At 63.2% G+C, this 57,671-nt stretch carries 36 protein-coding genes and 2 pseudogenes (2 of these 38 running past the window's edge); 6 read left to right on the plus strand and 32 right to left on the minus strand.

Features of this window, described 5'->3' with window-relative positions:
• From GGR61_RS02895 to GGR61_RS03040, 30 genes and pseudogenes are all read right to left on the minus strand, one after another.
• Window positions 1-661: the 5' portion of an EAL domain-containing protein gene (locus GGR61_RS02895; protein WP_260286866.1), read on the minus strand. The gene continues 1,583 nt to the left of window position 1, outside the view; the window shows 661 of its 2,244 coding nt (coding positions 1-661); its start codon is at window positions 659-661; its stop codon lies beyond the left edge, outside the window.
• 121 nt (window positions 662-782) lie between these two features.
• Entirely contained in the window at window positions 783-1,859 is a 1,077-nt protein-coding gene (locus tag GGR61_RS02900; protein WP_184408637.1) for a chemotaxis response regulator protein-glutamate methylesterase, read from the minus strand.
• Complete coding sequence (gene cheD, locus GGR61_RS02905) at window positions 1,856-2,452, minus strand: chemoreceptor glutamine deamidase CheD (protein WP_184408636.1); 597 nt, start codon at window positions 2,450-2,452, stop codon at window positions 1,856-1,858. The genes GGR61_RS02900 and cheD overlap by 4 nt, the downstream gene beginning before the upstream one ends.
• A complete protein-coding gene (locus GGR61_RS02910) occupies window positions 2,449-3,312 on the minus strand; it encodes a CheR family methyltransferase (protein ID WP_184408635.1) in 864 nt (287 codons plus the stop codon). Before GGR61_RS02910 ends, cheD begins: the two co-directional genes overlap by 4 nt.
• A 210-nt stretch (window positions 3,313-3,522) precedes the next feature.
• Entirely contained in the window at window positions 3,523-5,901 is a 2,379-nt protein-coding gene (locus GGR61_RS02915) for a methyl-accepting chemotaxis protein (protein WP_184620388.1), read from the minus strand.
• Between the two features lie 82 nt (window positions 5,902-5,983).
• Window positions 5,984-6,367 (minus strand): hypothetical protein, encoded by a 384-nt coding sequence (locus tag GGR61_RS02920; protein WP_184408633.1) that lies wholly within the window; start codon window positions 6,365-6,367, stop codon window positions 5,984-5,986.
• Between the two features lie 233 nt (window positions 6,368-6,600).
• Complete coding sequence (locus tag GGR61_RS02925) at window positions 6,601-7,086, minus strand: chemotaxis protein CheW (protein WP_184408632.1); 486 nt, start codon at window positions 7,084-7,086, stop codon at window positions 6,601-6,603.
• 128 nt (window positions 7,087-7,214) lie between these two features.
• On the minus strand, window positions 7,215-8,000 hold the full coding sequence (locus GGR61_RS02930) for a flagellar brake protein (protein ID WP_184620389.1): 786 nt from the start codon (window positions 7,998-8,000) through the stop codon (window positions 7,215-7,217).
• 275 nt (window positions 8,001-8,275) lie between these two features.
• Window positions 8,276-10,948, minus strand: coding sequence for a Cache 3/Cache 2 fusion domain-containing protein (locus GGR61_RS02935; RefSeq protein WP_184620390.1), 2,673 nt, complete (start codon window positions 10,946-10,948; stop codon window positions 8,276-8,278).
• Between the two features lie 521 nt (window positions 10,949-11,469).
• Window positions 11,470-13,713 (minus strand): methyl-accepting chemotaxis protein, encoded by a 2,244-nt coding sequence (locus GGR61_RS02940; RefSeq protein ID WP_184620391.1) that lies wholly within the window; start codon window positions 13,711-13,713, stop codon window positions 11,470-11,472.
• Between the two features lie 65 nt (window positions 13,714-13,778).
• Window positions 13,779-14,276, minus strand: coding sequence for a transposase (locus GGR61_RS02945; RefSeq protein ID WP_184620392.1), 498 nt, complete (start codon window positions 14,274-14,276; stop codon window positions 13,779-13,781).
• Between the two features lie 149 nt (window positions 14,277-14,425).
• Window positions 14,426-16,648, minus strand: coding sequence for a methyl-accepting chemotaxis protein (locus GGR61_RS02950; RefSeq protein WP_184620393.1), 2,223 nt, complete (start codon window positions 16,646-16,648; stop codon window positions 14,426-14,428).
• Window positions 16,649-17,353: 705 nt separating this feature from the next.
• Window positions 17,354-19,603, minus strand: a complete 2,250-nt coding sequence (locus GGR61_RS02955; protein ID WP_184620394.1) for a methyl-accepting chemotaxis protein — start codon at window positions 19,601-19,603, stop codon at window positions 17,354-17,356.
• 554 nt (window positions 19,604-20,157) lie between these two features.
• Window positions 20,158-22,395, minus strand: coding sequence for a methyl-accepting chemotaxis protein (locus tag GGR61_RS02960; RefSeq protein WP_184620395.1), 2,238 nt, complete (start codon window positions 22,393-22,395; stop codon window positions 20,158-20,160).
• A 633-nt stretch (window positions 22,396-23,028) separates the two neighbouring features.
• Window positions 23,029-25,497, minus strand: coding sequence for a methyl-accepting chemotaxis protein (locus GGR61_RS02965; protein WP_184620396.1), 2,469 nt, complete (start codon window positions 25,495-25,497; stop codon window positions 23,029-23,031).
• Between the two features lie 88 nt (window positions 25,498-25,585).
• Window positions 25,586-27,703, minus strand: a complete 2,118-nt coding sequence (locus tag GGR61_RS02970; protein WP_184620397.1) for a methyl-accepting chemotaxis protein — start codon at window positions 27,701-27,703, stop codon at window positions 25,586-25,588.
• Between the two features lie 573 nt (window positions 27,704-28,276).
• Window positions 28,277-30,526: a methyl-accepting chemotaxis protein gene (locus tag GGR61_RS02975; protein WP_184620398.1), complete on the minus strand. Its 2,250-nt coding sequence runs from the start codon at window positions 30,524-30,526 to the stop codon at window positions 28,277-28,279.
• 846 nt (window positions 30,527-31,372) lie between these two features.
• Window positions 31,373-33,643, minus strand: a complete 2,271-nt coding sequence (locus GGR61_RS02980; protein ID WP_184620399.1) for a methyl-accepting chemotaxis protein — start codon at window positions 33,641-33,643, stop codon at window positions 31,373-31,375.
• Window positions 33,644-33,974: 331 nt separating this feature from the next.
• Window positions 33,975-36,212 (minus strand): annotated as a pseudogene (locus GGR61_RS02985) (methyl-accepting chemotaxis protein); the annotation flags it as partial.
• Between the two features lie 13 nt (window positions 36,213-36,225).
• A complete protein-coding gene (locus GGR61_RS02990; protein WP_184408619.1) occupies window positions 36,226-36,987 on the minus strand; it encodes a transporter in 762 nt (253 codons plus the stop codon).
• Between the two features lie 424 nt (window positions 36,988-37,411).
• A complete protein-coding gene (locus GGR61_RS02995) occupies window positions 37,412-39,601 on the minus strand; it encodes a methyl-accepting chemotaxis protein (protein WP_184620401.1) in 2,190 nt (729 codons plus the stop codon).
• Window positions 39,602-39,968: 367 nt separating this feature from the next.
• Window positions 39,969-40,508 (minus strand): hypothetical protein, encoded by a 540-nt coding sequence (locus GGR61_RS03000; protein WP_184620402.1) that lies wholly within the window; start codon window positions 40,506-40,508, stop codon window positions 39,969-39,971.
• Window positions 40,509-40,801: 293 nt separating this feature from the next.
• On the minus strand, window positions 40,802-41,209 hold the full coding sequence (locus GGR61_RS03005; RefSeq protein ID WP_184620403.1) for a hypothetical protein: 408 nt from the start codon (window positions 41,207-41,209) through the stop codon (window positions 40,802-40,804).
• 135 nt (window positions 41,210-41,344) lie between these two features.
• A complete protein-coding gene (locus GGR61_RS03010; protein ID WP_184620404.1) occupies window positions 41,345-43,345 on the minus strand; it encodes a chemotaxis protein CheA in 2,001 nt (666 codons plus the stop codon).
• 33 nt (window positions 43,346-43,378) lie between these two features.
• Window positions 43,379-43,744: a response regulator gene (locus tag GGR61_RS03015; protein WP_002806565.1), complete on the minus strand. Its 366-nt coding sequence runs from the start codon at window positions 43,742-43,744 to the stop codon at window positions 43,379-43,381.
• On the minus strand, window positions 43,741-44,049 hold the full coding sequence (locus GGR61_RS03020; RefSeq protein ID WP_184620405.1) for an STAS domain-containing protein: 309 nt from the start codon (window positions 44,047-44,049) through the stop codon (window positions 43,741-43,743). Before GGR61_RS03020 ends, GGR61_RS03015 begins: the two co-directional genes overlap by 4 nt.
• Before the next feature lie 103 nt (window positions 44,050-44,152).
• Window positions 44,153-45,373, minus strand: a complete 1,221-nt coding sequence (locus GGR61_RS03025) for a chemotaxis protein CheW (RefSeq protein ID WP_184620406.1) — start codon at window positions 45,371-45,373, stop codon at window positions 44,153-44,155.
• Window positions 45,370-46,152 carry a ParA family protein gene (locus tag GGR61_RS03030; RefSeq protein ID WP_184408613.1) on the minus strand — a complete coding sequence of 261 codons (783 nt, stop codon included), beginning with the start codon at window positions 46,150-46,152 and terminating at the stop codon, window positions 45,370-45,372. The genes GGR61_RS03025 and GGR61_RS03030 overlap by 4 nt, the downstream gene beginning before the upstream one ends.
• A gap of 1 nt (window position 46,153) precedes the next feature.
• Entirely contained in the window at window positions 46,154-47,128 is a 975-nt protein-coding gene (gene motD / locus GGR61_RS03035; protein WP_184408612.1) for a flagellar motor protein MotD, read from the minus strand.
• Window positions 47,129-47,135: 7 nt separating this feature from the next.
• On the minus strand, window positions 47,136-47,876 hold the full coding sequence (locus GGR61_RS03040; RefSeq protein WP_184408611.1) for a flagellar motor protein: 741 nt from the start codon (window positions 47,874-47,876) through the stop codon (window positions 47,136-47,138).
• A 919-nt stretch (window positions 47,877-48,795) separates the two neighbouring features.
• Here GGR61_RS03040 and GGR61_RS03045 point away from each other — a divergent pair.
• Window positions 48,796-51,951: a TonB-dependent receptor gene (locus GGR61_RS03045; RefSeq protein ID WP_184620407.1), complete on the plus strand. Its 3,156-nt coding sequence runs from the start codon at window positions 48,796-48,798 to the stop codon at window positions 51,949-51,951.
• A 301-nt stretch (window positions 51,952-52,252) separates the two neighbouring features.
• On the opposite strand, the gene GGR61_RS21015 is transcribed toward GGR61_RS03045, so the two are convergent.
• Window positions 52,253-52,600 (minus strand): hypothetical protein, encoded by a 348-nt coding sequence (locus GGR61_RS21015; RefSeq protein ID WP_260286826.1) that lies wholly within the window; start codon window positions 52,598-52,600, stop codon window positions 52,253-52,255.
• Between the two features lie 556 nt (window positions 52,601-53,156).
• Between GGR61_RS21015 and GGR61_RS03055 the strand changes: the two genes are divergently transcribed.
• From GGR61_RS03055 to GGR61_RS03075, 5 genes are all read left to right on the plus strand, one after another.
• Window positions 53,157-54,002 (plus strand): hypothetical protein, encoded by an 846-nt coding sequence (locus GGR61_RS03055; RefSeq protein ID WP_221237243.1) that lies wholly within the window; start codon window positions 53,157-53,159, stop codon window positions 54,000-54,002.
• Window positions 53,995-54,723, plus strand: coding sequence for a hypothetical protein (locus GGR61_RS03060; protein WP_184620408.1), 729 nt, complete (start codon window positions 53,995-53,997; stop codon window positions 54,721-54,723). The genes GGR61_RS03055 and GGR61_RS03060 overlap by 8 nt, the downstream gene beginning before the upstream one ends.
• 537 nt (window positions 54,724-55,260) lie before the next feature.
• Window positions 55,261-55,530 carry a hypothetical protein gene (locus GGR61_RS03065; protein ID WP_260286828.1) on the plus strand — a complete coding sequence of 90 codons (270 nt, stop codon included), beginning with the start codon at window positions 55,261-55,263 and terminating at the stop codon, window positions 55,528-55,530.
• Entirely contained in the window at window positions 55,527-55,943 is a 417-nt protein-coding gene (locus tag GGR61_RS03070; RefSeq protein WP_184620410.1) for a SymE family type I addiction module toxin, read from the plus strand. Before GGR61_RS03065 ends, GGR61_RS03070 begins: the two co-directional genes overlap by 4 nt.
• A gap of 337 nt (window positions 55,944-56,280) precedes the next feature.
• Window positions 56,281-57,390, plus strand: a complete 1,110-nt coding sequence (locus tag GGR61_RS03075) for a serine hydrolase domain-containing protein (protein ID WP_184620411.1) — start codon at window positions 56,281-56,283, stop codon at window positions 57,388-57,390.
• Window positions 57,391-57,626: 236 nt separating this feature from the next.
• Here GGR61_RS03075 and GGR61_RS03080 read toward each other — a convergent pair.
• Window positions 57,627-57,671, minus strand: a pseudogene (locus tag GGR61_RS03080) (chemotaxis protein CheW); its annotated part runs 351 nt beyond the window's last position; the annotation flags it as partial.

Genomic DNA, 57,671 nt, shown 5'->3' on the forward strand with positions numbered 1-57,671 from the left:
AGATCTTCAGCCCGTTGAGTGCTTCGGCGTACTCGGATGGCAGGCTGGGCGCAGCCAGCGAATGCAGGCGGCCCTGATTGTCGACGCTCGTCACCGTGGCCACCACGTCTGGTGCAATGCGTTCGACTTCGGTGCAGATCAGCGTCATCACCTCGACCAATGGCCGCTCCTGCACCAGCGCTTCGAGCACGCGATGCTGCAGCACCTCGTGCATCTTGGTGTCGGTGATGTCGGTCAGCACCGCGATGTAATGCGATGGATTGTGCCTGGCGTCGTAGATCGGGTTGAAGTTGAGCGAGATCCACAGCGGCGTGCCGTCCTTGCGGTACACCAGCAGGTCGGCCTGGGTGTGCTGCAAGGCATCGGCGCGTTCGCGCACGCGAGCGACTTCGTTCTGGTCGCTTTGCGCGCGGGTGAGGACATCGGAAGGGCGCCGGCCCACCAGTTCGGCTTCGGTGTAGCCGAACATGCGCTCGAAGCCGTCGTTGGCGTAGAGCAGGCACGATTGCAGGTCGCAGATGAGGATGGCGCTGCTGCTGCCATCCAGCGCTTCTGCGAGCAGGCGCGAACGTCGGTCCTGCGGATGTTCGCCAGCCTTGGCGATGCCCGCGGTGACCGGGCAGGATTTGAGCGAGCCGCTGTCGGACAGGCTGGTCACCATCTGACTGAGATGCGTGGGATTGTCCGCCAGCGGATGTGCAGCGCCCTCGGAGGTGGTCCCCGCTGTGCGGGGCACCTCCGCCTGCTCGGTCGAACGCGGCGGCAGCGCGGTCATGTGGGAATCAGCGTGCCTGGGCCGACAGCGCGATCAGGCGTTCGGCGATACGTTCCAATGGCAGCACTTCCTGCGCGGCACCAAGTTTGTAGGCGGCACCGGGCATGCCCCAGACCACGCTGGTGGCCTCGTCCTGCACCAGGGTAGGCGCGCCGGCCTGCAGCATTTCCAGCAAGCCGCGTGCGCCGTCGTCGCCCATGCCGGTGAGGATGGCGCCGACCGCATTAGGGCCGGCATTGGCGGCGACCGAACGAAACAACACGTCGACCGCCGGCTTGTGGCGATTGACCGGCGGGCCGTCGTCGATACGGCAGCGCCAGCGGGCGCCGTCGCGGATGATGCGCAGGTGCTGGCCGCCCGGCGGCAGATAGGCATGGCCGGGCAGGATCGCTTCGCCATCGCTGGCTTCGCGCACCGACATGGCCGAGTGGCGATCGAGGCGTTCGGCGAATGCGGTGCTGAAGCTGGCCGGCAGGTGCTGGGTCATCACCACGGCCGGTGCGTCTGCGGGCATGCGCTCCAGCACCACACGCAGGGCTTCGGTGCCGCCTGCCGAGGCGCCGATGGCGATCAGGCGGTCGGTGGTGCGGAAGCGCAGCGCGCTACCGGCGACAGGTGCCGATTGCATGTCCAAGGTGAGCTTGGGCGCGCTGGGACGGTTGAGCGCGCTGACCTTGGCTTTGGCGGCCATCTTGACCTTGCTGACGATTTCTTCGGCATAGCCTTCCAGCCCGCGCGCGACGTCGATCTTGGGCTTGGAGACGAAATCCACCGCACCCAACGACAACGCCTGCAAGGTGGTGTCGGCGCCACGTTCGGTCAGCGAGGAGATCATCACCACCGGGGTGGGGCGCAGACGCATGAGGTTTTCCAGGAACACCAGCCCGTCCATGCGCGGCATTTCCACATCCAGCGTGATCACGTCCGGATTGAGGCGTTTGATCTTTTCGCGCGCCAGGATCGGGTCGGCGGCCGAGCCGATGACTTCGATGCCGGGATCGCGCGACAGGATTTCGGTGAGCATCTGACGTACGACCGCCGAATCGTCGACGATCAATACACGCACAGGAGTTTCCAGCGTCATTCGAACAACTCCACTCCACCGGTGACCGGTGCTTTGGACAGACGGGCGCGCACGGCCGATTCGGCGGCGGCGACCTCGGCTTCGTGTGCATGCGGCAAGCGCTGCACCACGACGCGTCCGGTCGTCGGGAAGAACCACACCTTGCGCGGATGGATGCCGCACAGATCTTCGGCAATGATGGGAATGTGTTCTGCCATCAGGTACTGACGCACGAACTCGGCGTTGCGGGTGCCGACCGGGTTGCTGGTAAAGCCTTTGAGCACGTTGGCGCCACCGAAGACCTTGGCCTCGATCCGCTTGCGATGCGCGCCGCGCTTGAGCATATCGTTGATCAGCAACTCCATCGCATAACTGCCGTAGCGCGCGGGTGCGCCATCGCCGACCTGGCCTTCCGGCAGCAGGAAGTGGTTCATGCCGCCGATCTTCAGGACCGGGTCGCGCAGACAGGCGGCAACACACGATCCCAAGGTGGTCGTCAATGCGGTGTCGTCGTCCACCACCAGGTACTGGGTGGGCAGCAGCTTGGCGGTGATGGTCTGGAACCGCGAGTCGCGGTAGCGCATGACATCGTCCACTTGCACGGCCGTACTCATTTGGCCGCTCCCGCGCGCGGGGAGCGCCGATACAGCGTGCGCCCGCACGGCTGGATCAGGTCGGACGCGTGCAGGTAGTTCTCCGAGTGCCCGGTGTACAGCAGGCCGTCGTCGCCCATGTGGCTGACCAGACGCGACAGGATGCCGCGCTGGGTGGGCTTGTCGAAATAGATCATCACGTTGCGGCAGAACAGCGCCGCATACGGGCCGCCGACGTCGTAGCGCGGGGCCAGCAGATTCAACTGTTTGTATTCGATGAGCTGGCGCAGCGCCGGAATCACCCGGCACTTGCCTTCGTTGGGGCCGCTGCCGCGCTGGAAATACTTGCGCTTGATCGATGCATCCAGCGAGGCGACGCGGTCGATGGCATAGACGCCGCGCGAGGCGGTTTCCAGCACCTGGGTATCGACGTCGGTGGCGATGATGCTCACCGGCGGCGTCAGCGAGCCGAAGGCTTCGCAGGCGGTGATGGCGATGGAGTAGGGCTCCTCGCCGGTGGAGGCCGCACACGACCAGATCTTCAACGGTGCCTGCGAGGCGCGCTTTTGCAGTTCTTCGCGCAGCTTGTCGAAGTGATGCGGCTCGCGGAAGAACGAAGTCAGATTGGTGGTCAGCGCATTGGTGAACGCCTGCCATTCTTCTTCGTCGTTACCTGCTTCCAGCTGGTCCAGATAGTCGCGGAAGGAGCGCAGGCCGAGCACGCGCAGACGACGCGATAGCCGGCCATACACCATGTCGCGCTTGGCCGGAGCCAGAGCGATGCCGACACGCTGATAGATCAGATCGCAAACGCGCTTGAAATCGCGGTCGCCAAAATCAAATTCGCGTGTGTCTGAAGCCGAAGTCGTGGTGGTCGTCATATCCGTACGCGTCGTTAGCTGACACTGGATATCGGCCATATAGCCATACAACTGAAGCGCCAATGCAGTGATGGCGTACGGTTAGATCCGATTGTGCTTTGTCACCAGGCCAGGGCTGCGGCGCTGTGGGGCCGGTCCGGTGTGCGGCGAAGGCGGCGCACAAACACAACGCCCCGGCAGTGCCGGGGCGTTGTGGGAGACAGCGGTGGATCAGAACTCCTGCCAGTTACCGTCGGCCAGTGCGGCCTTTGGCTTGGCGTGCGGCGTCGCTGCCGTTGCATGCGCTACCGGTTTGGCTGCGCTCTTCACTGCGACCGGGCGCGAGGCGACCGCCTGCAGGCGTGCGGGCGGGGCGACGTGCGCGGCCGGCTCGTCCAGCTTGAACACCGAGACCGCTTCGGCCAGATGACCGGCCTGCTCTTCCATCGAGCGGGCGGCAGCCATGGCTTCTTCCACCAGGGCGGCATTCTGCTGGGTGGTCTCGTCCATCTGGGTGATGGTCTGGTTGACCTGCTCGATGCCGGCCGACTGCTCCTGCGAGGCAGCGGAGATCTCGCCCATGATGTCGGTGACGCGCTGCACGCTGGCAACGATCTCGGCCATGGTGGTGCCGGCCTTGCGCACCAATGCCGAGCCTTCGGCCACCTTGTGCACGGAGTCGTCGATCAAGCCCTTGATCTCCTTGGCCGCTGCGGCCGAGCGCTGTGCCAGGGTCCGCACTTCCGAGGCGACCACGGCAAAGCCGCGTCCCTGTTCGCCGGCACGTGCGGCTTCCACCGCAGCGTTCAGGGCCAGGATGTTGGTCTGGAACGCGATCCCGTCGATGACCGAGATGATGTCTGCGATCTTCTTGGACGAAGCTTCGATGCCCGACATGGTGGTGACCACCTGCGAGACCACGTCGCCGCCCTGCGAGGCCACACCGGTAGCGCCGATGGCCAGTTGATTGGCCTGACGTGCGCTTTCGGCGTTCTGCCTGACGGTGGAGGTGAGCTCTTCCATCGAGGCAGCGGTTTCTTCCAGGTTGGCGGCCTGCTGCTCGGTGCGATGCGACAGGTCGCTATTGCCCGAGGCGATTTCGCCGGCCGCCGAATTGATCGCGGTGGACGAGACCTTGATGCGCCCGACAATGTCGGCAAGCTGGGTGGCGGTGGCATTGGCATCGTCGCGCATCTGCGCGAACACGCCGCTGAACTCGCCTTCCATGCGTACGGTCAGGTCGCCACGCGACAGCGCAGAGAGCAGGGCGGAGATCTGTTGCAGGCTGCCGGCATTGGCGTCCAGCAAGCCGTTGAGCTGCTGGGCCAGCTGCAGGAAGAAGCCCTGCTTGCCGTCGGTTTCCACCCGGCCGCTCATGTCGCCGCTGGCAGCGGCGCGCACGATGCGGGCCACTTCGTCTTCGACCTGGACTTCGATGGTGCGGTCGCGCCATTCGCAGACATCGCCGCTCGCTTCGCCTTGCTCGTTCTTGATGACGGTGACGGTCTGCATCACCACGAACTCGCCGTAGCGCTCTTCGAAGCTGGTGATGCCGTCGCGTTCCAGCGTAGCAATGGCGTTGCGCACAGTCGCTTCGGGCAGGCCGAGGTAGCTGATGTGCTGGCCGATGACATTGCCGGCATCGAACTCGGGCGCGGACAGACGGATGCTGCCTTCGTAATGCGTCACCAGCTTCAGGAACGCCTCGTTGGCGTAGATGATGGTCCGATCGGTATCGGTGATGAAGGTGCCGGTGGAGGACTTGTCCAGCGCAGTGCGGATACGCAGGTTCTCGTCGGCGATCTTCTGATCGCGTTCGATGCGCTCCTTCAGATCCCGCTGCATGCGCTGCATGGAGCGCATCAACTCGCCCACTTCATCCTTGCCCTGCACATTGATCTGGCCATCCAGCTTGCCGCCGGCAATCTCGGTGGCGGTGCTGACCGCGCCGCGCATGCTGCGCACGATGGAACGTGCGAACAGGAAGGCCAGGCCCAAGCCACCGGCGACGCCGATCAGCAGCACCACCACGGTCAGGGTGACCGAGGTCGCATGGACGTTTTCGGCCTTGCTTTTGGCTGCCTGCGCCAGACGGTTGTCTTCGGCGATCAATGCAGCCAGCGATGCCTGCGCCTTGGCGTGCAGCGTGCGCGTCTCGCCGACGAAGGTATCCACGGCATCGTCGGGCAGATTCAGTTCCAGCATTTCGTTGACGCTGGCGTAGGAGGCCGAAGCCTTCTTCCAGTCCGCAACAAAGTTGGCGAACAGCTTCTTCTGCTCCGGGCTTTCGATCAGGCGGGGATAGTCCTTGATCGTTGCCTGGATCTGGCCGTCCAGCTCGGTGGCACGGGCCTTGGCTTCGGCCTTGACCGTGTCGCTGGCGCGGACCAGCCCCTGATAGGACGAGTTGCGGAATTCGCCAAGCATGCCGCGCAGGTCGCCTGCTTCGCGCACGCTGGACATGGTGTTGCCAGCCAGGTCACTGGTGACGTTGTTGAGCGAGGCCAGGCCCGAGTAGGCGATGACGCCCTGCACCAGCAAGATCAGCAGCACAATGCCGAATGCAAGCATCAGCTTGGGCATCAATTTCAGATTGTTGATCCATTGCATTGACACGATTCCCATAGAAGGTCAGTGCGCATAACGCAGACAGCACAACGCCACGCGCAAGGCGTGGCGATGCACCATGCAATTACTTGATGGTGGCGAGCTTCAGGCTGGCCGGCGAGCTGACTTCGATTTCGGCACGCGAGCTGTCGCGCTGGATCTTGCCGAGGACGCAGACGTCCTTGCCTTCCAGGGTTTCCGGGGCGAAGCTGAACTTGCCGCGGTTGGCGCCATTGATGCGGGCCGAGAAGGTGTGGCGCGGGAACATGCCACCCATGTACAGGAAGGTGGGTTCGCCTTCCGAGCTCTGCGCGTACTTGGCCTTTTCGACCTTGCCGCATACCATGCCGTCCTTGCCGACGAAACGGGTCGCCATTTCCGGCGGAATCATTTCCTGCGACTGGGCCGACAACGTGGGAGCAACGATGACGAGCGCAGCAACGGGGAGGAGCGAGAGCAGGAACTTCATTGGGATTCTCCAGAATCAAAAGTCGAACGTTGACCCGTTTGTGTTCGCGGGCTTCTATTCAGCTATCGGCTAGCCGGCGTTCAACTTGAATCCAAAGAATGTGATTTAAGTCACAAATCAAGCGTGTGGTGCATCTGGTGTCAGGGCGCTCCCGACACCAGATGGTCTTAGCTGCAATCGCCAGGCGCCGCAGACGCGGTCAGGCCGGTACGGCGGTTGTCAGTGACGCTGCATCACGCAGCTTCTTCCGCCAGGTGCTGCTGGCCGAGTTCGGCGCTGTCCAGCAGGGTTTCGATATCCAGCAGGATCAGCATCCGATCGTCCTGGGTGCCGATGCCGGAGATGAAGCGGGTATCGACCGAAGCGCCGAATTCGGGCGTCGGGCGGATCTGGTCGTCGTTGAGCGGGATCACGTCGGAGACGCTGTCCACCACGATGCCGACCACGCGGTCTTCGACATTGAGCACGATCATCACGGTGAAGGCGTCGTAGCGCGCTTCTTTCAGGCGCAGCTTCAGGCGCAGGTCGATCACCGGCACGATGGTGCCGCGCAGGTTGATCACACCCTTGATGTAGTCGGGCGCGTCCGGCAGACGGGTGACCGAATCGTAGCCGCGGATTTCCTGCACCTTCAGGATGTCCACGCCGTAGTGTTCTTCGCCCAGGGCGAAGCTGAGGAATTCACCACCTGTGCCGGTGGCAGTGCTTTTATCGTTCATGGAAACTCCGGGCGTTGCGGCTGAGTGTGAGGGTGCGGCAGAAAGCTGCAGCAAGAAAGCGATGCCTTAGCTACATCGGCGAGGTGCGCAGCAACTTTAGGTATGTACGGCATCCGGTGCGGGTCAGTTCAGAACACGCCGCTCTTGCGCGCGTTGCGCTGGCGGTCGATCCGGAAGATGTAGCGCTGGATGGTTTCGTCCGCACCACGCGGCAAGTCGCTGAATTTCATGCCGATGCGAAATCCTTCGCTGCCGTTGGGCAGCGCCTGCTTGTACTGGCTGCACACCGTCAGGGGCAGCGCGATGGGTGCGGTGTCGGGCAGTTGCAGCGTGCAGTTTCGGTAGGTGCGTTGCGGTTCCAGCAGCGGCATGCCATCGGTCAGTGCGACGGCCAATCCGCCACTGCTGATGTCGATCACGCGCACCTGCAGATTCAGCGTCTCGCCCTGGGCGTCGTCCTGGCGAATGGTGCAGATGGGCGAGTCGGTGATCGGGGTTGCCAGCCGGTACGATTCGCGCCGCTGCATGTGATACATCGTGGAGGGCAGGTCGGCGCGGAAGGCGACGTGCGTGTCGCGTTCGATCCGTTGCACGGTTTCCAGCCGGAAGCGGATGTTGATCCGCTCCAGCTGGGCGTAGCAGAGCAGGAACTTGGCGTCTTCGATGGCGCGGTTGGAGGTGTCGTTGTGGCTGCCGTCCAGGATCACGCAGTCGTCGTCCTCGTCCACCTCCAGCACGGCGGTAGGCACGGCCATGTCGCGGCCGGCCACGTGCATGGTCACGATGGCGCGCTGGTCGAGCAGCTGGCGCAGCAGGCCGCGGATCTGGCGCCTGTTTTGCAGCAGATAGCGCTCGTCACCGTTGGCGAGATCGTCGGCGTCTTGGTCCAGCTCTGAGGTATCGCCTTGGGACATGGGCACAGGCACAGTGGCAGCGGGATTGCGCCCGGATGGTTTCCCGGCGACGCCTAGATATCGGCGGCAATATCAAATCTTTAAGTTGTGTGACAGCCTGGTCCTTGCCGGCGCTTCGCCTGGGCGAGGCGCCGGCCGACCTTGGGCAATGGGTGGGTGACGCGTCACCGCGCTACGACGCGGCGGCGTGCGCCGCATTGCGCATGGCGGCGCCTCGCCTGCCTCGTCCCTGGCCGACGGCGCGCACTGGGTGCGTCATCGGCCTGGCCGTTACATCAGCTGTAGCACTGGCGTGCGCTGGCCAGCAAGGTGCTCAGGCGATCCTGCTGCTCCAGGCGGAACACCGCCACCGCGTCCACCAACTGCGCGGCCTGGTCTTCCATCGCACGTGCCGCTGCGGTGGCTTCCTCCACCAATGCGGCGTTCTGCTGGGTGGTTTCGTCCATCTGGGTCACGGTCTGATTGACCTGGGTGATGCCGGCGGCCTGCTCGCGCGAGGCGCTGGTGATCTCGCCCATGATGCCGGTGACGCGCTGCACCGAGCTCACCACCTGCTGCATGGTGCTGCCTGCTTCGGCGGCGAGTGTGGCACCGTTGCCGATGCGGGTGACCGAGTCTTCGATCAGGTGCTTGATCTCCTTGGCGGCGGCAGCCGAGCGCTGTGCCAGCGTGCGGACTTCCGACGCCACCACGGCAAAGCCACGCCCCTGTTCGCCGGCGCGAGCGGCTTCCACTGCGGCGTTCAAGGCCAGGATATTGGTCTGGAAAGCGATGCCATCGATCACGCTGATGATCTCGGCGATCTTCTTGGACGAGGCGTCGATCTCGGCCATGGTGGTGACCACGCGGTCGACCACATCGCCGCCCTGGGCCGCCACGCCGGCGGCATCCAGCACCAACCGGTTGGCCTGGTCGGCGTTGTCGGCGTTCTGCTTGACGGTGGCGGTGAGCTCTTCCATCGAGGCGGCGGTTTCTTCCAGTGCGGCGGCTTGCTGTTCGGTGCGCCGCGACAGGTCGCCATTGCCGGTGGCGATTTCGGTGGCGGCCGAGTTGATCGCCAGCGACGAGTCCTTGATCCGGCGCACGATGCCGGCGAGCTGGTCGGCAGTGGCGTTGGCATCGTCGCGAATGGTGGCGAACACGCCTTGCAGGTCGCCTTCCATGCGCGCGGTCAGATCGCCTTGCGACAGCGACGAGAGCAGCGACGACACGCGCGACAGACCGTCGGCGTTGTTGTCCAGCAGCGCGTTGAGCTGCTGGGCGAGCAGCAGCAGGAAGCCGTGCTTGCCTTCCAGGCCGACACGCTCGCTCAGGTCGCCTGCGGCGGCCGCCTGGACAATGCGTGCGACTTCATGTTCGACCTGTACTTCCTGGGTGCGGTCGGCCCACTCGACCACATAGCCCATGCGTTCGCCGGCCGCGTCCAGGACCGGGCTGACCACTTCGCGCAGGATGCGGCCACCGACCTCGATCTGTGCGGTATGCGCGCCGCTGAGCCGTGCCAGCATGTCGGCGTGTTGCGCGGCGTTGCGGTGGAACTGATCGATGCGGGTATCGCTGAGGGCATCGACATCGAAGCTGGGCAGGTCGCGGCGCAGCGCATCCTGCACGCTGGTGAGCATGCGCTGCAACGGACGGTTGGCATACACGATGCGGCGGTCGGCGTCGGCGATCATCACGTTGGTGCTGACGTCGTCCAGCGCGGTGCGCACGCGCAGTGCCTCGCTGGCGATCAGATGGTCGCGCTGCAGGCGCGCGCGCAGATCGTCGCGCATGGTGCGGGCGCTGCCCAGCAGGCGACCGAGTTCGTCGTGCCGGTCGATCTCGATCGGGTTGTCCAGGCGCCCGGCGGCGACGTCGCCAAGCACGCGCTCCACCGCCAGCAATGGCCGGGTGATCATCTTGCGTGCGGCGATGAACACCACCGCGATGCACAGCATCAGCACCACCAGCGAGAACAGCAGCATGCTGCCCATCAACGCATCCAGCGGACCGTCGATGGCGCTGCGCGGCTGGGCGCCGATCACCGCCCATTGCCACGCTGCGTAGCGCTGCGCAGTGACTTCGAATGCCTGGCTGTTGCCCTTGGCGTCGCGCAACTGCAGGCTGGCGCTGGGCAACTTGCCGTCCAGCACCGATTGCAGCAGTGCCTGCTGGTTGGCCGGCACCAGGGTCGCCAGCGTGGCGGGCGTGCCCGGCGGCGCGGCGATGACCTGGCCTTGATGCTCGCCGGGGGCCATATCCACGATGACGAAGTAACCGTCCTGGCCCAGCGTGGTGGTGCTGACCTGCGACTTGAGCGCGGCCAGTCCCTGGGTGTAGTTGCGGCCGACGAACAGCGCGCCGATCACGTCGCCGGCGGCATTGCGCAGCGGCTGATAGTGGGTCATGTACTGCTCGCCGAACAGCTGCGCCTGACCGGTGAAGGCCTTGCCTGCGGCCAGTGCTGCATAGGCCTTGCCCTTGCGGTCGAGCAGGGTGCCGATCACGCGCTCGTTCTGCTTGTTGCGCAGCGAGGTGGTGATGCGCACGAAGTCGTCGCCGGTACGCGCGAAGATCGTCGCGACACCGCCGGTGGCCTGCGCAAAGCGGTCCACCACGTTGAAGTTGAGGTTGAGCGTCTGCGTTCCGGCACGTAGCGACGGCGTGTTCTGCTCGCCGATGGTCACGGTGGTGGCAGTGTCGAGTTCGCGTGCGCCGGCGGGAAGCATGTCGTCGAACACGCTGCCCAGGCGCTGGGTGCCTTCGGTGAGGGTGACGTCGTACATCGCCACCGACTGCTGCATCAGCCGCGTGCTGGAGCGTAGTTCGGCCTTGACCTGGGATTCGATACCGCTGGCGGACTGGCGATAGATGGTCATGGCCAGCAGGCCAAGGGAGAGGGCAATGACCAGCGTGAGAAGCGCGGACAGTCGGGTGCCGACCGAGAGCCGGTTGAAAGAGTGCATGAGGGAGTCGACCTTGCCCGGGGGAGGGCGTTACGAATGCGTGAGGTCAGTAGCGGCTGCTTAAGTGCGAAATTGATCGTTTTTCGCAGGCAAAGTCACAAAATATGCGCTGATCGGAGTTTTTCTGACCTGTAAGCGGTTTCAGCCGGGGTTGTCTCTTGCCGCCGTGAGATGGATGAAAGTTATGAAAACGTGAAATATAAGGAGGGCTTCGGACGCTCGTGGTGCGCTGACCCATCGATCACACGCTAAAAAAGAAAGGGCCGCGTCCCCTCGCAAGGACGCGACCCTCAACATCCGCCAGCAGCGGATCAAATGTCCTCAATGCGCTCCGGCGGTGACGCCTCGGCGCCCGATGTGACTGTGGTGCCTGGCGATGGTGCATGAGCGGCGACAGAACACCACGGGCGCCGATGCGGTTGGGGTGGCCGGCGTTCGGAACCCGAATCCAGGTCTACAGGCCGACGCCGAGCGCAGCGCCCGCCAGCCGCGCAATCGCGTGATCGCGCAGCTGGCGGTCCTCAGAACTCCTGCCAACCGCCGGCATCGGCCGCCACGCCTGCGACGCGGCGACGCGGCGGGGTGATGCTGCTGGAACGTGCAGCCGCGCGATGCACCGGGAATGCCTTGGTAGATGCGCTGGCGACCACCGACAACGCGGGTGTGACCTGTGCGTGGTCGTCGATCTTGAACACCGCAACCGCGTCGGTAAGCTGGGTTGCCTGTTCTTCCATCGCACGCGCGGCAGCGGTGGCTTCTTCCACCAGTGCGGCGTTCTGCTGGGTGGTTTCGTCCATCTGGGTGACGGTCTGGTTGACCTGCTCGATGCCGGCCGACTGTTCCTGCGAGGCGGCGGAGATCTCGCCCATGATGTCGGTGACGCGCTGCACGCTGGCGACCACTTCGTCCATGGTCTTGCCGGCGGTGTGCACCAAGGCCGAACCGGCCGCCACACGCTGCACCGAATCGTCGATCAGACCCTTGATCTCCTTGGCTGCTGCGGTCGAGCGCTGGGCGAGGGTGCGCACTTCGCTGGCGACCACCGCAAAGCCACGGCCCTGTTCGCCGGCGCGTGCCGCTTCCACGGCCGCGTTCAAGGCCAGGATGTTGGTCTGGAAGGAAATGCCGTCGATGACGCTGATGATGTCGGCAATGCGCTTGGATGAGGCTTCGATGCCGGCCATGGTCTCGACGACCTTGCCGACCACCGCGCCGCCTTCCGACGCCACGCTGGCGGCGCCGATCGCGAGCTGGTTGGCCTGGCGGGCGCCTTCGGCGTTCTGCCGGACGGTGGAGGTGAGCTCTTCCATCGAAGCGGCAGTTTCTTCCAGGTTGGCCGCCTGCTGCTCGGTGCGCTGCGACAGGTCCTGGTTACCGGCGGCGATCTCGCTGGCGGCGCTCTTGATCGACACTGCAGATTGCTGGATATGTCCGACGATGCTGGCCAACTGCTCGGCGGTGGCATTGGCGTCGTCGCGCATTTGCGCGAACACACCGCGGAACTCGCCACTCATGCGCGCGGTCAGGTCGCCGGCGGCGATGGCCTGCAACAAGGCAGACAGCGACTGCAGATTACCGTCTGCGGTGGACATCAACTGGTTGAGGCTTTCCACCATCACGCGGAAATCGTATTGGAAAAGTTCGGCGTCGCCGCGTGCGCTGAAGTCGCCATTAGCGGCCGCACGTGCCAGATCGCCGATCTGCAGGTTCATCGTCGACAGGTTGTGCTTGACCTGGTTCATGGCCGCAGTGAAGGCAGCCTTTTCGCCCGGCAGCTGCACCATGTCCTCGCTGAGGTCGCCGATGGCATAGCGCTCGACCAGCTGGATGGTGCGGGTCTGGGTGTCGATGTGGCTGGCGACCAATGCATTGGTGTCGCCGGCCATGCGGCCGAATTCGCCCGGAAACGCGCTGGCATCCATGCGGAAACTGATCTGGCCGGCATCGTGACGCTTGGCCATGTCCAGCTGCGCAGCGATCAGCTGACTGACCTGCTGCTGCATGCTTTGCATGGTCCGCAGCAGGTGCCCGGTTTCGTCCTGGGGTTGTGGCTCGATCACGCTGTCCAGCTTGCCGCGTGCGATCGCGTCGGCGACGGCGGTGGCCTTGGACAGTGGGCGGGTCAGGCTACGGGTGATCAGCCAGGCCAGCGTCACGCCGATCAGCGCAGCCAGGACGCCGAAACCGGTGAGTGCGCGGTTGGACAGCGTGATCGCCGTGTCGATCGCGTCGGCGCCGATCGCGTTCTGTTCCTTCTGGGTCTGCACGGCCTGGCGGATGGTTTCGGCACGTTTTTCGCCCAGTGGCGCGGCCTGTTCGTTGAGCACGATGCGTGCCTGGGCGCTATCGCCGGCCTTGGCCAGCTCCATGACCTTGTTGCTGCTGGCGCGCCCCTGGACCTGGGCCTGCAGGATTGCCTTGCGTTCGGCCATGCCCTTTGCGGTGCCGGGCAGGCGCTGCAGCGCTTCCCATGCCTTGTTGTAGGCCTCGCGGTTCGTTTGAATGATCGCGCTCAGCGCCTCTTGCTTATCTGGGTCGGCGAGCACCAGGTCGCGCAGATAACGCTCGTTGAGCAGGCTCGCTTCGCGCATCTGGCTGAGCAATTCGGTCTTGTAGTTGTTGTTGTCCAGGATGTTGGTGACGCTGTTCTGGACGGAGTTGAATTGGTATAGCGACAACGCAGTTGAAGTACCGATCAACAGCAATAACAGGCCGAAGCCGAGCGCCAGGCGCTGGCCGACCTTCAGGGATTGGAGGAATTTCATATGCGGGGGTCTCGGGAGTCGACTGAGTAATGAGCCGCTACCGGTAACGGCTGATTAAATAGAACTTAACTATCGCATCCCGAAATAAACTGCCGCATGGTGTGCGCCAGCCCGGCTGCCGGGCCGCGAGTCTGCGCCGAGGTGTTCGAATGGGGGCCGCATGCAAGTGCAGCAGGAGGCGCCTTTACCGGCTTCCAGCGCACCTGCCCGGGGGCGGTGTGGAGCGGTGTGCTGATCCAGTGCAGCCCACGCAGATCGGCGTGATCGGCCAGCCCGCGGACCCAGATGGCGTGAAACACGCCGGCCTGCAGCCATTTGTTGAAGTAGCGGTGCACGGTGCTGGCGCTGCCCATGTGTGCGGGCAACCGTTGCCAGGCACATCCTTCGCGCAGCACGTAGACGATGGCTTCAAACGTCTTGCGCGCGGGTTGGCGCTTGCGTCCGCCGCCCGGCTGTCGCTGGTAGGGGCGTTTGTCCCGGCGTGGCGGCGGCAGCAGGGGCTCCACTTGTGCCCATAGCGCGTCACTGATGGGTATCACCGTGCGTTGTCGCCTTCGCAGCATGTAGACCGAGCTCTAGTCTGCCACTGCAAGTGTTGCGATGCACAATAGCGGTCGCCGGCTGAAGCGTAGCGCGCATGTAAAAAAAGGCCGCATTGCTTGCGCAATGCGGTCTTTTTCAGCGGAGTTGCCGGAAATTTTTCCGGAAAAAATCAGAACTCCTGCCAACCCGTCGTGCCGGCCTGGGGCACGCCACGCGGATACCCGGCCATGCGCGGGGCGACGGGGGGCCTGGCGGATGCTGCGGCAATCACCGACAAGGTGCGTGCGACCTGGGAGTGGTCGTCGATCTTGAACACCGCCACTGCCGCGCTGAGTTGCTGGGCCTGTTCTTCCATTGCACGTGCGGCAGCGGTGGCTTCTTCCACCAATGCGGCGTTCTGCTGGGTGGTTTCGTCCATCTGGGTGACGGTCTGGTTGACCTGCTCGATGCCGGAGGACTGCTCCTGCGATGCGGCGGAGATCTCGCCCATGATGTCGGTGACGCGCTGCACGCTGGAGACGATCTCGCCCATGGTCTTGCCGGCGCTGTGCACCAGCACCGAGCCGTCGGTGACGCGTTGCACGGAGTCGTCGATCAGGCTCTTGATCTCCTTGGCCGCCGCGGTCGAGCGCTGGGCGAGGGTGCGCACTTCACTGGCGACCACCGCAAAGCCACGGCCCTGTTCGCCGGCACGCGCCGCTTCCACGGCCGCGTTCAAGGCCAGGATGTTGGTCTGGAAGGAGATGCCGTCGATGACGGAGATGATGTCGGCGATCTTCTTGGACGAGGCTTCGATGCCGCTCATGGTCTGCACGACCTTGCTGACGATCTCGCCGCCCTGCGAGGCGACACCGGCCGCGCCGATGGCGAGCTGGTTGGCCTGGCGTGCGCTTTCGGCATTCTGCTTGACGGTGGAGGTGAGCTCTTCCATCGAGGCAGCGGTTTCTTCCAGATTGGCAGCCTGCTGCTCGGTGCGCTGCGACAGGTCCTGGTTGCCGGCAGCGATTTCGCTGGCGGCCGCATTGATGGAGGTGGCCGACTGCTGGATGCGTCCGACAATGCCGGCCAATTGCGTGGCGGTGGCATTGGCATCGTCGCGCATCTGCGCGAACACGCCGCGGAACTCGCCATCCATGCGCGCGGTGAGATCGCCGGCAGCGATGGCCTGCAGGATGCCCGACAGCGACTGCAGGCTGCCATCGGCGGTGGACATCAGCTGGTTGAGGCTTTCCACCATCACGCGGAAGTCGTACTGGAACTGCGCCGCATCGCCGCGAGCGCTGAAATCGCCGTTGGCCGCAGCCTGGGCCAGATGGCCGATCTGCTGGTTCATCGTCGACAGGTTGCGCTTGACCTGGTTCATCGCAGCGGTGAACGCGGCCTTCTCGCCGGGCAGCTGCGCCATGTCTTCGCTCAGATCGCCGATGGCATAGCGCTCGACCAGCTGGATGGTGCGGGTCTGGGTGTCGATGTGGCTGGCGACCAATGCATTGGTATCGCCGGCCATGCGGCCGTAGTCGCCCGGAAACGCGCTGGCATCCATGCGGAAGCTGATCTGGCCGGCATCGTGGCGCTTGGCCATGTTCAGCTGCGCAGTGATCAGGTTGCGCACCTGCGACTGCATGGTGTCCATGGCCTGCAGCAGGCGACCGGTTTCGTCGCTGGCGTCGCTGTGCACGGCATTATCCAGCTTGCCATTGGCAATGGCTTCGGCAGCGCGGGTGGCGCGGCCCAGCGGGCCGGTCAGGCTACGGGTGATCAGCAGGCCCAAGGCGCCGCTCAGCAGGACCACCAACAGCGAACCGCCGACCAGCAGCTTGCGCGAATCGTCCATCGAGGCCAGGGCGGCCTCGGCGGCCTCGGCGGCCAGTTTGTCCTGCAGGTTGATGTTGCTGGCAATCGTGTCCTGCCAGTGCTCCATCGCCGGCCCGGCCTTGGTCAGCAGCAAGGACGTCGCTGCGTCCGTCTGACCGGACATCACCAAGTCGATCACCTGATCGTTCAACTTCCGAACGTTCCCGCTCTGTCGATCGATGTCTGCGCGGATCTGTTTACCCTGTTCGGAAGACTTGGTCGCATACAGCGCGTCATGGGCTTTGCCGTAGTCGGCACGTGCATCCTTGATTGCCTGGATGAACTTGCGATTTTCCTCGTCGCTGGTGGGAATCACCACATTCCGCACCTGCGCGGCGATGATGTAATTTGCATTCATCATGTCATTGGACAGGCGGATCTTCAGCATGTTCTCGTGAACCAGGCTATCGACCAGCGTGCGTGCCGAGTGAAGGCCGCGATAACCGATAAGAGCGATAAGGCAGGACAGCAGAATAAGAACGGTGAACGCTGCAGCCAATCGGGGTCCGACGTTGAAGCGAAGCAGGAGAGAGTTCATGGCATTACCTGGACGAGTGATGGGGATGTGTAAACATCGGCCTTGCGGACAAGGTAAGTGCGCGGCCCTGCGTCAGGTAACGGCGGAATAATCGATGTATTTAGCGTTTGCATACCAGCGTTAATCTGAAATTTATATACGCGGCTACGAAATTTGCGTAAGTTTAAAATATTTATTTTTGAATAGTACAATTGCGGCGATTTTTACGCCGAATTTTCATGGTGTGTCGCCTGGGCGAGGCGATGCGTGTGAGCGCCACGCGAATAAATCGATTCGGGAAATGTTGAAAAAATAGCGGGTTTTTGTAGAAAAACGTCAAATCGGATGAGCTGAATAAACTGATGTGAAGGTGATGTGAGGGCTGGGAATAAAATGTTTAAAAAGCCGTGGGTTTTACGACCAAATATGTCAAATCGAATTGGGCGTATTTGATGGCGGTCAGCTGGTCGGCGGTTCATGCGATCTGCTTGTCTGTCATGCGGGCGATACCGAATCGGCGAGGGCCCCGGGCGTGCCAGCGGTGCCGAAAGCGCGATAGACGCGGGGACCGTTGCCGGGCGGCTTACCTGTATCGGGCACCACGCGGCTGAGGCTGTCATACGTCGCAGCGCAGACAAAAAGCAGGGTCCGGCCCTCTGATGGAGAGGTCGGACCCTGTGTCGATGCAGCATGGCGCGCCGATGTGTTTCTCTCGGCTGCCGGTGCTTAGAACTCCTGCCAGTCGGTGTGGTTGGCAGCCTCCGTCGTGGTGCTGCGGCGTGGCTGCACGACAGCGCGTGGCCCTGCGGCCGGACGCGGGAGGGGGCGGGCGGGGGCAGAGGCCTTGGCGATCTTCGACAGCTGGCGCGTGACCTGTGCGTGCTCGTCGACCTTGAACACCGCCACCGCTTCGGTGAGTTGCTGGGCCTGTTCTTCCATCGCACGCGCGGCAGCGGTGGCTTCTTCCACCAGTGCGGCGTTCTGCTGGGTGGTTTCGTCCATCTGGGTGACGGTCTGGTTGACCTGCTCGATGCCGGCCGACTGTTCCTGCGAGGCAGCGGAGATCTCGCCCATGATGTCGGTGACGCGCTGCACGCTGGCGACCACTTCGTCCATGGTCTTGCCGGCGGTGTGCACCAAGGCCGAACCGGCCGCCACGCGTTGCACGGAGTCGTCGATCAGGTCCTTGATCTCCTTGGCCGCGCTGGAGGACCGCTGCGCCAGGGTGCGCACTTCGCTGGCCACCACCGCAAAGCCACGGCCCTGGTCGCCGGCACGCGCCGCTTCCACCGCTGCATTCAACGCCAGGATATTGGTCTGGAAGGCGATGCCGTCGATGACGCTGATGATGTCGGCAATGCGCTTGGACGAGGCTTCGATGCCGCTCATGGTGTCCACCACCTTGGCCACCACCTCGCCACCTTGTGAGGCAACGCCGGCTGCGCCGATGGCGAGCTGGTTGGCCTGGCGTGCGCTTTCGGCGTTTTGCTTGACGGTGGAGGTGAGTTCTTCCATCGAGGCGGCGGTTTCTTCCAGGTTGGCCGCTTGTTGCTCGGTGCGCTGCGACAGATCCTGATTACCTGCGGCAATTTCGCTGGCAGCGGCATTGATCGACACCGCCGATTGCTGGATGTGGCCGACAATGCCGGCCAATTGCGTGGCGGTGGCGTTGGCGTCGTCGCGCATCTGTGCGAACACGCCGCGGAACTCGCCATCCATGCGCGCGGTGAGATCGCCGGCAGCGATGGCCTGCAGGATGCCCGACAGCGACTGCAGGCTGCTGTCGGCGGTGGACATCAGCTGATTGAGGCTTTCCACCATGACGCGGAAGTCGTACTGGAACTGCGCGGCATCGCCACGGGCGCTGAAATCGCCGTTGGCTGCAGAACGTGCGAGATGACCGATCTGCTGGTTCATCGTGGACAGGTTGTGCTTGACCTGGTTCATCGCGGTGGTGAACGCGGCCTTCTCACCCGGCAACTGCGCCATGTCTTCGCTCAGATCGCCGATGGCATAGCGCTCGACCAGCTGGATGGTGCGGGTCTGGGTGTCGATGTGGCTGGCGACCAATGCGTTGGTATCGCCCGCCATGCGGCCGTAGTCGCCCGGAAACGCGCTGGCATCCATACGGAAACTGATCTGGCCGGCATCGTGGCGCTTGGCCATGTCCAGCTGCGCGGTGATCAGGTTGCGCACCTGCGACTGCATGGTGTCCATGGCCTGCAGCAGGCGACCGGTTTCGTCGCTGGCGTCGCTGTGCACGTCGTTATCGAGCTTGCCCTGGGCGATGGCTTCGGCAGCGCGGGAGGCGCGGGACAGCGGGCCGGTGAGGCTGCGGGTAATCATCCACGCCAGCAGGGCGCTGAGCACCACCACGCCGACACCGCCGCCAATCAGCATGCTGCGGCCGCGCGCCATCGCGTCATTGGCCTGCGTGTACGCTTCCTGGCTGCTCTCGCGTTGCGCCTCTGAGTAGGTGCGGATCGCATCCTGCCAGCGTTGCGTGGCCGGTGCGGCGCGTTCGAGCAGGATCGGCATGGCCTCATCGACCTTGCCGGCAATGCCTAGTTCACGCACTTGCTGGTTGTGTGCAAGCGCCTGTTCGCGCGTGTGGTCCAGCGCGTCGCGCAGTTTCTGGTCCTGCGCATCGGCGGGAAAGGCGTACAGCTTGTCGCGCAGTTCCTTGTAGCGGGCGCGCTGGGCATCGATGATGTCGCCGAACTGCCGATTCTGCTCGGCGGTGGTGGGAAGCACGATATTGCGCAGGTTCAACGAGATGGTGGCATTGGCATCGAGCATGTCGGTGGCGTACTGGATCATCGCCATATTGCGGTTGACGATGGTATCCAGGCGTCCGCGTGCCTGGCTGAGCGTATACAGCCCGGCGGCTACCAACGCACACGACAGCAGGATCAGGATGCCGAATGCCAGCGAAAGGCGCTTGCCGACGTTGAAGCGGAGCAAAAAGGAATTCATGGAATGGCCTGGGCAATGGAAGAACGAAGGCGCATGCGCTGCACACCGGCGCTGGAGCACTGCTGTACGTGATGCGTGATCCAGTAACGGCGTTTCCGGTGCGGCTTTGAGATGGCTGAAGTTATGGGTAAACCTGCCAATCAGGCAGGTGATGCCCATGTGTGGAACGGGTAGGGGATTGGTGGCGAGGTGTCAGGAATCGCCCTGCATACGCTGTCGGGAAGCGGCGTTTCTGGCGCCATCGGCACTGCATCTGCTTGCGCATGTGAAGTGCGATTTCACGTCGTTTTGGGGGTGGTGAGGACGCTTGCGCACACGCAGACCGTTGGTTAGGCAATATGCAATGCGAGGCGGCAGCGTGTTTTGTCGGAGCGATGCCCGCGCTGGCCTGCGAGTGCGCAGCCAGGCAGCCGATGAACCCGGCTGCAGGCAGCAAGAAGGCTTGCGCACACGCCCGCTGGTGCGCAGCCTGGAACGCAAACGGCCGGTCAGGCAATGCCGGACCGGCCGTGAGGCAAGCAAGGACCGGTGCGCGCGCACCGGCTGGTGATGGCTCAGAACTCGCGCCAGTTGTCGGTGCCCGTGGCAGCAACCAGGGGAGCGGACGGATGCCTGGTCGCACGCAGCTGCGGCGCGCGGGCCGGCGCTACCGCGTTGACGCTGCGGGGGCGAGCGGTGGCACGTGCAGCCGGGGCGCTCTCGGCGACCTTGAACACCGCAACCGCTGCGGTGAGCTGCTGGGCCTGCTCTTCCATTGCACGTGCAGCGGCAGTGGCTTCTTCCACCAGCGCGGCGTTCTGCTGGGTGGTTTCGTCCATCTGGGTCACGGTCTGATTGACCTGTTCGATGCCCGCGTACTGCTCCTGCGATGCCGAGGAGATCTCGCCCATGATGTTGGTCACGCGCTGCACGCTGGCCACGATTTCGGCCATGGTGGTGCCGGCCTGATCGACCAGGATGGTGCCCTGGGTGACCTTGCCGACCGAATCGTCGATCAGGTGCTTGATCTCCTTGGCCGCGCCGGCCGAACGCTGTGCCAGCGTGCGCACCTCGGAGGCGACCACGGCGAAACCGCGTCCCTGTTCGCCGGCACGTGCGGCTTCCACCGCCGCATTCAACGCCAGGATATTGGTCTGGAAGGCGATGCCGTCGATGACGCTGATGATCTCAGCGATCTTCTTCGAGGAGGTCTGGATGTCGGACATGGTGGTGACCACCTTGGCCACCACATCGCCGCCTTGCGAGGCCACGGCAGCGGCGCCGATGGCGAGCTGATTGGCCTGGCTGGCGTGTTCGGCGTTCTGCTTGACGGTGGAGGTGAGCTCTTCCATCGAGGCGGCGGTTTCTTCCAGATTGGCGGCCTGTTGTTCGGTGCGCTGCGACAGGTCCTGGTTGCCGGAGGCGATCTCGCCCGATGCCAGGCCGATCGCGTCGGCGGCGGTCTGGATGCGGCCCACGATGTTGGCCAGTTGTTCGGCGGTGGCGTTGGCGTCGTCGCGCATCTGCGCGAACACGCCCTGGTACTGGCCGCTCATGCGGGCGGTGAGATCGCCGGCGGCGATCGACTGCAACAGGCCGGACAACGACTGCAGATTGCCGTCGGCGGTGGCCATCAGGTGGTTGAGGCTTTCCACCATGATGCGGAAGTCGAACTGGAACTGTTCGGCATTGCCGCGTGCGCTGAAGTCGCCGTTGGCGGCGGCCTGCGCCAGCTGCTTGATCTCGGTGTTCATCGTCATCAGGTTCACCTTGACCTGATTCATCGCGGCGGTGATGGCGGCCTTTTCGCCCGGCAATTGCGGCATGTCTTCGGACAGATCGCCGATCGCATAACGCTCCACCAGGTGGATGGTCTGCATCTTGACCTTGATGTGCGCGGCCACCAGCTCGTTGGTGTCCTGGGTCATGCGGCCGAAATCGCCGGGGAATGCGCTGGCATCCATGCGAAAGCTGATCTCGCCGGCATCGTGGCGCTTGGCCATGTCCAGCTGGGCGGCGATGAGGTTACGCACCTGGCCCTGCATGCGGTCCATCGCCTGCAACAGGCGGCCGGTTTCGTCGTTGGACTGGGTGCGCACGTCGTTGTCGAGATTGCCGTTGGCAATCGCTTCGGCGGCGCGGGTGGCCTGGGTCAGCGGACGGACCAGGCTGCGGGTAATCAACAGGCCCAGCAGGCCGCTGACCAGTACCACCGCCAGGCCGCCACCGATCAACAGTGCACGGCCACGCGCCATCGCGGCGTTGGTCTCGGCATAATTTTCGGTCGCGCGCTTGCGCTGCAGCTGGGCATAGTCGGCGATGCCCTGCTGCCAGCGTTCGGTCGCCGGTGCGGCCTTTTGCAGCAGCAGTGCGAGCGCTTCGTCGGACTTGCCATTCAATCCCAGATCGGCGACCTGGGCATTGGCCTTGCCGGCCTCTTCGCTGGCCTGGTCGATCCGTTGCCGGATCGCGGTGGCTTCAGGCGATGCCGAGAACACGTACAAGGTGCGGCGGCTGTCCTCATAGGACTTCAGCTGGTTCTTGATGATGCCGGCAAAGCGCAGATTGTCTTCCTGCGAGGTCGGCATCACGATGTTGCGTAGTTGCACGGCGATGACTGAGGTGGTGTTGGTCATGTCCTGCAGGTGCTGCATGATCGTGACCTGGCGGTTGACCACGGTATCCATGCGGTCGCGCGCCTGCCCCAGCGTGTAAAGGCCGGCGGCGACCAGACCGCACGACAGCAGAATCAGCGTGCCGAAGGCAAAGGTCAGGCGCTTGCCGACGTTATACCGTTGTAGAAAAGCGATCATGTTGGGATCTCAAGGCGAGGGCGGAAAGATGACGCGCGTGGTTGGTGCGCATCTGGAAGGGGATGTCGTGGAACCGGCAATGGCAGCACCCAATCCAGCCTCCGCTGCGGGTGATGTTCGATCACGACGCAAACGATTGCAGAGCAGGTATGCATGACAAGGTTCTTAACGGCCAGGATTTCCACGACTGAACCAGCCAAATGCGGCTGCGTATGGGAAACCGTCATCGAAGTGACGTCGGTGTGCATACGCGGCCCGTCAATGCATGCTGGCTGTCTGCCAAACAGCGCCGGAGCGACGCCGTCCTCACGCGACGCTGACGCGGGCGGATGCGCGCCAACAGCAGCGACGGCTGCCTGAGCCGGTGGCGAACAGGCCAATTTGGCTGCGTATTGGCTGCGCAACGTCATCGGCCAACGCTCCTGCTGCGTCGCCTGGCCGGCGCTGCGTCTTCGCACGTGGCGTCGTACCCGCTACTTAAGGGGCTGCCTGCGCAGCGGCTCCAGTGGCCGGTTCGCTGGTCCATGTCGGGCCGATCACGGCACGGCACGCCGATCGGCCGATTCGGATCGGCCCACCATCAGCCATGCGTTGCCGCGCGGCCACATCGCGGAGCAAGCGCGTGCGCCGGTCTCAGGCAGCCCGACCCAGGGAGGGGGCGGCCGCCTGCAAGCGGAAGACCGCCACCGCATCGCGCAGTTGCTGCGCCTGTTCTTCCATCGCGTGTGCGGCGGCAGTGGCTTCTTCCACCAGCGCGGCATTCTGCTGGGTGGCCTGGTCCATCTGCGCGATGGTCTGGCCGACCTGTTCGATGCCCTGCGACTGCTGCTGCGAGGCTTCGCTGATCTCCTGCATGATGGTGGCGACGCTGTGCACCGAATCGACGATGTCCTGCATGGTGCGTCCGGCCTGGCCGACCAACTGGTTGCCATGTTCGACCCGGCTCACCGAATCGGCGATCAGCTGCTTGATCTCCTTGGCAGCAGCGGCCGACCGCTGGGCCAGGGTGCGTACTTCGGAAGCCACCACGGCAAACCCGCGCCCTTGTTCGCCGGCGCGTGCGGCTTCCACCGCTGCATTCAGTGCCAGGATATTGGTCTGGAAGGCGATGCCGTCGATGACCCCGATGATGTCGGCGATCTTGCTGGAAGCGGCCTGGATGTCGGCCATGGTGTCCACGACCTGGCCGACCACCGTTCCTCCCTGCGAAGCCACCGTGGCTGCGCCCACCACCAATTGATTGGCGCGGCGGGCATGTTCGGCGTTATTGCGCACGGTGGATGTGAGTTCCTCCATCGAGGCGGCGGTCTCTTCGAGATTGGCGGCCTGTTGTTCGGTGCGCTGCGACAGGTCCTGGTTGCCGGAGGCGATCTCGCTGGCGGCATCGTTGATGGTATCGGTGGAGTGCTGGATGCGTCCGACGATGTCGGCGAGCTGCGCGACGGTGGCGTTGGCGTCGTCGCGCATGCGCGCAAACACGCCGTGGAAATCGCCCTGCATGCGCAGGGTCAGATCGCCTGCGGCAATGGCCTGCAGCACGGTGGATAACGCAGCCAGATTGCCATCGGCGGTGGCCATCAACTGGTTGAGGCCTTCGACCATCGCCCGGAAGTCGTACTGGAAGCGCTGGGTATCGCCGCGCACGCTGAAATCGCCCTGGGCGGCGGCCTGCACCAGCAGCTTGATTTCGCCGTTCATCGCCGACAGGTTGGTCTTGACGGTCTGCATGGTGTCGCTGATGACGGCCTTTTCGCCGGGCAGGCGGTCCATGTCCTGGCTCAGGTCGCCGATGGCATAGCGCGACATGATCTGCGCCATGTGCATCTTCAGCGCGATATGCGCGCCGACCAGCGTGTTGGTATCGCGCACCATGGTGGCGTACGCGCCGGGGAAGCTGTCGGCCTGCATGCGATAGCTGATCTCGCCGGCATCGTGACGCTGGGCCATCTCGCTCTGGGCCGCCAGGACGTGCTGCAATTGCTCCTGCATCTTGCGCATGTTGTCCAGCAGTTGCCCGGTTTCATCGCGGCTGGGCGGCACGATGCGCTCGTCCAGCCTGCCTTGTGCGATGTCGGCAGCCACTGCGGCGGCGCGGCGCACATTGCGGATCAATCTGGACAAGGTGTACCAGCCGAGTGCGGCGATCAGCACCGCCAGCAGCGACAGCCCGGCAATGGCCTGCCACATCGCGCTGCGTGCATCGACCAGGTGCCGCTCGGACTGCTGCTGCAAGGCGTGCAACGACACGCCGCTGAGCGCGCGCATGGTGGTGGCCAGGCTGTCGAGCGCGGCGTTCCAGCGTTTGTCGGCCTGCGCGTCGCTGCCTTCCAGCGCGGCGCCGAGTTCGGCCAGTGCAGCGCTTGCGCGGGTGGCTTCGGTCTTGGCGGCGTCGGCCAGGGCAGGGTCGGGCTGTTCCAGCAAACCCATCGCCTTGTCCAGCTCATGCCGGAAACGTACGTGGCTGCGCGTCAGCTGGCCGAGTTGTTCGCGCAGCATGGCGCGGCTGTCGGCGGCCTGCGATGGGTCGCTGGCTGCGTCCAGGCGGGTCAACGATTCGGTGGCATCGGGGCCGTAGATCAGCGTGGCAACCACCAGGTGGTAGCTCTCGATATACGGGGTGTAGACCAGTTGGCTGTCGTCGCGCAGGGCGTCGAGCGCGGCAAACGCCTGCTCGCTGAGCGCGGTATAGCGGTCTGCAGTGGTGCCAGCGATGTGGCGTTGCTGCAGGGCGAGCAATTCTTTCTGGCTGCGTTCGAAGCCAGGCATGGTGGCGGTGGTGGCAAGCAGTTGGGTCAGATCGCGCTCGGCGCGCTCTGCGGCGGTCGTCGCGGCGCTGCCGCTGTCCACATGGGCTGCGTGCAGGTCGGTGATCAGGCCCAGCATCTGCGCGAGCGGCGCATAGCTGCGCAGTTCGTTGCTGCTGATGGAGACGCTTTCGTTGAGCTTGCCGCTGTAGAGCAGCACCGGAATGACGATGCCGATCAAGGCGAGCACACCGATCGCACCGAGCTTCTTGGCGATGGCCAGGTTATCCCAGCGGCTATTCCAGCGGCGCGGAGCAGGTGGGGTGGTCTGCGCCAATAGCGCGGGGGACGTGGTCATCGATATGTCTCATGGGCGTACGCAGCGTATCGGCGGCACCCGCTACGGCTTGAGCCGACCGGCAACTGTGCCGGTCGGCTCCGTTCAGTCAGAACTCCTGCCAGCTGCTGTCGTTGCTGGGCGCAGTGGCCACCGCACGCGGCTTGGAGGCGGCAGTGCGGCCGGCAGCGGCGACCTTGGCCTTCACCGTCGAAGACACCGACGGATGCGATGCAGCGGGACGCTGCGGCGTGGGCGCCTGTGTTGCATCGGTCTTGAACACCGCAACCGCTTCGGTGAGCTGGATGGCCTGATCTTCCAGCGAGCGTGCTGCAGCGGTGGCTTCTTCCACCAATGCGGCGTTCTGCTGGGTGGTTTCGTCCATCTGGGTGACGGTCTGGTTGACCTGCTCGATGCCGGAGGACTGCTCCTGCGATGCGGCGGAGATCTCGCCCATGATGTCGGTGACGCGCTGCACGCTGGAGACGATCTCGCCCATGGTCTTGCCGGCGCTGTGCACCAGCACCGAGCCGTCGGTGACGCGTTGCACGGAGTCGTCGATCAGGCTCTTGATCTCCTTGGCCGCCGCGGTCGAGCGCTGGGCGAGGGTGCGCACTTCACTGGCGACCACCGCAAAGCCACGGCCCTGTTCGCCGGCACGCGCGGCTTCCACGGCCGCGTTCAAGGCCAGGATGTTGGTCTGGAAGGAGATGCCGTCGATGACGGAGATGATGTCGGCGATCTTCTTGGACGAGGCTTCGATGCCGCTCATGGTCTGCACGACCTTGCTGACGATCTCGCCGCCCTGCGAGGCGACACCGGCTGCGCCGATGGCGAGCTGGTTGGCCTGGCGTGCGCTTTCGGCGTTCTGCTTGACGGTGGAGGTGAGCTCTTCCATCGAGGCAGCGGTTTCTTCCAGATTGGCGGCCTGCTGCTCGGTGCGCTGCGACAGGTCCTGGTTGCCGGCGGCGATTTCGCTGGCGGCGCCCTTGATCGAGATGGCCGACTGCTTGATACCGCTGACGATCTGGGCCAGCTGCGTGGCAGTGGCATTGGCGTCATCGCGCATCTGAGCGAACACGCCGTGGAACTCGCCGCTCATGCGGGCAGTGAGGTCACCGGCAGCGATCGACTGCAGCAAACCGGACAGCGACTGCAGGTTGCCGTCGGCGGTGGCCATCAGGTTGTTGAGGCTGTCCACCATCACGCGGAAGTCGTACTGGAAGCTGTCGGCATCGCCACGCGCACTGAAGTCGCCATTGGCGGCACATTGCGAAAGATGCTTGATTTCGTGATTGACCGCAGACAGATTGCCCTTGACCTTGGCCATGGTGTCGCTGAGCACGGCCTTGTCGCCAGGCAGGGCTTCCATGTCTTCGCGCAGGTCGCCGACGGCGTACTGCCCCATGATCTGCGCCAGGCGCATCATCACTGCGACATGCGAAGCGGCCAGGTCGTTGTTGCCACGCACGATCGTGGCGTAGTCGCCAGGGAACTCGGCTTCATTGACGCGATAGTTCAATTCGCCCTGGTCGTGCCGGCGCTTCATTTCCAGCTGGGCGTGCAACACCTTCTGCAACTGCTGCTGCATCTTGCTCATGCTGGCGAGCAGGCGGCCGGTTTCGTCGGTCCCGGTGCTGTCCACCACGATCGAGACGTTGCCGGCCGCGATGGAGTCGGCCACATGCGAGGCGGTGCCCAGGCGATTGACCAGGCGGCGACGAATCAACCAGCCGCTCACCCCTGCCACCAGCACGGCGATGCCGCTACCGATGATCATCGACCAGCGGCTGCTGTTCTTGGCGGCGGTCAATGCCGCGCTGCGCTTGACCAGCAACTCGTTTTCCTGCCCTTCGAAATCGACCAGCAGCTTACGGATCTCGCCCATCGCCACGCGTTCATGGCCGGCCTTGAACTGCGTCAGCAATTCGGCCAGATCGGTCTCGCTGCTTTCGCCGCGCAGCGCGATCAGGCGGTCTTCGTGGCCCATGAACTGATCGTAGGCGGCATGCAGGCGCTGCAGGCGTTCCTGCTGGACCGGGTTGTCGGCGGTCAACGTCTTGGCGCGGGTGAAGTCCTTTTCAAACTGCTCCTTGCCGTTCTTGTACGGATCCAGATGGGCCTGCTGGCCGGACAGCAAGAAGCCGCGCGCACCGGTTTCGATATTGACCGTGGCAATCGACATCGCGCGGCCGGTCGCGATGACCTGATAGGTGTGGTCGTTCATGGCCACTGCCTTACCCAACTCCGACTGCCCTCGCAGGCCTACCGTTGCAACGATCAAGAGCACAAGGACCACTGTGCCGAATCCCAGTGCCAGTTGTGTCGAAAGACTTAGCTGTTTCATCGAATGAGCCTTGAGCTGGTAAGACGTGGAGTAGTCGGAGCGGCAGACACCGCGCTCCGGGGAACAACCGTGGTTGGGCCACGGTGCGTCTCAGATGAGTTGCGTCTGGTGTCACCTGATTGCTGAACTAACTAACGGCGTAGTCACGCGAGACTTAAGTTCTTCATCACAGATCAGTCACGCAGTTTCGTCGGCGTTTAACTTCGTAAAACCGCAGCGTGCTGGCTGGTATGACCAGCAAGGTTTGCCGAGGCGATTTTTCCCGGATTTTTAACGATGCACGGGCCGGAATGCCCTCGATCCGGGGCTGTGCCAAGGCGTTAGCATCACTGGTATCTCAACCAATGGAGCGCGTTGGCGGGCCATGCGCGACCCGGCTGGCCTGATGCAACAAAAAAATGCGGCGCTGATGACAGCGCCGCATGTGCGTGGCAACAAGGATGCAGGCGGCGTTTAGAACTCGGCCCAATCCGTTCCATTGGAGGCGACCGCTACCGGTTTACCGACTACCTTGGGCTTGTGGGCTGCTGCAACCAGTTTGGGCTTGTGCGCAGGCGGCGCCGCCTGCGTAGTGCGGGTGACGGCGCGCACCGGTGTGCGGGCATGCCCGGCCTCGGTCTTGAACACCGCAACCGCTTCGGTGAGCTGGATGGCCTGATCTTCCAGCGAGCGTGCGGCAGCGGTGGCTTCTTCCACCAATGCGGCGTTCTGCTGGGTGGTTTCGTCCATCTGGGTGACGGTCTGGTTGACCTGCTCGATGCCGGAGGACTGCTCCTGCGATGCGGCGGAGATCTCGCCCATGATGTCGGTGACGCGCTGCACGCTGGAGACGATCTCGCCCATGGTGGTGCCGGCGCTGTGCACCAGCACCGAGCCATCGGTGACGCGTTGCACGGAGTCGTCGATCAGGCTCTTGATCTCCTTGGCCGCCGCAGTCGAACGCTGGGCGAGGGTGCGCACTTCACTTGCGACCACCGCAAAGCCACGGCCCTGTTCGCCGGCACGCGCCGCTTCCACGGCCGCGTTCAAGGCCAGGATGTTGGTCTGGAAGGAGATGCCGTCGATGACGGAGATGATGTCGGCGATCTTCTTGGACGAGGCTTCGATGCCGCTCATGGTCTGCACGACCTTGCTGACGATCTCGCCGCCCTGCGAGGCGACACCGGCCGCGCCGATGGCGAGCTGGTTGGCCTGGCGCGCGCTTTCGGCATTCTGCTTGACGGTGGAGGTGAGCTCTTCCATCGAGGCAGCGGTTTCTTCCAGGTTGGCGGCCTGTTGCTCGGTGCGCTGCGACAGGTCCTGGTTGCCGGCGGCGATTTCGCTGGCGGCGCTCTTGATCGAGATCGCCGATTGCTGGATCCCGCTGACGATCTGGGCCAGCTGCGTGGCAGTGGCGTTGGCGTCGTCACGCATCTGTGCGAACACGCCCTTGAATTCCCCCTCCATGCGTACAGTGAGATCGCCGGCAGCAATGGCCTGCAGGATGCCCGACAGCGATTGCAGGTTGCCGTCGGCGGTGGCCATCAGGTTGTTGAGGCTGTCCACCATGACGCGGAAGTCGTACTGGAAGCTGTCGGCATCGCCGCGCGCACTGAAGTCGCCATTGGCGGCCGACTGCGCCAGGTGCTTGATCTCGGTATTCATGGCGCCGAGGTTGACCTTGACCTGCGCCATGGTGTCGCTGAGCACGGCTTTTTCGCCGGGCAGCTTGTCCATATCGTCGGACAGGTCGCCGATCGCGTAACGGCCCATGATCTGCGCCAGGCGCATCTTCACTGCGATATGCGAGCCCACCAGCGTGTTGGTGTCGTGCGCCATGCGGCCGTATTCGCCGGGGAAGGCATCGGCGTCGATACGGAAGCTGATCTGGCCGTCGTCGTGACGCTTGGCCATATCGGCCTGCGCGGCGAGCAGGTTGCGCAGCTGCAGCTGCATCTTGCTCATCGCCTTGAGCAGGCGGCCCGCTTCGTCGTTGGCATGCGTATCGACGTCATTGTCCAGCTTGCCGCCGGCAATCGCCTCTGCGGCGCGGGTGGCGCGGCTCAGCGGCTGGGTCAGGCTACGGGTGATCACGTACGCCAGCAAACCGCTGATCAAAAGCACTGCCAGGCCGCCTGCAATCAACAGGTTTTTGCCGCGTGTCATGGCCTCGACAGATGTATCGTAGCTGACGGCGGTCTGCTTTTCCTGCAAACCGACGTTGTCGTCGATAGCGGCCAACCAGGTCATCATCGCCGGCCGCGCCTTGTCGACCATCAATTGTTGCGCCTGTTCATTGCGGTTTTGCACGGCCAGTGCGATCACCTGGTCGTTCAACCCTTTGGCGACGTCGCGTGCGGCGTCGATCTTGGCACGGACCTTGCGCCCCGCCTCAGAGGCCGGAAACGCATCGAGCGCTTTGCGCTCATGTGCATAAACCGCACGGCTTTTGTTGATCTCCTCAAGTGTTGCGGCATTCAACGCCGGGTCGGTGACCGCTGCCAACGTCCCCAGTGCGATAAAAATGTCCGCGTTCGCCGAGCGCATGTTGTTGCTCAGGCGGATCTTGACCAGACGGTCCTTGACGATGGTGTCCAGTTGCGCTCTCGCATCCACCATGGCGCTGAGCCCAGCCGCTACCAGCAGACCCGACAACAGGATGAGGATGCCGAAAGCTGCGCCTAGGCGGCGACCTACATTATAGCGCTGGAGAAATGCATTCATAATCGAATCCTGGTGGCGTTGTGCGGGTAAAGGAAGCGACGATGCAGCGCGGGCAGGCTGCTTGGTAATAGGTCGCTATGCCTTTAACGGCAGGTAACGGATATCACTGAATGGTCTGAAAACAATATATATATAAACTTATTTATACTTGTGATGTTCATCGAGTATATATGCTGGTCTACATGTTTTCCTGGCAGCCATTCAAAGATATAGCGGACTCTTCAGTATAATTTTAATACCTTGTTTGAATGGTGGACTCTGCAGTATATTTTCGGAAAACTATTTTTTTCAGTGCCCATGGCGCTGGCGGTGTCTTCGAGAGGAAGAGCAGCTAACAAAACCTGGCGAGCGCCTGTCAGGGAGTGCAGTGGTTTTGTCGGCCGTATCTTGGTGGATGCGGTCAGAAGTCCAGATCAAACACGGAGTGGGTCGAATGCGCGGTGCCCTCACCGCTGGCGGGACACGCCGTGAATCCATCCCTGGAGGCTCGGTGGCGGCATCCATGCCGCCACACGGTCCCGCAAGCGGCAAGGACACCGCACCAGAGACTCAGCTGGTTGCTTTGTTTAAACCCATGCATGCCGACCATCTTGACTGGTCCTTGCCCGCCCAGCGTCGCGGGACCTTACGCGGCATGGATGCCGCGTAAGCGCTTACAAGGACGTACTTGCAGCGTGTCCCGCGACGCTGGGCGGGCAAGGGCCCTGCAGCCAGGCCGCACATCAGCCGGCCTGCAGTAGGCTGACGCGAAGTCGTTTTGTTAGCCGCTCTAAACCAATAAAAAAGCCGCGCTCCTGAAGAGCGCGACTTTGACTGCATCGGCCGCTACATCGCCGATACGGTGGTTTAGAACTCGGCCCAGTCCGATTCACTGGACGATGCCACGGCCAGTGCGCCCCGTGCGGCAACAGCAGGCCGTGCTGCCGGCGACCTGGCAGTCGGCGGTGTGCTGGAAGACGCAGCGCGCGATTTGGCGGCGATGTGGCGCACCACCGGCGTGGCACGGGTCACCGCTTCCAGTTCGGCGGACAGGCGGAACAAGGCCACCGCTTCGGTGAGTTGCTGGGCCTGTTCTTCCATCGAACGGGCAGCGGCGGTGGCTTCTTCCACCAGAGCCGCGTTCTGCTGGGTGGCTTCGTCCATCTGGGTGACGGTCTGGTTGACCTGCTCGATGCCGGCCGACTGCTCCTGCGAGGCAGCGGAGATCTCGCTCATGATGTCGGTGACGCGCTGCACCGACGACACGATCTCGCTCATGGTGGTGCCGGCCTGGCTGACCAGCGCCGACCCTTCGGCGACCTTGCTCACCGAGTCGTCGATCAGTCCCTTGATCTCCTTAGCGGCAGCAGCCGAGCGCTGCGCCAGGGTGCGTACTTCGGAGGCGACCACGGCAAAGCCGCGCCCCTGTTCGCCGGCACGCGCCGCTTCCACCGCTGCATTCAAGGCCAGGATGTTGGTCTGGAACGCGATGCCGTCGATGACGCTGATGATTTCGGCGATTTTCTTCGATGACGTTTCGATGCCCGACATGGTGGTGACCACCTGGCCGACGACGTTGCCGCCGTGCGACGCCACATCTGCCGCGCCGATCGCCAACTGGTTGGCCTGGCGGGCGTGTTCGGCGTTCTGCTTGACGGTGGAGGTGAGCTCTTCCATCGAGGCGGCGGTCTCTTCCAGGTTGGCCGCCTGTTGTTCGGTGCGCTGCGACAGGTCGTTGTTGCCGGCAGCGATTTCGCCTGCTGCGGTGTTGATGGTCAGGGTGGAGTGCTTGATGCGGCCGACGATGTCGGTCAACCGCTGGGTGGTGGCATTGGCATCGTCGCGCAGGCGCGCGAACACGCCGTGGAACTCCCCATCCATGCGCGCGGTCAGGTCGCCGTCGGCCACGGCACCGAGCAACTGCGAGAGCTTGCCAAGATTGCGATCGCTGACGTCCATCATCGAATTCAGATCCGACACCATCACGGCGAAGTCGTACTTGAAGCGTGCCGCATCGCCACGCGCACTGAAGTCGCCGGCGGCAGCGGCTTGCGCCAGCTGCTTGATCTCGGTGTTGATCGACAACAGGCTGGCCTTGGCCGCATCCATCGCCTCGTGCAGGATCGCGCGGCTGGCCGGCAGACGGCGTGCGTCCTGGGTCAGGTCGCCTTGTGCGTACTGGTTGAGGATGCGTACGGAGTCGGTGATGGCATCCAGATGCTCAAAGATCATCGTATTGATGCCGCTGGCCAGCGTGCCGTACACGCCGGGGAAGTCTTCCGGCATGCGGTGGGTGATGTCCTCGGCCGCATGCAGATGCGACATGCGCGCGGTCTCGTCGGAGAAGCGGCGCAGCATCTGCGTCATGCTGCCGGTGGCATCCAGCATCTGCCCGATTTCGTCGTTGCCGGTCTTGTTCACCTGCACGCTCAGATCGCCGCGCGAGACTGCCCGGATCGCCCCCAGCGCCTTGGACAGCGGGTTGGTGATGCTGCGTGCGATCAGCCAGCCGAAGGTCACCGACAGTGCGGCCATCAACAGCGTACCGATCAGCAGCACGGCGCTGGTCAGCTTGGACGAGGCAGCGCTGGCAGCGACCATGTCGCCCAAGGCCTTGGACTGCCGCGCATACAATTTATCCACCGCAGCAAACAGCGTCTTGCGCAGCTCGCCGGACTGGCTGCGCGAAAATTCCCTGGCAGCCGTGCGATCGGGCTGCAGATAAAGTGGGCGCAGCTGCTGATTGGCAGCGAAGTAACGCGTGCTGGCATCGGTGAGCGCGGCGTAGTCGTCCTTCAACGCAGACGTGGGGCCGATCTTGCTATCGAGCGCCTTTTGCGTTTCGACATACTTGGCCTGGATCTCGTCCATGCGCTTGAGGAACATCGCATAGCGTTCCGGGTCTTCGAGATTGAGAAACTGGCCCACCTCATAGACACGGAATTCGCCGGCAAACCCACGTAGCTCGGAGAGCCGGCTCAACACGGGCACCACGTCCTGGTTGATCAGGGTGGTTTGCTGCTGCATCTGGTTCATACGCCACAGGCCCAAGCCGCCCAGCAACGCGGTCAGGACTGCACTCAGGCAGAAGGCCGCCATCAGTTTGCGGCGGATCGGCCAATCGTTGAACTTATTCATCAGTTACCTTGGGTATCGCACAGGGAGAGTCCAGCTCGCTAACGGCCCGCCGGTTTGATTCTTTACGCTGCACGGATGACTGGTTAGCAATAGTGCGCCGCAACCCGCAAAAATCATGCAAGAAACATGTTGCTGCGCTAGGCCACCCTTTGCTCGCATGACGCATCAGCCTGCACGCGCACGTGCGCGCCTGCAGGCCTGCGCACTTCCAGCATCCTGCAGTCGACCATGATTGCGCGTGGCGATCGCAGGCGGGCTGGCAGCGCTAGGGAGAGGCGGCTGTGCGCGTGGCCATGCCGCCGACGCGGGTGACGGCAGGTGCCGTCGGTGTGCGCGCCGACGCGGTGGCGCCAGGCGCATCGGCCAGCGTGAAGCGCGACACCGCCTGCGCCAATTGGCCGGCCTGGTCTTCCATCGTGCGTGCGGCAGCGGTGGCTTCTTCCACCAATGCAGCGTTCTGCTGGGTCGCCTCATCCATCTGGGTGATGGTGCGATTGACTTGCTCGATGCCGGAGGACTGTTCCTGCGAGGCCGCAGCGATCTCGCCCATGATGCCGGTGACACGCTGCACGCTGGCCACGATATCGGCCATGGTGGTGCCGGCCTGGTGCACCAGCAGCGAGCCTTCGGCGACCTTGCTGACCGAGTCGTCGATCAGGTGCTTGATCTCCTTGGCCGCACCGGCGGAGCGTTGCGCGAGCATCCGCACTTCACTGGCGACGACCGCAAAACCGCGACCCTGCTCACCGGCCCGCGCCGCTTCCACCGCCGCGTTCAAGGCCAGGATGTTGGTCTGGAACGCAATCCCGTCGATGACGCTGATGATTTCAGCGATCTTCTTCGACGACACTTCGATGCCGGACATGGTGGTCACCACCTTGGCCACGACCGCACCGCCTTGCGAGGCGACACCGGCCGCGCCGATGACGAGCTGATTGGCCTGGTGCGCGCGCTCTGCGGTCTGCTTGACGGTGGAGGTGAGTTCTTCCATCGAGGCGGCGGTTTCTTCCAGGTTGGCCGCCTGTTGCTCGGTGCGTTGCGACAGATCGTTGTTGCCGGCGGCGATTTCGCTGGATGCGGTGTGGATGCTGCCGGCCGCCTGCTGGATACGCCCGATCACCAGTGCCAGGTGTTCGGCCGTGGTGTTGGCATCGTCGCGCATGCTGGCGAACACACCGTGGAAATCGCCCTGCATGCGTACGCTCAGGTCGCCGTCGGCCAGGGCGCTGAGCAGGCGCGAGATTGCTGCGATGCTGCCGGCGTTGGCGTCGAGCAAGGCATTGAGTTGCTGCGCCAGCTGCAGGAAAAAGCCCTGCTTGCCGGCGCTGTCGATGCGCTTGGACAGGTCGCCCGCAGCCGCGCTGCGCACCACATCGGCCACGTCGATCTCCACGCGCGCCTCGGCGGTGCGGTCGCGCCATTCGCAGACAAAACCCATGTGCGTGCCGGCTGCATCGCGAATGGCCGACACATCCTGGGTGATGCAGGCCGTGCGGTACTGCACCTCGCGTTGGGCGGCGCCCTGGCGGTCGAGACGTTGATAGATCTCCGCATCCTGCGCATTGCCCACTTCCAGCAGCGCCACCGATTGGCCGATCAGGTTCTGCGATCGCTCGAATGCCGGCGCGCAGGCATGGATGTCGTCGGCATAGGTCTGCAGCAAGGTCTGCAATGCGTTGTTGGTGTAGATGATGGTCAGGTCCGGGTCGGCGATGTACATGCCGGTGGAGGCGTTGTCGAGCGCGGTACGGATGCGCAGGTTTTCTGCGGCGATGCTGCGCTCGCGCTCCAATCGCTCGCGCAGTTCGCGCTGCATGCGGGCCAGCGCGGCCATCAGGCTGCGTGAATGGTGTGCGGCCACCGGAATCGGCTGGTCCAGCCGACCTTCGGCGATATGCTGGGCAGCGGTCATGGCGACCTGTGGCTCGCCGCCCAGCAGGCCGAACACCGAGCGCAGGATCCAGCCGGCGGCCAGTGCCAGGCAGACGAACGCGAGGACCACTGCGCCGCCTTGCTGCCACATCACCCGCTGGCTGTACTGCTCGGCCTGCTGGCGATTGGCCTTGTTCAAGGCCAGGATGCGCTCGCTGATGTCGCCCATGCGGGTTTCGAGCTGTTCGAATTTTTCGGTGAAATCGGCGTAGGCCGCGCTGCTGTCGGCATGCGTTTCGGCCAGGCCGATCACCTGGCTGGCCGAGGCGATATAGGCCTGCAAGGTGGGTGTCACTGCATCCAGATCGCTGCGCAGTGCCGGGGCGAGCGGCAACTTGCGGTTGGCTTCCAGCGCCTGATGGAATTCTGCGGCGTGTTCGTCCAGCGAGCTGCGTGCGTTGGCGATGGCGGCATCGTCCTGACGCGATGCGGCAAGCAGGCCGGCGGTGACGTCGCCGCGCAAGGCGTCGTGCATCATGTCCGCCTGCATGTGGTTGCGCAGCGCGTCGGAAGACGTCACCTGCGCGGCGATCGCGTCGAGCAGGCCGCGTTGGCCGTTGTAACCGACGCCGCCCAAGGCGAGCAGGGCAAGCGCTGCCACCAGCACCAGCATCCCCAGCATGTGCATGATCTTCATTGTGCGGCCTGTTTCAGAAGCGGAAAGACAGACCCACGCCGAGTGCGTGATCCGGTGAGCGATCGTTGAGGCCGCGGCTGTATACCGCATCCAGTTGCACATCGTTGCTCAGCAGCCAGGCAGAACCGACATCGAGCAGCGCGGTGGTGCCGCCGTCGTCGCTGTTGGCGATCTGCGGCAATGCCACTTCCACGAAGGAGCGCACGCGGTCGTTCCAGGCCTTGCCGAGCACCGCGCCGAAGATACCGGCGGTGTAGCGATTGCCTTGCCCATCGTCGTCCCACACCACGCCGGGCATCATGCCGGCCGAGATGCTGTCGCTGAGATCCCATTCGGCCACCAGCCGGAACGAGGGCCGCGCACCGTGGCCGCGCAGGGCGCGGGCACCGCTGGGCAGGTCCACGTGCAGCAGCCAGGCCAGCGAGGCCTTGCCATCGTCGGAGCCGGCAAGATGGTGTTTGACGCCGAGCGAGACGTCGGACATGCCGCTGACCGTCGCTTCGCCGGGTGCATCGATGCGCTGGAGCCCATCGGTCTCCAGCCGCAATTCCCAGGTCGGGCCCAGGCCATAGCGGAACAGGGTGGGGGTGGCATAGCCATCGACGCGATTGTCGCGTTCCCACGCCACGCTGGTTTCCACCTGCAGCCGACGATCACCGACAGTGAGGCTGGATTCGACGAAATCGGGACGGTCGGTAGCGATCGGCTCTTCGGCGCGGGCCTGGTCGATAGTGCCGAACAGGACAAGACAACTGGCGACAAGACAGACCTTCATGGCAACCCCTTGAACGATCGGAGATTCGGGTGCATGCGCGGGTCGGCGACCATGCGCATGGTCGACTGATCGGCTGTTGCGGTAAGCACAGACAGTCGATGACAGTTTGGTTAACGGCAACGGCCATTGAATCTTGATGTGCCGGCAAGCAACGGCAGGGCAGGGGTCTATTCGCAAAGTGCCAGCCAGACGATGCGCCGGGTATGCGATGCGCCGTTGCGTGGAGCGCGTGATGGACATGGGGATGCGTGCCAAGCGGGCTGTGGCGCGTCGAGACACGGCGTGAGGCACGACTCCAGGTGGTCGTGGCCCCGGGCATCGAGGTTCTTGTCGTTCGATGCCCGGGGCGCTGCCGGGTGCCGATGCCAATCGGTCGGAATGCTGCGCAATTGGGTGGTACGCGATCACCGATGCCGGCGTGCGGTCAGGTGACCGCGAGCAGCGCCCTTGCGCGCGCACCGACGCCGCCGTGGTTGCGTTGTGCGGGCACCACCGCGCTCACCCGGAAGCTGGACACCGCATCGTCCAGCTGCTGCGCCTGCTGTTGCATCGCATTGGCGGCGGCGGTGGCTTCTTCCACCAGCGCGGCGTTCTGCTGAGTGCTCTCGTCCATCTGGGTGACGGTGAGATTGACCTGTTCGATGCCGGCCGACTGCTCCTGCGAGGCGGCAGAAATCTCGGCCATGATATCGGTGACGCGCTGCACCGAAGATACGATCTCGGCCATGGTGGTGCCGGCCTGATCCACCAGCGCCGAGCCCTGGGTAACCTTGCCGACCGAATCGTCGATCAGGTGCTTGATCTCCTTTGCCGCACCGGCCGAGCGCTGCGCGAGCGTGCGGACCTCCGATGCGACCACGGCAAAACCGCGTCCCTGTTCGCCGGCACGCGCGGCTTCCACCGCCGCGTTCAAGGCCAGGATATTGGTCTGGAAGGCGATGCCGTCGATGACGCTGATGATCTCGGCGATCTTCCTGGACGAGGTCTGGATGCCGGACATGGTGTCCACCACCTGGCTGACCACGTGCCCACCCTGCGATGCCACCTTCGCAGCGCCGATCGCCAGCTGGTTGGCCTGACGCGCGCTCTCGGCGTTCTGTTTGACGGTGGAGGTGAGTTCCTCCATCGAAGCGGCGGTTTCTTCCAGGTTGGCCGCTTGTTGTTCGGTGCGCTGCGACAGGTCGTTGTTGCCGGCAGCGATTTCGCCGGCCGAGCCGGTGATGGCGCTGGCGGCCTGCTGGATGCGTCCGACAATGCCGGCCAACTGCGTGGCCGTGGTGTTGGCATCGTCGCGCATCCGCGCGAACACGCCGTGGAACTGGCCATCCATGCGTGTGGTGAGATCGCCTTCTGCCAGTGCCGCCAGCAGCTCGGACAACTTGCCCAGGTTGCGGTCGCTGACCTCCATCATCGCGTTCAAGTCGTTGATCATGCGCGCCGAGTCGTGCTTGAAGCGCGTTGCATCGCCGCGTTGACTGAAATCGCCGTTGGCCGCTGCTTGCGCCAGCCGCTTGATCTCGGTGTTGATCGCCAACAGGCTGGCCTTGGCCGCGTCCATTGCCTCGTGCAGCACCGCGCGGGTGCCGGGCAGGCGGGCGGCGTCGTGCGACAGGTCGCCTTGCGCGTATTCGTTGAGAACGCCGATGGCATCGACGATGGCATCCAGGTGTTCGAAGACCATGGTGTTGATGCCGCTGGCCAGTTCGCCGTAGACACCGGGGAAATCGGTGGGCATGCGGTGGCTGACGTCTTCGCCGGCATGCATGTGCATCATCACCTTGGTCTGCGCGGAGAAGCGCTCCAGGGTGTGCACCATGTCGTCGGTGGCCTTGAGCATCTGGCCGACTTCATCGCGGCCATGCGGTGCGGTGCGCACGCTCAGGTCGCCGCGCGCCACGCCCTGGATGGCAGCGAGCGCGCGCGACACCGGTTCCAGGATCGAATTGCCGATCATCCAGCCCGCCAGCAGGTTGATCAGCATCAGCACGCCGCCGGCGAACGCGACAATGCCGGTGAAAGCCAATGCCTGGGCCTGGGTGTCGTCCAGATACACACCGGTGCCGATCACCCAGCCCCACGGCTTGTACAGCGCCGCATAGGAGGTCTTGTGGACGGGGTCTTTTTCGCCGGGTTTTGCCCACGAATAATCGACGTAGCCGCCGCCCGCCTGCGCGGCGGTGACGAAGGCCGGGAAAATGCGCAGTCCGTCGGGGCTGAGCACATCGGACAGGGGTTTGCCGATCAGATCCTGGCGAATGGGGTGCATCAGCATCGTCGGTGACTGATCGGTGACGTAGATGTAATCCACGCCGTCGCGTGCGCGCATGGTCGACAGCGTCGACAGCGCTCTGCTCTTTGCGGTGGCCAGATCCATCTCGCCTTTTTCGGCGCGCTGGGCATAGCCATCGACCACTGCAGTGGCCATTTCGATCTGGCTCCTGAGTCCCTCACGGCGCGTATCGGTGAGCTCCACGTATTGCATGCGGGCGGCGATCACCGCCAGCGCGATGATGCCCAGGGCCACCAGTGCTGTCTGGGCGAGGAACTTGCGCTTGAGCGGCACATTGGCCAGCGTATTGGCAACCGTATTGGCAACCGTGGTCTTCAACGTCATGGCTTCCATCCAATGAGTAGGGAACGTGACCGGGATAAGACACTTAGCGACCGGAACCGGAAAATATTGAGTCGCGATTGTTAGCCGTGCGGCAACCGGTTGCGGTTTTCAGGTTGTCGCCGGGTCACCAGATGGCCGGTGCGGGTCTTGAGCTGTCCGTTGCAATGCACGTCAATGGACTTGGTGTGGGTCGCGGTGGTCGGGCATGCGGACAGAAATCGCCTCGGCGTGGGCGTTATGCCGGCACGCAACAGTGGCGCGCACGGTGCACCCCGCCGGGGCTGATGCACCGGCGCCGTGAGGGGACGTTTTGGAATTGCAGATGCGATGCGGCCATGATCGACAGGCCGCAACGTCTGGGATCGGCTCAGCGGCGTTGCGGTTTGCTCACGCTGGCCACCGACTGCTGCAAGCTCTGCAGCTCGGTCCACACCTGTTGTTGCGGGTCGCCTGCAAGGCTGGGCGCCAGCGCCAGCGCCTGCGCGGAGCGCAGATCGCCTTCATGCAGGGCACGATTGGCCTGGCGTTGTTGCGCCAGATACAGACCCAGCTGCTGTTGCACCCGGGCGAACTGGCGCGCCTGTTCGCCCTGCGGGGCGGTGGCCTGGAAGTAGCCGGCATGCCGCGCAATGCGTTGACGCAAATTGCCCAGGCGCTCGTCGTAGGCCTGGACACGCGCGGGATCGTGCGAGGCGGCAAGCTGTGCCCGCTGGTCGTTGCGCAACTGCGCCAGATCGATGGCGAGCGAGTGCAGCGCGCTCATCGGCACGCTGTCCAGAAGCACGGTGACCGGCGCCGCAGGCGCAGAGAACGACGGCGTCAACGACACGCCGGCAGCCACCAGTGCAACGGCGAACACAGCGCCCAGCAGATGGCGGGCAGGGTGTCTGGATTTGGCGATGTGCATGCGGACTTCCTTCGACGTGACGCGGGCAACGTGGCCCTCATTGCTGTGTGTATCGGCCGCAGGCGCGTGCGCTTGATCGGCTTTCGACCAACGGCAGCACCGCAGGCGCGGTGCGCGAGCGCGGCAGTGCCAAGAGATCTATCCGCGGCTGCCACACGGCAATACGCCCCGGCGGTACCGAGGCGTCTTTGAAGGGCGATCATCACGTGCCAATTGGCAGCCGACACCACCCAATGGGCGATCTTGCAACGAGCGCGCGGTCCAACCCCATTCCCTGAGGGGGAGGGCGAGGGTTACGTGTGGAATTCGTGCCAGCGGGTGTCGGTGTGGGCCGCCGCTGCAACTGCCGGGCGCGGGGCAGCAGCGGCGTTGGTAGCGGATTTGGCGATGACGGCCACGATCGGGCGCTTGGCGGCTGGTGCGTTGAGACCCACTGGAATACGCGGCGCCGATGGCCCTGCGACGGTCGGCACACGCTTGAACAGCGACACCGCATCGGCCAACTGGCCTGCCTGGTGTTCCATCGAACGTGCAGCGGCGGTGGCTTGTTCCACCAGGGCCGCGTTCTGCTGGGTGGCATCGTCCCTCTGCGTCACGGTCTGGTCGGCCTGCTCGATACCGGCCGATCGTTCCTGTGCGGCGGCGGAAACCTCGCCCAGGATGCCGGGCATGCGCGCCGAGACGGTCGTTGAGCCAGACATGACCGAGATTCAGGACACACTGCGGGTCGTGCCATGCCGCGCGGATTGGTCGGCGCTGGCGGACCCAGTCCGCCGGGAACTATCGCATCATCATGTATTGCCACGCGGCGTCCATGCCGCGCGTGTTGCGTTGACTCAGGCCGCTTGCGGCACGCGCAGCGAGCGCACCAGTCCACCGATGTCCACGATCAGCGAAACCCGCCCATCGCCCAGGATGGTGGCGCCGGAGACGCCCGGGATACGCCGGTAGTTGTTTTCGATGTTCTTGACCACGACCTGTTGCTGGCCGAGCAGTTCGTCCACTTCCAGCGCGATCTTCTGGCCATCGCCTTCGACCACCACCACCAGCGGTTCCTGCGAGGACTGTTGCCCGCCGAAGCCGTAGTAATTGGTCAGCGACAGAATTGGCAGATACTCGCCGCGCACCCGCAACACACGGCCGTCGCCAGCCATTGCGCGGATGTCTTCCGGCGCCGGCTGCAGTGCTTCGAGCACGTAGGCCAGCGGCAGGATCAAGGTTTCGCCAGCCACCGAGACGGTCATGCCGTCGAGGATGGCCAGGGTCAGCGGCAGACGGATCAGCACGCGGGTTCCGCTGCCGGCGTTGCTTTCCAGCTGCACTTCGCCACCCAGGCCCTGGATGTTGCGGCGGACCACGTCCATGCCCACGCCACGACCGGACAGGTCGGTGACCGCATCGGCGGTGGAGAAGCCCGGCGCGAAGATCAGGTCCCACACCTGCGCATCGGTCGGGTTGTCCGGCACGGCAATGCCGCGTTCGGCCGCTTTTTCCAGGATCTTGTCGCGATTGAGGCCACGGCCGTCGTCGCTGACTTCGATCACGATGTGACCGCCCTGATGCGATGCGGCCAGGGTAATGGTGCCGGTCTCGTCCTTGCCGGAGGCGCGACGCGCATCGGGCAGTTCCAGACCGTGGTCGATCGAGTTGCGCACCAGATGCACGAGCGGATCGGCAATCTTTTCGATCAGGCCCTTGTCCAGCTCGGTGCCTTCGCCAATGGTGCGCAGACGCACCTGCTTGCCGAGGCGGCCGGACAGGTCGCGGACCAGGCGCGGGAAGCGACGGAACACCGCGTCCACCGGCAGCATGCGCACGCCGATGACCGCTTCCTGCAGATCGCGGGTATTGCGCTCCAGCAGGTCCAGGCCGGCGCACAGCTGTTCGGCATGCACCGGATCCAGCCCGGTGGAGACCTGCTTGAGCATGGCCTGGGTGATGACCAACTCACCGACCAGATTGATCAGTGCATCGACCTTGTCCACGCTGACGCGGATGGAGGTTTCGGCTTCGGCGGCGGCGGCCTTGGCCGGCGCGGCGGCGGCTGCCGGTTCGCCGGCGGTCGCTGGTGCCGCAACGGCGACAGGCGCGGCTACAGCGGCGTCCACGGCCAGGCTCGGCGGCGGGCCGGGCACTGCCATCGGGCGGATATCCAGCTCGCAATCGTCCACCACCCAGGCGAAGGTGTCTTCGATCTTGCTGCGCGGAATCTTGCCGATCAGGCCAAGATCCCACGCCAGGTAGGCTTCCAGCGGGTCGATGTTTTCAAAGCCCGGCATGCGTTCCAGGCGCGCGGCAATCTGCAGCGGGCCAAGATGCTCCAGCTCGCGGATGATGCGCAGCGGGTCGTTGCCGCTCATGAACAGCGACGGCGCCGGGGTGAAGCCGATGTGCCAGGCTTCGGGTTCTTCTTCCTTCGGCTTGGCGACCACTGCAGCGGCCGGCGCTTCGCCCGCGAGTACCGCATTCAAACGGGTGTGCACGGCCTTGACCGCAGCCGGGTCGGCCGGGGTGCCGTGTTCGGCTTCGCGCAACAGGGCGCGCAGCACGTCGACCGAGCCAAGCATGGCATCGACCGCGTTGGGCTGTAACTGACGCTTGTTGGAGCGCAATTCGTCCAGCAGCGTCTCCAGCACGTGGGTCAGGCCGGCGACCGCCTCGAAACCGAAAGTGGCCGCGCCACCCTTGATCGAGTGCGCGGCGCGGAACACCGAGTTGATGATTTCCGGGTCGCGGTTGCCTTCTTCAAGCGACAGCAGACCGGCCTCCATCGCGTCGAGCCCTTCACGGCTTTCCTCAAAAAAGGTGGCGTGGAAACGCTGCAGGTCCATGCTCATGGGCGTGAAATCCGATGGTGAAGCGAGAGGGAATTAACCCAGGACTTTCTGGACGGTGGCGATCAGCTGTTCTGGATTGAACGGCTTGACCAGCCAACCGGTGGCACCGGCGGCCTTGCCTTCGGACTTTTTGTCGGCCGCCGACTCGGTGGTGAGCATGAGCATCGGGGTGAACTTGTAGTCGGGCAGCTGGCGCAGTTCGCGGATCAGCGAGATCCCGTCCATGTTGGGCATGTTCACGTCGGTCACCACCGCATTGAAGCGCTGGCCCTTCGCGCGGCCCAGCGCGACGGCGCCGTCTTCGGCTTCTTCGACGGCGAAGCCGGCAGAGGTGAGGGCGAAAGAGACCATCTGGCGCATCGACGCCGAATCGTCCACCACCAAGATACGTGCGCTCATGCGGCGTTCTCCACAGATTTCAGGTTGTCATTGGATGCGGGAAGTCCGAGTGCGTCGGTGACGCCGAGCAGACGAGCCGCATCTCTAAAGGTGTCGTTGCAGCCATCGAATTCGGTGTGCAAGCCAGCCTCGCGGCGGGCCTGCACAAAGGCGCAGAGCAACTGCACGCTGGCGGTATGGATGCGCCGGACGTTGCCGGCGTCAAGCACCAGCTCGCCGTCCTGCGTCAGGACTGCGGCAAGTTTTTGCTTGAGGTCGGCGCTGGTCTCGATTCCGAGATCATCGCCCAATGTCACTGTGCTCATTGTTGCTCCGAACGGATGGTTCTATGCGTACTAACGGCGGGAGTCGGAAAAGCTTTAACGCTGAATCGTTGTGCGTGCAGGGAGGCGTCAGCTGAGCGGCGCATCAATGCAGCAAATGGCTGGCGTCGAGCAGGATCATCGGCTGATGGCCCAGGCGTGCGACACCACGGAACAGGTTGTTGGAGATGCGGCACAGGCGTGCGTTGTCCGGCGGCTCGATCTGCTGATCGGTGAGGCTGGTGACGTCTTCCACCGCCGAGACGCGCAGTCCCATGGTTTCGCCGTTTTCTTCCAGCACCACCACACGCGTCTGCAGATCCATATCGACCGGTGAAGAGCCCAGGTGAACGCCCAGATCGATCACCGGCACGACCTGACCACGCAGATTCATGATGCCGAGCATCGCGCTGGCGGTGCCGCGCAAGGGCAATAGCGGTACCGGCAACACCACTTCCTGCACCTTGAGCAATTCCAGGGCATAGGTCTGCTCGCCGCAGCGCAGGCGCAGCCAGCGCGTACTGCGTTCGCTGGCGCGGCGTTCGGCGTGGATGCGTTCGGCCTGGCCAGGCGCCAGCAGCGCCTGCAGCCCATGCGGCTGGATCGGCGCCGAGGGTGCGCGTTGCGGCGCGGCCATCGGGGCCATCGCCGCGCGCGCAGGGGCGGGCGGGGGCGGCGCGGCAACCGCGAACGCGGGGTCTTCGTCCATCTCCGACAACAGGTCGGCAGCCAACAGGTCGGCGCCGGAGTCCGCAGTGCCGAAAGCCGGGTCTGCGTCCATTTCGGCCATCAGATCGGCCGTGCTCATAAACGGGCTGGGCGCGGCCGTGGCGAAGGCCGGATCGGCGTCCATCTCGGCCAGGAAATCGGCGGCGATGTCGGTGGCGCTCGGCGCTGCGACGACCGGCGGGCCGAAGGCCGGATCGGCATCCATTTCGGCCAGGAAGTCGGCGGCGATGTCGGCGGCGCTCGGCGCTGCGACGACCGGCGGGCCGAAGGCCGGGTCTGCATCCATTTCGGCGAGGAAATCGGCGGCGATGTCGGCGGCGCTGGGCGCTGCGACAATTGCCGGGGCGAAGGCCGGATCGGCGTCCATTTCAGCCAGGAAATCGGTGGTGATCGCTTCGGCGCTGACCACGGCGCTAATCGCATCCGGCACGTCGGCGCGCTGCACGGGCGGCTCGGCCAGCGCCAGATCCGCGTCGGCAAGCACCGCCGCGGCGATGGGCTCGGCGACGGCGACGGGTGCGAATACCTGCACATCGCCATCGTGCAACAGGCCTTCCAGATAATCGTCCAGCTCACCGTTGGCGGTGTGGTTGCTCATGCGGCTTGCTCCATACGCATCGCGTCATCGGCCAGCACCCATTCCAGCGCGCGGCGATAGGCGGACAGGCCACGGCCCTGATAGTCGCCGCTGGTGGCGGGCACGGTGAGTGCGGCGGCATTGCAAATACGGGTGTCCATCGGCACGGCGTCTTCCCACACCAACGGGCCGTAGGTGTCCTGCATTTCCTTGAGCGTTTCGTTGCCGGCGCGGGTGCGGCGGTCGAACAGGGTCGGCAGGATCGACACCGGCAGATCGCGGCGACGCGAGCGCTGCACCATGTCGGCGGTGCGCACCATGCTGGCCAGGCCATGCAGCGCGAGCGGCTCGGCCTGGGTCGGCACCACCACGCGGTCGCAGGCGGCCAGCGCATTGATCATCAGCAGGCCGAGCGTGGGCGGGCAGTCGAGCAGGATGTAGTCGTGCTGGCCGGCGTGGCGGGTCATTGCGTTCTGCAGGGCCAGGCCCAGGCCGGGCTGGTTGGCGCTGCGGCGTTCCAGTGTGGCCAGTGCAGCTTGCGCACAGACATAGGACAGGCCTGGGATGGTGCTTTCGTGCAGCAGGCTGGCCAGATCGCTCGGCGGGGTGCCGAACAGGTCCAGCACGCCGCGCGGCGGCGGGTCGACCGCCACGCCGAATGCACGGGTGAGCGAGGAGTGCGGATCGAGGTCGACCAACAGCACCCGGTGGCCGAGCGCGGCCAGGCCACGACCCAGCGCCAGCGTCGTGGTGGTCTTGCCCACGCCGCCCTTTTGGTTGGCGATTGCCCAGATACGCATCTCACTGCACTCCTTGAATTACGGCGGGAACGGAACTTGTGCCGCTTTCGGTGGTGGCGGCCGTTTGGCCGCCGTCAGACTTGGGAAGCTTGGGCGCCCCGGCGGCGGTCGCCTGCATCTGCGACGGCGGATCGGGTGCGAGTGAGCCAGCCGAGTCCGCGAGGATGATTAACACCACACGCCGGTTCGCATTCCGTCCCGCCTCGGTTGTGTTATCGGCACGTGCGCGGAATTCTCCATAGCCCACCATCGCCAATCGCTGCGGGGCGATGCCGTCGTCGGCAAACAGGTGCACCACGCTGGCCGCACGCGCCGCCGACAGTTCCCAATTGGAGGGAAACTGCACGGTGGCGATCGGCTGGTTGTCGGTATAGCCCTCCACGCGCACGCCATTGGGCGCATTGCGCAGCACCGAGGCCAGCGTGGACAGCGTGCCGCGGGCGCCGCCGGCCAGGGTGGCCGAGCCGGTACCGAACAGGATGTCGCTGTTGATCTCCACTTCGATCCACAGATCGTTGCGGCGGATGGTGATGAGTTTCTTGTCGATCAGCGGCGCCAGCGTCTTGCTCAGCTGTTGCGCCACTGCATCCATCTGTCGCTGCGCACGCGCCAGTTGCGCCTGATTGCGCAGCGACACCGGCATGCGCATCTGCGCGGCCATCGACGGCAGCAGGGTGGGGTCGGTCGGTCCGTTGGAGGCCGCCATCGGTGCGCCGGCCTTGATGACCGAGGGGCGGTCGTAGTCGGCGCCCAGGGTCTGGGTCTTGCCGATCTGCACCGGGCTGGCGGTGTTGGACGAGCCGCCGAACGCAGTGGTCAGCGCCTGCGCCATCACCTTGTATTTGCCCTCGTTGAGCGAGGAGATCGCGTACATCACCACGAAGAACGCCAGCAGCAGCGTCATCAGATCGGCATACGGAATCGCCCACGCTTCGTGGTTGCCATGGTCTTCGTGATGTTTGCGACGGCGGGCCATGACGGGACTAATGCAAGTAGCCTGCCAATTTCGACTCGATGTTGCGCGGGTTCTCGCCTTGGGCGATCGCGATCAAGCCTTCGATCGCCATTTCGCGCTCGTTGGTACTGCAATGGATGACGCTTTTGAGCTTGGCGGCGACCGGCAGAAACAGCAGGTTGGCCGAGGCGATGCCGTAGATGGTGGCGGTGAACGCTGCCGCGATGCCGTGGCCGAGCATGGCCGGGTCGGCCAGATTCTTCATCACCGCCATCAGCCCCAGCACCGCACCGATGATGCCCAGCGTGGGCGCGTAGATGCCCATGCCTTCGAACACCTTGGCGGCGGCAAGATCCTGACGCTCCTGGTTGTCCACCTCGATTTCGAGCATGTGGCGCATGGATTCGGGCTCCACCCCATCGACCAGCATCTGCAGGCCCTTGCGCAGGAAGGCGTCGTCCTGGCGCGGAAGCTGGTCTTCCAGGCCCAGCAGGCCCTGACGGCGCGCGATGTTGCTCCATTCGACGATGTGCGACAGCAACTGCGGGCGGTCGCTGGCCGGCGGCTGGATCACCCAGCGCAGGATCTTGAAGGCGCGCCGGAAAACTGCCGGCGAGGTGTGCAGCAGGATCGCCGCCACGGTGCCGACGATGACGATCACGAAGGCAGCCGGCGACCACAGCGACGAAATGCCGGCACCTTTCAACACGCTGCCGCCCACGATCGCCACGACCGCCAGCACCAGTCCGATAATGCTCAATCTGTCCATGCAAGCGGTATCGGCCCAAGTGCGGCGGACTTGATAGAGGCGGGCGCTTGAGAGCGCCAGAAAGTTGTCGTTCTGCGGTGTGCGCCCGATTCCTGGCGGGCACCGGCGCGTCGCTTGCGCGTCTTTGGCGCCGGTGGCGCATCGTGACCGCTGCTGGACCAATGCCAACAGACCGGTGCGCTCGCATCGAGAGGGTGCGCCTGTGTTGATCGACTGTCGGCGGGATATCTGCCGGCGATGCCTCCCCATCCGCCCTTTGGGCACCTTCCCCCGCAAGCGGGAGACGGGACGAAATCGCGTCGACGATAGCCCCTCTCCCATTTGATAGCCCCTCTCCCGTTTGCGGGAGAGGGGTTGGGGTGAGGGTAGTTGTACGGAATGTATTCCGTCACCCACCTACGCGCAGTGAGGTCTTCGGAAAGGACAACGGCCGCTGGGCGCGGCCGTTGTCATTAAATCAAGCAACCCGGATCGTATTCCCGATCCCCGATCCCCGATCCCCGGTCCCCGATCCCCGATCCCCGATCCCCGATCCCCGATCCCCGATCCCCGATCCCCAATCCCCAATCCCCAATCCCCAATCCCCAATCCCCAATCCCCAATCCCCAATCCCCAATCCCCAATCCCCAAAAGATCAATGGTCGCTAGAGCGCAAGCCATCCACGTTCAGGATCAGCGCCATGCGGCCGTCGCCGATCAGGATGGCGCCGGCGTCGCCGGGCAGGCCGCGTGGCAAACGCAGCAGGCGTGTTGCGGGGCAGAATGCGCTCCCGCATGGGCTGTGATACTTAGTTTTCCACTGCATTAGAACGATCTAATCGCATCTGTGCAGAAGGGGGAGGGAAGAGGAGGGACACCGGGTCGCCGCAACCGCGCCGGATATTTCTGCATCACTTCGCGCGGCGTTCTTGTCCGATCGTTGGATCGACAGAAATCCGCCGAAGCCGATCACTATTGGGAGAGCATGATCGAAATGAACCGCATGCCATTCGCACGCAACCGCAGCACGCTGTCCGCCGGTATCGCCATCGTCTTGTTCGCGAGCGCCGCCTCCACCACCGCTGCCGCCCAGCAGGCCGACGGTACGCCGGCGCCCACCGGCCAGGCCGAGGTGCAGGCCACGGACCTGGATGCGGTGACGGTGACCGGCTACCGCTACGCGATCGAAAAAAGCCTGGAGCAGAAGCGCAACGCCAACGCCGTGGTCGATGTGATCACCGCCGAGGACGTGGGCAAGTTCCCCGACAAGAACGTGGCCGATGCGCTGCAGCGCGTGCCCGGCGTGGTCATCAGCCGCGACGGCGGCGAGGGCAAGAACGTCAGTGTGCGTGGCCTGTCCTCGGAGCTGGTGCTGACCGAATTGAACGGCAACTACATCGCCACCGCCGAGTCCAACGGCGACCCGACGCGCTCGTTCAACTACACGCTGCTGCCGTCGAACCTGCTGGGCAGCGCGGAGTTGTACAAGACCCCGGAGGCGCGCATCGATGAAGGCGGCATCGGCGGCACGGTGATCCTGCAGACGCGGCGCCCGCTGGAACTGGAGCCAAACTCGGGCTTCGTCTCCGCCGAGGGCACCTGGTCGGATACCAGCAAGAAGACCGACGGCCAGTTCTCCGGTTCGTACTCGTGGCACGACAAGGACAACCGCTTCGGTGTCTTTGTTGGCTACACGCAGCAGAAGCGCACCGCACGCACGCTCGATGCCAGTACCGAGAGCTGGCAGTGGTATGGGCGCGACGAAGTGGGCCCGGCGGTCGACGTGAACGGAAATCCCTCGGACTTCAATGCCAACTGGTGGGGAGGTACCGGTTTCTGGAACCAGGACGGCAATTACTCCACCGGTTTCATGATGCCGACCGCCGTCAGCCTGGGCGCCAAACGCGAGGAGCGCGAGCGCAAGGGCGGGCAACTGACCTTGCAGTTCAAGCCGACCGACGACCTGACGCTGACCGCGAACTACTTCCGCTTCGACCTGTCGCAGGACTCGCAGACCAATACCATCAAGATTCCCGAGTGGAACATTGCCCGCTATAACGGCGACGGCAACTGGCGCGGCGGCCGTCTGCTCGACGGGCTGCAGTTCGATCCCAGCGGCACGATTGTCACTGGCGCCGCCTACAGCCTGCGTCCGGGCAAGACCTATTATTGCAGCGAGGCGCAGGCCGCCGCGGCCGGCCTGCCGCCGGGCGGCTGGGGCTCGGACGATTGCACCGTGCCGACGCCGCAGATCACCGGCAGCTACAACATCGAGAAATCGCAGTCGCAGACGGTGGACCTGGGCGGCGAATGGCGTGGCGAGCAGGTGGACGTGGCGTTCAAGGTCGGCCGCACCTGGGCCAAGGGCGGGCCGGAGCTGCAATTCTCCCTGCCGATCAAGCCGCGCCTGCAGAACGCCGACGGCAGCTGGAGCAACGGCAACGTCGCCAGCGCCTGGGACCTGACCGGCACGCCGAGCATGACCTTCTCGCCGGAGCTGATGCAGAACCTGCGCGACGGCATCCTGCAGGTCGACCTGGGCTCGACCGGCTCGTCCTGGACCCGCAACACCAATCAGCAGCAGTACGCGCAGATCGATACCACCTGGCATTTCGACGGCGAGGTCTTCGATTCGCTGCAGTTCGGCCTCAAGCGTCGCGACGGCGGCATCCACCGCAGTACCGGCAACAACTACTGGGTGTGCCCGGGCACCGATCCGGGCGACTACGACAACCGCTACTGGAACGGGCGCTGCAATGCCATCGCCACCCAGTTCTCGCCGGGCCTGCTGTTCGCGCAGGACAACCTGGCCGGTGGCGTCAACGCCAGCGCGTTCCCGGCGATCAACTTCCCGGGCTACATCGGCTACTTGAACAGCACCTACGGCGCGATGCAGACCCGCAGCGAAGACAACTTCGTTTACAACGTCGACGAGGAGATCTATTCCACCTACCTGCAGCTCAACTTCCACACCGAGCGGCTGCGTGGCAACGTCGGCGTGCGGGTGGCGCGCACCGGCCAGCGTGCCGACTCCACCGACAAGGTGACCGCCTACAACGACTACTTCTTCGATGGCGCCGACGGCAACCCGCTGGCTTGCCAGCAGGGCGCCGCCATGCCCAGCGGCGCCCCGGCCGACACCTATTGCGGGACCGAAGGCTACTGGCGTTTGTCCGACAGCGTGCAACGCACCGAGTCGTTCGTGGTCAGCGGGCTGGACCGCAACTACACCGACGTGCTGCCGAGTTTCAACCTGGCCTACGACCTGACCGAGAACCTGCTGCTGCGCGCGGCAGCAGCCAAGGTGATCGCACGTCCCAGCTACAACGACATCGCCGCGCCTGGCAGCCTGGAGTTCTACAGTCCCGAGTACGTGGCCGACCGGCGCCTGACCGGCGGTGCCAGCGAGCAGGGCTGGTACGGCTCGGGCAGCAACAAGAACCTGGAGCCGTACAAGGCCAACCAGTTCGACCTGGGGCTGGAATGGTATTTCCAGCCGGGCTCGGTGGCAGGTGTGGGACTGTTCCGCAAGAACGTGGAGAACTTTGCGGTCGACGTCATCAGCGACGTGAACATGATGGTCGACGGGCAACCGGTCACCGTGCAGAACTACAGCACCCAGGCCGGCGGCCAGGACGCGGTCTCGCAAGGTGTGGAGCTCTACGCGCAGCACACGCTGCCATTCGGTCTTGGTGTGCAGTTCAACTACACCTACAACGATGCCAGCAAGGCGGCGGTGCGGCTCGAGGACGGCACCGAGGCCGGCAAGACCTCCATGCCGGGCAGCGCCAGGAACCAGACCAACCTCACCGTGTTCTACGAGACCGACAGCCTGCTGCTGCGCGCCTCGTACAACCGTCGCGGCGAGCTGGTGCAAGGCCTGGTCAACGGGTTGAACGTCTTTGAAGAGCCGTACTACCAGATCGATGTCAACGCGGCCTACAACATCACCCCGGCGCTCAGCCTCACCGCCTCGGTGTTGAACCTGACCAAGCAGGAGTCCCGCTCGCACCTGGGCGACGACACCCGCGCCCGCTTCTATACCGGCGGATACGCAGGCCGGCTGGCGTACCTGGGGCTGACCTACAAGTTCTAGGCGCCAACGTGTCGCGCCCATGCCTGCCGCGTGGCGGTATGGGCGCGATGGTTTGGCGGCGGCCGGGCTGCGGTGGAAGTGAACCTGGAACTGTTATTTCAACCCTGCGCGCGCAATCAACAGCGGGGGTCAGTGTCCACATCGCGTACAGCTCCCACATAATGTCTGAAGTAGCCAAACGTGGCCGCACGGAAATACTTCGGCGAAAACGCTTGCAGTATCGCGCCGAATGCCAGCTTGCCAATTGCACGCGGCGGAAGCCCTCGCGCGTGCTCAAGGCGCAGGATCATCGCCGCCGCGATCATAGCCAGCCCGAGGCCGCCACAATCGGCGTCTGCCACGGCAGCGCACCACCCATTGCCTTGATGCCTTGTCGCAGCGCCGTACTAAACGTCAACATACCTACCAGCCAAGCCAGCGCCATGCCCGCACGCTGCGGCGCCCACTGCACACCATTAGCTTCATGCTGATCGGGTAGATGCCGGCAAGGCAGAGCCCTACTGAAAAGTGCTCGTGCTGGATGCGCCTTCTTTTTGACGCTATGTGCGTGGGCGATGTCGGGCATGACACCGCTGGCACAAAATGTCGGGTTCCCCACAGACAAGACTGCTACATCTCGGTATTGTCCAAACTGGAAATCTTCATGCATGGAAAGCAAACGGGGTAATAAAGTGTTTCCTGCTGCGTACTTATTAGCATGGCCGTTTGGTCCGGGTGTGAAAATCGGCAACCTTTTTGGCATCCGGAATTGCGTGCTGTTGCTGCCGTCGCATCAAAGCGGCTCAATCTTGCGAGGCCTGATTAAAGGCATCAACACGGTAATTGCACCTATGACATCGACGATGCTAGAGGTTCGCTGCCTTGCTGGGCTCGCTTCGTTTGTCGGAATGTGCCTGCAACACAAGCTATCAATTTTGCTCAACATTAATAAGCGTAGTCGCCGACGACTGGAGTCGCTTCGAGAAGGACGTGGGCGAAGCCTTATGCCAACGCTGCACAATATAGGGGGGGGGGGGCGCCGACGGCAGCATAGACCAGGGAAGACAGCCGCACCTTTGTGCAATGCAAGTAATAAAAACAGTAGCACGTGGAGCTAAGCGTGTTGCAAGGCATGACAGGTTCGGACCCTCCAGAAGGACCTTCAACTCTCGAGCTGTCAAAGAAGAATAAATAATTTATAAGTGCCACGCAAAAAAGGAAAAATAGTGGAAATTGAAAATAAAGTTGCGTCGATTAATTTTGATGCCGTCATTTCATCGCCGGATGAGTCGGTAGACATGAAGTCAGGCTTAGATACGTTGCAGGGCATTTCGGATGCTACGAGAAAAATTGGCGAGACACTTCTAACGAAAAAAGTTCCTCAAAGGTTGCATCATGGTAGTGCGGTGCGTACCAAGCTTAAGCAAAGCTTCAAAGGCTCTTATGGACAGATTTTTAGTTTGGAGTTCCATGATTCAGATTTGAAAAAAGAACTAAGAAAGCTTGGCCGAGAGAATTTTGTCGAGCTAATGAATTATTTTATTGGTGAGTCGCTTTATGAAATAAATAGCGACTTGTCAGAGAAGTCACAACATCACCTGGAAAAATTGGGTAATGTGACTGAAGATCTAATAAAGAACTTAAGAACCTCTTGCATGGAAAATATCCATGAAGTCCCTGTCAAATTTGGCTTTGACGTCAAGCTAAATTACAGAAAAACTAGATCTGAAAAAATTGAGATCGGAAGTTTCACAAAAGAAACTGCATTGGTGTTACAGGCAGAGCCAACAGATGAAGAAGTTGAGATAAGGGCTGCAATAACTAGGCTTAACATAAACACCGGGAACGGCCGACTAAAGCCGGAGGAATCCGCTGAAACCTATGCGTTCGGATTTTCAAGTGCTTATGCGGAAATAAGAATGGAGGCCAAAAAGATATTCTCAGAGAATCTGAACTATAACAATGGAATTCCCGAGGAGAAATGGAGGGTTATTAGGTTGAGACTAAATCCTGTTAGATTAAAGGATAGGAGAATAATTAAATATATAGTAATTGGATACTTCAATGATTGACAGGCGAATCCTTATTGCGGCTTTAGCCGTTGCTGCAGTGCTGGGTGCATATACAATCAACTTTCATTTGAGTGATATTTCCCCTAAAGCAGAGGTTTGGGGTCAATTTGGAGATTATTTTGGTGGAACCTTAAATCCCATACTTAGTTTTATATCGTTACTTCTGATTGTTAGGTCTTTAGGGTTACAAAACGAATCTAATAAGGCGTTTCGGGATGAGCTTTATCAATCAAGAAAAAGTGAGGATTTGAAATCTTTTGAGAACAAGTTTTTCAAGATGATTGAAGTGCAATCGGCGAAATTTCAAATATTCAAAATAAACTCATGCGATGATGTTGCTGAAAAATCAGTATTTAGTGCTGAAGCAGTAGTGGCGATTGAAGACGAGATAAGTCGCTTAAGGAGCAATTCTTCAAGTGATGAAGAAATTGCCACTTTTTTGAAAACGTGCGATGAACAAGATCAAATATTTGGATCGGTTAGGACTTTTTACACCTGCGCTAAGTTCATTGTCGATCACCTCAGTGATTTAAATGGATTCAGCCAAAAAATTAGGCTTGATTACATGAGAACCCTAATTAACTTTACTGATTTCTCGTTAATACGCTTGAACATGATGTCGATACAATTTCTAGACTATGAGGCTAGTAGATACCTCAGGGCATGCGGGGAATTTAATGATATTATGGTGGAGGTTGGGCTTTCATATACGTCATACTAAAATGCGATAGAGGGCTGTTTCCAAACAAAGTGGAAGAAGCTTTCGTTCAAGCTGGGAATAATGGGGTCAGATTCTTAGGTACCCCACGTTTTTTTACGCCACCAGCGTCATCTGCTCGCGTACTGCGTCGGGCAGTGTGCGCAAGCGTTCTAGCCAGCGTGGAAATTACCGTGATAGGGGCAGGTGCACTTATCAGGCGAGGGCGCTCGGCTTGCGTGGCCTGTATGGAGCTGCGCCAGCGGCGCACACAGCCGCGCGAGACCCGCCAGCGTGTGTTGACACGCCAGACCGTGTACTTGCAATCTAGGCCCAAGGAGCGTCGAAACTCCTCTCATAGCGGTACCCACCTCCGTCAAACCGGTGGGTTTTTTGTGCCTGCATCCTGCAGGTACAAGCCGACGCGATGCCTGCGTCGGGAGGGCGGCTAATACAACACCCGCAAGGGGAATACGCCCGCCGGCTATGAGCGGTTTCGAACCTCCCGACATCCCGTCGCCGTTGGCGGCGGTTCTTGGGTTGTTCCAGGAGGGCGTTGCCATGTCTACCGCACTATCCATACCGGCATCTGTGCCGGTTGATCTGTTGCCAGCTTCCGCTCACCGCATGCTGTTAGATATAGGCGAGGTGCTGCGCCGGCGCGTCGCACGCGCAGCTGTTGAGCAGGCGAGCGCCCATTGCGCGCATCCGCTGAGTTGCCAGCCCGCTGTGTTGCCGCACACTTTGTGCAGCCGGTTCGCGCGCAAGGCCGTGGCGTTGCAGCAGCGCGTTGCTGCAACCATCACCAACCACCACCCGGAGGCGCCATGACACGCCGCCGCCCACCCACGGCAACTGCCAGCGCACGGCCCACCCGCACGCGTGAGCGCCCTTCGCCGCCCAAGCGGGTGCAGTGGGTCGTTGTGGAACCCGACCGCACCAAGCTGCCACCGATGCTGCCGCCCGAGCCGGACGCCTCCCCGCAAGGCCCCGGCACGCTGCGCGCACCCCGCCGCGCCCGCCGCCCGCGCCAATGCACCGTCAGCTACACCCATTACCCGGGCGCCCACGACCACGCCGGCGACCAGCACGTGCCCCACGTCCGCCTCAGCGGCCGATGGCTGGAACAACTGGGCTTTGCCATCGGCACCAAGCTGCGCATCACCGCCAGCGAAGGGCAGCTGCTGATGGAGGTGTTGCCGCCGGTGGAGGTGCCGGCCAAGGCGCGCAGCATGCGGCGATGATGCGGCGGCTGCCATAAGCCTTGCGATTGACCTCAGTGCCAAAAGAACGGGCTCAGATTCACTTAAGGAAGTCAACCTGACCCTGAGGTTTGGACCCGTTATTCGACAAATAGCTGCCATTGTTGAATGGCCGGGATTGGTGAAATGCGGAAAGGCTGGTTTCGAAGCAGCTAAAGCGATTCCCGCCGCTTAGCCGTATCACCAAACCGGCGAGAGATTTCTGTATTGCGAGGTGGCGACACCATACAACGTCGCGTATGCGGACAGGAAGCATACGTCCGAATAGGGTGATAACCTCTGCATGGCTCAAACGCTGATGTTGGAGTGAGGAGTAAAAATGGTCGCCTCCATTAAACGCCGCACTGTTTTGGCTGCGGCATTATCCATGGCCCTGCCGATGCGTGGCTTTGCCAAACCCGGAATTGAAGCTGATAGCGTGTCCTCGGCCCTTCGCCGTCGCGTAGCCGAGGAAAAGCAGGGCACGGGGGCCGTATTGGGGGTGGTGCGCGCAGGCGAATTGAAGACCTTCCACTACGGAACGGTTGGCCTAGGTAAACTCCAACAGCCGAGTGATCGGTCAGTATTTCAGATCGCCTCGCTAACCAAGATATTCACGGCACTATTACTTGCTGATTGCGTTCAGCGGGGTGAAGTGAATCTCGTCGATCCGCTATCAATGTACATTGCAGTTCCTCCCGCCACCTTCGACGGAAATGAGATCACGCTTCTCGATTTAGCCACTCATACGAGTGGGCTACCACTTCGGCCATCCAGCCGCACCGGCCTCAGTCAAGATAATCCCTACGCCGGCTACACCGAGAGCGATCTGTGTGCTGATTTAGGTCGTGTCCATCTCACGCGCTTACCGGGGTCGAGTTTTGAATACTCGAATTTTGACTACGCGTTATTGGGTTACGCGTTGTCACAGCGCCTTGGCAAAACCTATGCTGACCTCTTGCGAGCTCGCATTCTTGAACCGCTTCGTATGGACGAGACTACGCTTGCTCTATCAACGGCCATGCAGCACCGGGAAATTTGGGGTTACGATGCGGACTTCCACTCGGCTCAACCCTGGGAATTTGGTGCGCTTGCGCCGGCAGGCGGCCTTTTTTCGACAGTGAAGGACCTGTCGAAATTCATGACACTTTGGACAAACAAAGAAAGCGGTCCCCTCTCGCGGGCGGCTTCAATGATGCTGACCGTAGATAGGCCCGGCGATAATACCGATACCAGAATGGGTATCGGCTGGCGGAAGGTCCACCCGGATGGCCAGAGTATAGCTTGGAGCAATGGAAATGGCGGCGGCGTTCGTAGCTTCATGGGCTTCAACGCCGACACGCGCGTCGCCGCAATCGCGTTTATCAACAAAACATCGGGTTTTGGAGTTGACGATATCGCGCTTGGGATGCTTGCCCCAGCTGGCTCGCATGTTCCCCCGTTTTTCTAAAACCCGGGCTGGTTTAGGATGCTTAAATATTAGCTGGACGGGAAATAACGGTTCCAGATTCAGTTCCACGGCAGCCTGGCCGTCGCCAAACCATCGCGCCCATGCTTGCGCGCGTAGCGACATAGATCGGCAGCGATGCTGGTAGTGAAACCACAACGGCCGCAGTACGCGGCCGTTGTCGTTAGATCAGGCAGCCAGGATCGTCTTGCTGATTCCCAATTCCCGATTCCCGAAAATCAATGATCGCTGGAGCGCAAGCCATCCACATCCAGGATCAGCGC

This window comes from Xanthomonas sp. 3058 (assembly GCF_014199765.1).
GTDB lineage: Bacteria > Pseudomonadota > Gammaproteobacteria > Xanthomonadales > Xanthomonadaceae > Xanthomonas > Xanthomonas campestris_B.

What these genes read in the sequence shown, in the direction of transcription:
- GGR61_RS02975 (WP_184620398.1), bottom strand. Translation starts at nt 30,526, where the DNA reads ATGAATGCATTTCTCCAGCGCTATAATGTAGGTCGCCGCCTAGGCGCA.
- motD (WP_184408612.1), bottom strand. Translation starts at nt 47,128, where the DNA reads ATGGCCCGCCGTCGCAAACATCACGAAGACCATGGCAACCACGAAGCG.
- GGR61_RS02980 (WP_184620399.1), bottom strand. Translation starts at nt 33,643, where the DNA reads ATGAATAAGTTCAACGATTGGCCGATCCGCCGCAAACTGATGGCGGCC.
- GGR61_RS03000 (WP_184620402.1), bottom strand. Translation starts at nt 40,508, where the DNA reads ATGCACATCGCCAAATCCAGACACCCTGCCCGCCATCTGCTGGGCGCT.
- GGR61_RS02930 (WP_184620389.1), bottom strand. Translation starts at nt 8,000, where the DNA reads ATGTCCCAAGGCGATACCTCAGAGCTGGACCAAGACGCCGACGATCTC.
- GGR61_RS03070 (WP_184620410.1), top strand. Translation starts at nt 55,527, where the DNA reads ATGACACGCCGCCGCCCACCCACGGCAACTGCCAGCGCACGGCCCACC.
- GGR61_RS02925 (WP_184408632.1), bottom strand. Translation starts at nt 7,086, where the DNA reads ATGAACGATAAAAGCACTGCCACCGGCACAGGTGGTGAATTCCTCAGC.
- GGR61_RS21015 (WP_260286826.1), bottom strand. Translation starts at nt 52,600, where the DNA reads ATGCATGAAGATTTCCAGTTTGGACAATACCGAGATGTAGCAGTCTTG.
- GGR61_RS03030 (WP_184408613.1), bottom strand. Translation starts at nt 46,152, where the DNA reads ATGCGTATCTGGGCAATCGCCAACCAAAAGGGCGGCGTGGGCAAGACC.
- GGR61_RS03020 (WP_184620405.1), bottom strand. Translation starts at nt 44,049, where the DNA reads ATGAGCACAGTGACATTGGGCGATGATCTCGGAATCGAGACCAGCGCC.
- cheD (WP_184408636.1), bottom strand. Translation starts at nt 2,452, where the DNA reads ATGAGTACGGCCGTGCAAGTGGACGATGTCATGCGCTACCGCGACTCG.
- GGR61_RS02990 (WP_184408619.1), bottom strand. Translation starts at nt 36,987, where the DNA reads ATGAAGGTCTGTCTTGTCGCCAGTTGTCTTGTCCTGTTCGGCACTATC.
- GGR61_RS02900 (WP_184408637.1), bottom strand. Translation starts at nt 1,859, where the DNA reads ATGACGCTGGAAACTCCTGTGCGTGTATTGATCGTCGACGATTCGGCG.
- GGR61_RS02950 (WP_184620393.1), bottom strand. Translation starts at nt 16,648, where the DNA reads ATGAACTCTCTCCTGCTTCGCTTCAACGTCGGACCCCGATTGGCTGCA.
- GGR61_RS02945 (WP_184620392.1), bottom strand. Translation starts at nt 14,276, where the DNA reads ATGCTGCGAAGGCGACAACGCACGGTGATACCCATCAGTGACGCGCTA.
- GGR61_RS02935 (WP_184620390.1), bottom strand. Translation starts at nt 10,948, where the DNA reads ATGCACTCTTTCAACCGGCTCTCGGTCGGCACCCGACTGTCCGCGCTT.
- GGR61_RS02920 (WP_184408633.1), bottom strand. Translation starts at nt 6,367, where the DNA reads ATGAAGTTCCTGCTCTCGCTCCTCCCCGTTGCTGCGCTCGTCATCGTT.
- GGR61_RS03015 (WP_002806565.1), bottom strand. Translation starts at nt 43,744, where the DNA reads ATGAGCGCACGTATCTTGGTGGTGGACGATTCGGCGTCGATGCGCCAG.
- GGR61_RS02995 (WP_184620401.1), bottom strand. Translation starts at nt 39,601, where the DNA reads ATGACGTTGAAGACCACGGTTGCCAATACGGTTGCCAATACGCTGGCC.
- GGR61_RS03075 (WP_184620411.1), top strand. Translation starts at nt 56,281, where the DNA reads ATGGTCGCCTCCATTAAACGCCGCACTGTTTTGGCTGCGGCATTATCC.
- GGR61_RS03025 (WP_184620406.1), bottom strand. Translation starts at nt 45,373, where the DNA reads ATGAGCAACCACACCGCCAACGGTGAGCTGGACGATTATCTGGAAGGC.
- GGR61_RS02960 (WP_184620395.1), bottom strand. Translation starts at nt 22,395, where the DNA reads ATGATCGCTTTTCTACAACGGTATAACGTCGGCAAGCGCCTGACCTTT.
- GGR61_RS02910 (WP_184408635.1), bottom strand. Translation starts at nt 3,312, where the DNA reads ATGACGACCACCACGACTTCGGCTTCAGACACACGCGAATTTGATTTT.
- GGR61_RS02915 (WP_184620388.1), bottom strand. Translation starts at nt 5,901, where the DNA reads ATGCAATGGATCAACAATCTGAAATTGATGCCCAAGCTGATGCTTGCA.
- GGR61_RS03010 (WP_184620404.1), bottom strand. Translation starts at nt 43,345, where the DNA reads ATGAGCATGGACCTGCAGCGTTTCCACGCCACCTTTTTTGAGGAAAGC.
- GGR61_RS02965 (WP_184620396.1), bottom strand. Translation starts at nt 25,497, where the DNA reads ATGACCACGTCCCCCGCGCTATTGGCGCAGACCACCCCACCTGCTCCG.
- GGR61_RS03065 (WP_260286828.1), top strand. Translation starts at nt 55,261, where the DNA reads ATGTCTACCGCACTATCCATACCGGCATCTGTGCCGGTTGATCTGTTG.
- GGR61_RS02940 (WP_184620391.1), bottom strand. Translation starts at nt 13,713, where the DNA reads ATGAAATTCCTCCAATCCCTGAAGGTCGGCCAGCGCCTGGCGCTCGGC.
- GGR61_RS02955 (WP_184620394.1), bottom strand. Translation starts at nt 19,603, where the DNA reads ATGAATTCCTTTTTGCTCCGCTTCAACGTCGGCAAGCGCCTTTCGCTG.
- GGR61_RS02970 (WP_184620397.1), bottom strand. Translation starts at nt 27,703, where the DNA reads ATGAACGACCACACCTATCAGGTCATCGCGACCGGCCGCGCGATGTCG.
- GGR61_RS03060 (WP_184620408.1), top strand. Translation starts at nt 53,995, where the DNA reads ATGATTGACAGGCGAATCCTTATTGCGGCTTTAGCCGTTGCTGCAGTG.
- GGR61_RS03040 (WP_184408611.1), bottom strand. Translation starts at nt 47,876, where the DNA reads ATGGACAGATTGAGCATTATCGGACTGGTGCTGGCGGTCGTGGCGATC.
- GGR61_RS03005 (WP_184620403.1), bottom strand. Translation starts at nt 41,209, where the DNA reads ATGTCTGGCTCAACGACCGTCTCGGCGCGCATGCCCGGCATCCTGGGC.